Raw genomic sequence first — 57,057 nt, 5'->3', positions numbered from 1 at the left:
CCGTGCAACAGTCCCGCGTCGAGCAGTGCCTTCATCACGACGGGCACGCCACCGATGCGGTCGACATCCGTCATCACATGGCTGCCAAAGGGTTTCACGTCGGCCAGATGCGGCACCTTCGCGCCGACCCGGGTGAAGTCCTCCAAAGCCAGCTTCACGTTGGCCTCATGGGCGATGGCCAGCAGGTGCAGCACGGCGTTCGTCGAGCCGCCGAACGCCATCACCACCGCGATCGCGTTGTCGAACGCCTCCTTGACCATGATGTCGCGTGCGGTGATGCCTTTGCGCAGCAGCTCGACGACGGCTTGCCCACTGCGGCGGGCGAATCCGTCGCGGCGGCGGTCTGTGGCCGGCGGGGCCGCGCTGCCCGGAAGCGACATCCCAAGCGCCTCGGCGGCGCTGGCCATCGTGTTGGCGGTGTACATGCCGCCGCAGGCGCCCTCGCCGGGGCAGATGGCGCGCTCGATCGCGTCGACGTCCTCACGCGGCATCAGCCCGCGCGCGCACGCGCCGACGGCTTCGAACGCGTCGATGATCGTCACTTCCTTCTCGGTACCGTCGGACAGCTTCGCGATGCCCGGCAGGATGGACCCGGCGTAGAGGAAGACGCTGGCCAGGTCGAGTCGGGCGGCGGCCATCAGCATGCCGGGCAACGACTTGTCGCATCCTGCCAGCAGCACCGAACCGTCGAGGCGTTCGGCCTGCATGACGGTCTCGACGCTGTCGGCGATCACCTCACGCGAGACGAGGGAGAAGTGCATGCCTTCGTGGCCCATCGAGATGCCGTCGGACACCGAGATCGTGCCGAACTCCATCGGATAGCCACCGGCTTCGAACACCCCCTCCTTGACGGCCTTGGCGAGCCGGTCCAGTGACAGGTTGCAGGGAGTGATCTCGTTCCACGACGAGCCGACACCGATCTGCGGCTTCGCGAAGTCCTCGTCACCCATTCCTACCGCCCGAAGCATGCCTCGGGCGGCGGCCTTCTCGAGGCCGTCGGTGACGTCGCGACTGCGGGGCTTGATGTCAGGACCTGAGGGCATCGCTCAAGTATGCCCTTGGTGTTTGAACAGGCCAAAACCATTGTCAATACCCCCACGGGGTACCCTTGGCGACATGATGCCGATCACCGCTCGCGTAATCGCGGCACTGACCGCCGCGGCCGCCGCGCTGCTCCTGTCGTCGTGCAGCAGCCAGGCGCCCGACAGCCACGCCGATCACTCGACCACGGAAACCCCCGTCATCACCGCACAGCCGGCCGGCTACAACGCTGACGACGTCGCGTTCGCCACCAACATGGTTCCGCATCACCAACAGGCCATCGAGCTCTCGGCGTTGGTTCCCGACCGCTCCACGAACCCGCAACTCAATACATTGGCCCAGCAGATCTCTGCCGCCCAGCAACCGGAGATCAACGTCATGAAGGTGTTCCTGGTGCAGTGGAACGAGAACCCCGACACCAACTCGGGACACGCCGGACACGGCAACGCCATGCAGGGCATGGTTGATGAGGCGACGATGTCGAAATTGAAGTCGCTCAACGGTGCCGAGTTCGACAAACTGTGGCTGGAGTCGATGATCAGCCACCACCAGGGAGCGATCGAAATGGCCAAGGCAGAGATCGCCAACGGCGACAACGCCGATGCCAAGGCGCTGGCCCAGAACATAGTCACCACTCAGGAAGCCGAGATCGGCCAGATGAAGCAGATGCTGGGAGGCTGAAATGACTGCGGTGCATGGCTATTCGCAGCAAAAGGAGAACTACGCCAAGCGGCTGCGCCGGATCGAAGGTCAGGTCCGGGGCATCGCGAAGATGATCGACGAGGACAAGTACTGCATCGACGTCCTAACCCAGATCAGCGCCGTCAACAGCGCCTTGCAGTCGGTCGCGCTCGGACTGCTCGAGGAGCACCTCGGGCACTGCGTCACGCAAGCCGTCGCCGAAGGTGGTGACGATGCCGGCGCCAAACTTGCCGAAGCGTCGGCGGCCATTGCCCGCCTGGTGCGGTCCTAGTCGCGACCCGGCGAACGTTCCGTACCACTCGAAAATTCGCCGAAAATTCGAGCGGTAAGGAACGTTCGGCCCGCCTGGTGCGGTCCTAGTCGCCCAGTGCCTCTTCGATGCGTTGAACCTTCGCGGTGAGCTGGCCGCTGTAGCCGGGCCGGATATCGGCCTTGAGCACAAGGCTCACCCGGGGCGATACGGCCGCCACGGCCTCGACGGCCTGCTTGACCACCGCCATAACCTCGTCCCACTCGCCCTCGATGTTGGTGAACATCGCGTTGGTCTCGTTGGGTAAGCCCGACGCCCGCACCACCCGGATCGCCTCTGCGACCGCGGCGCCCACGCTCGTATCGCCCCCGGATGGGCTCACGCTGAAGGCGACGATCACTGCTTGGTGAACCCGGTCGGCCGCACGACGAGGATCACCCGGTCGGCCTTGTCCGGCGGCGCCTCTGCCAACGGGCCGCTGTAGCGGTCGTTGAGATGCAGGTAGAACGCGCCGGTCGGATCGGGGACGATCTCCTCCACCACTCCGCGCACCTCGAGGTAGCGGTATGGGTTGTCGGGATCGCTGATCGACATCGCCACGTGCGGATTGGCCTCGATATTGCGGTACTTCTGCCGCTTGGTGGTGTGGGTGAAGCGAAGTTTCTCCCCGTCCCAGTCGAACCACATCGGGTTGACCTGAGCATTGCCGTCGGGCCTCGTCGTGGCCAGATGTCCGTACAGCGGACGTTCCAATAGAATCTCGTAGCCACTCGGAATGGCAACCATCGCGCATCCTTTCGGTTCGGTATCCGCGCACTGCAACGTTGAGCCGATACCGTGACTTCCCACATGACTGTCGACAGCCCCACCCGCGGGTGGACGCCGCAGATCACCGTACAGCTGGCGGTGCTGGCGGCGGCCGCGTTTGTCTACGTCACGGCCGAGATCGTGCCAGTGGGGGCGTTGCCGGCGATCGCGTTCGACCTCGGCGTGAGCGAGGGGTTGGTCGGCACCTTGATGGCGAGCTACGCGTTGGTCGCCGCCGTCACCACGGTTCCGCTCGTGCGGCTGACCGCGTACTGGCCGCGGCGTCGTGTGCTGCTGCTTACTTTGGTGTGTTTGACTGTGTCGCAAATTATTTCGGCGCTGGCTCCCAACTTTGCGGTGCTGGCCGGTGGTCGGGTGTTGTGCGCGCTGACTCACGGGCTGATGTGGTCGGTGATCGCGCCCATCGGCGTCCGCCTCGTGCCCGCCACGCATGCCGGTCGCGCCACCACTGCGGTCTATGCCGGGACCAGCCTCGCGCTCGTCGTCGGAAATCCCATGACGGCGGCCATGAGCGAACTGTGGGGCTGGCGGCTGGCCGTCGTAGTGGTCACCGTCGCCGCCGCGGTCGTCACAGCCGCCGCATGGGTCGCGCTTCCGCCGATGGCGATGTCGGACGACGAACCTGGCGCCGTGCGCCGTCGCGAGCGCCATCGCCGCAACGACCGACTGGTGAAGCTGTCGCTGCTGACGCTCGTCGGCGTCACCGGCCACTTCATCTCCTACACGTTCATCGTCGTGATCATCCGCGACGTGGTCGGTGTGCACGGCGCCCAGCTGGCCTGGCTGCTCGCGGCGTTCGGCATCGCCGGACTGATCTCGATGTCATTGATGGCCCGGCCGCTGGATCAGCGGCCAACCGCCTCGGTAGTGGGCTGTCTTGGCGCGCTCGCGGCGGCTTTCGCGGTGTTGACGTGGCTGGCGGTCGACGCACGGGCCGGGCTCGCCGCGCTGGTCGTCGGCATCGCAGCGGTCGTCGTGTGGGGGGCGGCCTCCACAGCGCTGCCGCCGATGCTGCAATCAGCCGCCATGCGCACCGCACCCGACGACCCCGATGGGGCATCGGGGCTGTATGTCGCCGCATTCCAGGTCGGAATCATGGCGGGCTCACTAGCGGGTGGACTGCTCTACGAAGGCGTAGGCCTGGCGGCGATGATCGCGGCGTCGACGGCCCTGGTGTTCGTCGCGCTCGCCGGTGTAGCCGCCTCCCGTGGCCTGTTCGAGATTCCTCAGCCAACCAGCAAGAAGTAACGTCGGCCACGGCCAGCCGGATTAACAGTGCAGCTCAGCGGCGTGAGCCGGGCGGTCGTCGGGGATCAAGCAGAACGGTCGTGGCGGTAACTGGTCTTTGCGCTGTGACACACTGGACCAAGATCGTGACTGGAGGTTGATGTATGCGACGGCGGATGAGGGGCAGGCTGATCACCGCGATCTTCGCGGCCGGACTGGTCGGGGGACTAGCGCTAGGAAATCCGTCCGCACTGGCTGACCCCGAAATGCCGCCACCGCCTCCCGCGCCCATCGACCCGGCCGCGGCCGATGCCCCACCGCCGGTGGACCCGCTGGCGCCGCCGGCACCTCCGGCACCTCCGGCCAATCCATTCGTCTTCCCGCCCCCGGCGGATCCGCTGGCGCCGCCGGCCGCCGCGCCGATGGCCATCCCCGAGGGCACGCCGGCGGGCCAGAACCCGACGCCATATACGGGGCAGCCGGTGTTCGCGCCGCCGTCGTTCAACCCGACGAACGGCTCCATGGTCGGTGTCGCGAAGCCGATCTACATCAACTTCGCGCGCCCCATCGCTGACCGGGCGATGGCCGAGCAGGCCATCCACATCTCGTCGGTCCCGCCGGTGCCGGGCAGGTTCTACTGGACGAGCGATTCGCAGGTGCGCTGGCGGCCCCAGGACTTCTGGCCGGCGAATACCGTCGTCAACATCGACGCGGGTGGCACGAAGTCGAGCTTCCGCACCGGTGATTCGCTGGTGGCCACCGTCGACAACAGCACGCACCAGATGCAGATCATGCGTAACGGGAAACTGGAGAAGACCTTCCCGGTGTCCATGGGTAAGACCGGCCACGACACCCCGAACGGCACGTACTACGTGCTGGAGAAGTTCCCGGACATCGTGATGGATTCGGCGACCTACGGCGTGCCGAGCGACTCGCCCGACGGCTACAAGGTGCACGTCAAACTCGCCGTGCGGATCGACAACCTCGGCAACTTCGTGCACAGCGCGCCGTGGTCAGTGGCCGATCAGGGTAAGCGCAATGTCAGCCACGGCTGTATCAACATCAGCCCGGAGAACGCGCAGTGGTTCTACGACAACTTCGGCAGCGGCGACCCGATCGTCGTGAAGAACTCCGTGGGCACCTACAACAAGCCTGACGGCGCGTCAGACTGGCAGATGTTCTAGCCGAGTTCCTCGGCGTACGTGTGAAATTGCCTGACTGACAGCGACATTGCCGCTACCGGCGACTTAGTTGCCCCTATGTGGGCACTTCGCACAGGTGCCCCTGTCGGCGGAGTGCGTCTCCTCGCTCTCTTCGGGTCCTTTGTCGTCTCGTTCGTGCTGCAGCTGATATCACCTGGATTGCGCCTGACGAGCGAGGGATTCGAAGTCTTCAACTACAAGCCGGCTTGGTCCGAGGTCGATGACTTCGAACGAGCCGGCTGACCTACGGGCGCTAGTTCCAGATCCGCACTCGCCGCTGCGGTTCAAGGTACAGCGCGTCGGATTCGCTGACCTCGAACGCGTCGTAGAACGCGTCCATGTTGCGAATCACGCCGTTGCACCGGAACTCCGGCGGCGAGTGCGGGTCGATCGCAAGCCGCCGAACCGCTTCGGCTTCACGGGATTTCGTCCGCCACACCTGTGCCCAGCCGAAGAACACTCGCTGCTCACCGGTCAGCCCGTCGATCACCGGGGCTTCTTTCCCCTTCAGCGACAGCCGGTAGGCCAGCAGCGCGATCGACAACCCGCCCAGATCGCCGATGTTCTCGCCGACGGTGAAGGCGCCATTGACATGGTGCCCGTCACTGAGGTCGCGCGGCACGTACTCTTCGTACTGCTCAATCAAAGCCTTTGTCCGCGCGCCGAATTCGGCTCGGTCTTCGTCGGTCCACCAGTCGACGAGGTTGCCGTCGCCGTCGTACTTGGCGCCCTGATCGTCGAACCCGTGCCCGATCTCGTGGCCGATCACCGCGCCGATACCACCGTAGTTGGCGGCGTCGTCGGCCTCGGCGTCGAAGAACGGCGGCTGCAGAATCGCCGCGGGAAAGACGATTTCGTTCATGCCGGGGTTGTAGTAAGCGTTGACGGTCTGCGGTGTCATGAACCACTCGTCGCGATCCACCGGACCGCCGAGCTTGTTCAGGTCACGGTCGTACTCCACCGTGTAGCCGCGACGGTAGTTGCCGTATAGGTCGTCGCGCTCGATGACCAGTTTCGAGTAATCGCGCCACTTGGCCGGATAGCCGATCTTCGGCGTGAACTTGTCGAGCTTGGCCAGCGCCTTCTCCCGCGTGGCCGGAGTCATCCACTCCAGTTCGTTGATGCTGACGCGGTAGGCCTCGCGCAGGTTGGCAACCAATTCGTCCATGCGCGCCTTGGCATCCGGCGGGAAGTGCCGCTCCACATACAGCTTGCCGACTGCATCGCCCATCAGGCTCTCCACGACGGACACGGCGCGCTTCCAGCGGTCGCGGATCTGTTCGGTGCCGCTCAGTCGGCGGCCGTAGAACGCAAAGTCTTCGGCCACCAGCTCGTCGGTCAGCAGGAACGCCCGCGCATGGATGAGACGCCAGCGCGCCCAGTCCTTCCACGTCGCGAGGTCCTCGCCGGACCACAACGCGGCGAACGCGGTCAGGTAGTCGGGCTGACGCACCACGACTTCGGCCACCTTCTCGTGGGTGGTGCCCAGCGCCGCGACCCAGCCCGCCCAGTCGAAGCCAGGAGCTTCCGTCAGCAGGTCGGCGAACGTCCGCAGGTTGTAGGTGAGGTCGGCGTCGCGGCGCTTGACGACGTCCCAGTGTGTGGCCGCGAGCTTGGTTTCCAACGCGACGATGCGCTGCGCCGTCTCGGAATGATCGCCGCCGTACACCAGCGCGAACATCGCCGCGATGTGCTGCGGGTAGGCCGCCAGAATCTCGCCATGCTGCTGGTCGCGGTAGTAGGACTCGTCGGGCAGCCCGAGACCGGACTGGTTGAGGTGAAGCAGGTAGCGCGTCGAGTTCTTCGAGTCGGTGTCGACATAGACACCGGTGCCGCCGCCGACACTGGTGCGCTGCAGGGCGCCGAGCACGGTGGCAAGGGCAGTCGCGTCGGAAGCGGCGTCGATCGTGGCGAGCTCGTCGAGCAGCGGCTGCAGGCCACGCGCGGCGACGGCCTGCTCGTCCATGAAGCTGGCGTACAGGTCGCCGACACGCTGCTCGTCGGTGCCTTGGGATGCGCCCGACGCCGCCGTGGCGGCTCCAGTGATCAGGTCGCGAACCTGCTCCTCGGCGCGGTCATACAGCAGCCGGAACGCGCCGTCCGTCGCGCGATCGGCCGGCATCTGATACTCGGCCAACCAGCGGCCATTGACGTGGCCGAACAGGTCGTCTTGGGGGCGGGCATCGGAGTCGACGTGGCTCAGGTCGATACCCGAGCGGAGATCTTGAACCGTCACCCCAACATCCTTCCAGAAGTCCACAGGTAGCCTCTCGCCCATGCCCGACGACGAGCAGAGCCCGGACCGCGACGGCGACGGTCCCGTCTTTTCCGGCTTCGGGATCGGCTCAGCCGTGCTTGCGGCGCTCGCCGTGGCCGCGATTGTGCTCGCCGGGCTGATCTGGACGCAGCACCGCAGCGACGTCGACGAGCTTCGATACCGGACCCGCGTCATGCAGGCCGCAGCGGACTGGACCGGCGTGCTGATCAACATGAACAAGGACACCGTCGAGGGCGACATGCACAAGCTGCACGAGGGCACGGTCGGTCAGCTCAACGCAGATTTCGATTCGACAGTCGACCCCTTCCGAAAACTGGTCCAGACGCTGCAGGCGCGCACCACCGGCCAGGTCGACTCCGTCGCCGTGGAGTCGATCCACCACGCAACGCCAGGACCCAACGGCACCCCGACACTCAAGCCGCAACCCGAGCTGTCGGCCTTCGCGTCGCGCACCGACACCGTCATGGTGGTGGCAACGTCGATCAGCCAGAACGCCGGAGGCGACAAGCCGCAGACCGTGCGCTGGAACCTGCGCCTGGACGTCTCCGACGTCGACGGCAAGCTACTGATCTCTCGGCTGGAGCCGATCCGATGAGAAACCGTTGGCGCGTACTGTCTTTCGACATTCTGGCGCCCATCGCGGCGATCGCTGCGCTGATTTACCTCGGCATCGCGACGGCCTGGCCGCTGTGGTGGGTGTCGGTCTGCTCGGTGCTGTGCGTGTTGATCGTCGAGGGCGTCGTCGTCAACTTCGCATTCGCCCGCCGCGACGCGGTGACCGTCGGCACCGACGACGACGGCCCTGGGTTGCGGCTCGCCGTCGTTGCGGTCGCGACCGCCGCGCTGGTGGCCGCCGTCGTCGTCGGCTACACCCGATGGACCGTGCCCGACCGCAACCTGCACAACGACAGTGCCGAAGTCGTGGGCATCGCGAGCAGTATCTCCGAGGCGTCGGCCACCTTCACCCCGCAGAGCCCGACCGCGTCGATCGACCGGGTCACGTCGATGATGTCGCCGAAGGCCGCCGACGCATTCAAGAACGAATTCGCCAATGTCGCAAAGGACTTGGCCAGTAGGAACGTTTCAGCGCAGGCAAGCACCGTCTCGGCGGGCGTCGAGGCGATCGGGCCGGACGCTGCCAGTGTGGCGGTGATCCTTCACGCAACGCAGAGCACACCCGGCAAGCCGCCTGAGACCGCGGTGCTCGCGCTGCGAGTCGCGCTGTCCAGGACCGACGGACGCTGGCTGGTCGACGACGTGTCGCCGATTCACTCCCGCTAGCCGACCAAGCGGGCGTGGTCGACCTTGAGACAGCGGTCCATCACCACGTGCAATCCCGCTGCCTCACCATCACGCGCGACCTGTTCATGCCATAGGCCCTGTTGCAGCCAGAGCACCTTGGCGCCCACCTTGATCGTGTCGGCCAACACCGACGGTAGGTGTTCGTGGCGCCGGAACACGTCGACGAGGTCGGGCACTACCGGCAGCTCCGCCAAACTCGGATACACCGGAGTGCCGTCGATTTCGTTGATAGTCGGGTTCACCAGGTATAGGTCGTAATCACTGCGCGAGTGGAGATACCTCCAGACGCCATGACTGGGCCGCATGGGGTCGGCCGATACGCCGACGATCGCGACGCTTCGGGTCTCGCGCAGGATGCGCTCAATGTCCATCGGCGTCGCCTATACCCCGGTTGCCGCTCGATAGGCCTCGAGCCGGTCGACGAGTTCCTGCGGGCGGCTCAACGAGACCAGATGCCCGCCAGGAATCACATCCACGTCCAGGCCGAGCCGCTCGCGCACCACCCGCCGCTGAAACTCCAGCGGGAACAACCGGTCGTCGCTGCCCACCACCACCCGAGTCGGGACGTCGGGCCAGCGCTGCATAGGCCACGGCCGCTCGAACGGCGTATCGGACTGCTGCGGTTCCGGCTGGCTAAGCGCCTCGTCACGCACCGCCGTGGGCACATCGTGGAAGAAGTCTTCGACTGAGTCAAATTCGTTGCGGCCCAGCCCTATCCGGTCAAAGTGCTCCACCATCGCCGCCTTCTGGCCGGTGGCCTCCCACCACTGCCCCGGCGCCTCGCCGGCTTTCGGGACCATCGGGTTGACCAACACGATCAGCGCTGCGGCCAGACGTTCGGCGACCATCGGCGCGGTGAAAGCCCCCATCGACTGGCCGACGACAATCAGAGGACCGGACGCGTCGGCCACCGCGTCTGCCACGATGTCGGCGTAGGTGTTCAGGTCGGCGGTGTCGTCATCGGCGGGCAGGTCGATGGCGATCGCCTGGGCGCCCGCAGCCGACAGCAGGGGCGTCACGCGATGCCAGTACCAGGCGCTGCCACCCGCTCCCGGGATCAGCGCATACGGCATAGCTAGTTGGGGGTGCCCGGACGCTGGTTACGCATCTTGGCGAACCGGTCGGACAGGCGTCGCATCCGGATCATCAGCGACGCCGAGGGGCTGGTCTGACCATTGACATAGGACGCGAAGTCGTCGTTGGGTACACCGATGCGCGACGCGAACTCCTGCTCACCCAGTCCCGACCGCTCCAGCAGCACCTGAATGTGGCGCGCTACCTCGGCGCGTTCGTTGGCTTCGAGATGTTCACGGGTGCGAATGAGTACCTCCGAGAGCGCCTTCGAAACACCGTATGGCCGTGCGGTTTCCAATACTTCTTCGACCTGGCGCGCGGTCCTGCCATAGGGGTCGCGCTTGATTGCAACGACGATGCGCTGCCAGACGGTCAGGTCGTCGGTCTCCAGCGCAGAGCGGATCGCGGACGTCGGCCAGAACTCCACCGGCCGGTCGTCGACCGGCTGGTTGTGGCCCTGCGCCGGCGGCGCTTGGCGTTTGCGTGCGGAGACTGCGTCGCGCTGCGCGTCCCGGATATCGGGGGCCAACGTCACCTCGCCTCCTCCAGCATCGCCACCGCCACCGAAAGGCAGCGCTCCCTGACCTTGGCCCAATCGGCCTCCGCGTCCGGGCCCGACATGCGGGTGTCGTGCTCGTCGTACGGTTGTGGATCGGCCAGGCGGCGCACCAACTGGGTGGCGACCCATTGCTTTCTCGCGTGTTCACCACAGTAATACCGGTCCATTGACGCCAGCACTACCGCGGCGGTGTGAGTTTCCATCGCGTCCACCAATTCGGCAAATTCTGTGTAGTCGCGAGTGGTGTTCCGGCACATGATCAGGTAGCTCTTCAGCCGCAGCGTCTCTGCACCGGTCGGAATCTGCAGCCGGTCGCCGGTGGGCAACTGCACGTTGGTGGTCTCCATCGGGCTGCGCCGCTCCACCGGCGCGCGCTCGGCCTCGGCCTCGGTCTCCAGCGCGTCGAGCGCGACCGAGAGCCGTCCGCGCCACATCGTCACGGGATGCACGCGCAGTGTGGCCGGGGCGGTCTTGGTCGACCCGTTGGACATGCCGTTGCGGTACAGCCGGCCGCTGAGGCTGGCCGCTTCCTGGCAGATGCCCAAAGCAAGCGGGTCGGCCACCGTAATGCTATCGGGGGCAAGGTTTTTCAGCTTCGTCGCCGACTTGACCACCATCCGCAGGTCGGACCCTGACGGGCCCAGCGAGGAGATGTCGTCGGGGATGATGACCAGATCGCCGATGTCCGCCTTGGGCAGCGGCTTCTCGAAGTCCACCGACGGCAGGATGCGGTCCAGCCAGCGCGGCAGCCACCAGTTCCATTCGTCGAACATCGCCATCAACGCGGGCACCAGCACCAGCCGCACCACGGTCGCGTCGACGGCGATCGCCACCGCGCACGCGACTCCGAGCTGCGCAACCAGCGGCATGCCCGCGAACGCGAACCCGATGAACACCGCGATCATGATCAGCGCGGCGCTGGTGATCGTGCGGGCGCTGGTGCTCACGCCGTACGCGACGGCGTCGCGGGTGTTGTTGGTCTGCAGGAACCGCTCCCGGATGCGGGTCAGCAGGAAGATCTCGTAGTCCATCGACAACCCGAACGTCATCGCCAGCACCAGCGGTGGGATGGTGCTGTCCAGCGACGAGATCGGCTTGAAGCCCAGGTCGGCCAGCCATCCCCATTGGAAGACGACGACCAGGCTGCCGTAGGCCGCAGCCACGGACAGCACTGTCATCAGGACTCCCTTTAACGCCAAGAACACCGACCGGATCGAGATCAGCAGCATCACGAATGCGATCAATGCGACGAACCCGAACACCGCAGGCTGCGTGGCCGACACCCGGTCGTCGAAGTCCTTGATCAACGCCGTCGGACCGCCGACGTCGATGCGTGCGCCCGCTGCGGCCGTCTTCGGCAGCTGCTCGCGCATCCAGTCGACCGTCTCGCGGGCGCCCATGTCCTCGGGGTCGACTGTCAGCACGGCGGATAGCAGCGCGCGGCGATAGTCGTCGCCGAACACCGGCGGGGCCACGGTGACGACGTTGGGTGCCTGCGCCATCCGCTGGCGCAGTGCGTCGAGTGCCGGCTCCTTCACCGCTGCCGATGCGGCGTTGCCGTCGGGGAACGTCACCAGCACGCGCACCGGCCCGAGCGCTCCTGGACCCAGCGCCTCGGCGGCCGCATTGACGCCGCCGCGGATCTCATGGGTCGGGTCGAACTGCCGCTGCATGCTGTTGCCGAGCACCATCGAGAACGACGGTGCCGCAAGCGTCAGCAGCAGGACCGACGCGGCCAACGCCGAGGCCCACGGCCGCCGCATGACCGAGCCCGTCCACCGGCTCCAGAACCGCGACTGGGTGGTCTCCGGCCGGCGCGACCAATGCAGGTACGACGACCGCTTCGCCGCCGCCTTGCCGAACGTCGCCAGCACCGCGGGCGTCAAGGTGGTGGACGTCAGCACGGCCACCGCGACCGCGAGGATCGCGCCGGTGGCCATCGACTGCAGGACAGGCGTGTTGATCAAGTAGATGCCGGTGACCGAGGCGATGACGGTCAACCCCGACAGCACCACCGCCAAGCCGGAGGTGGCCATGGCCGCGTCGGCGGCCTGCTGGGGGTCTCGGCCCGCGCGCAGTTCCTCCCGGAACCGCATGAGAATAAATAGTGAATAGTCGATGGCCAGTGCGATCCCGAACATCGACACCGTCGACGTGACGAACACCGACATCTGCGTGTACATGGACAGCAGATAGACCAGTCCCATGGTCACGGCCACCGTGCAGATACCCAGCACCAGCGGCATGGCCGCGGCCGCCAGCGAGCCGAACACCGCGAGCAAAACAATCAGGACGATCGGAAGGTTCCACTGCTCGGCCTGCGCGACATCGTGCTTGGTCGCCAATGTCGCCGCGGCTCCCAGCGCGCCCTGGCCGATCACATACAGCCGGACCTTGCCGTTCTCGATCTCACCGGCCTGATCGCCGTTGATGCCGACCTTTTCGCGCAGTTGCTTCGCAATGTCGACGACACCGCTGTTGTTGAAGTCCGGTTGCAACGAGACGACATACGGACGGTCCGGCTGGGGAGCGGGCTGCTGCGGGTTGGGCACCACCTTGACGCTCGGCACCTGCGCGGCGATCTGTTCCAGATGCGCGACCGCGGCGTTCATGTCGTCGAACGACGCGTCGGCGCGCGGCGCCGCGACCAGCGCAAGGGGAGAGGCACCCTGGTCGGGGAAGTGGGCTTCGAGCTCCCGCTGCACATGCAGAGACTGAGATCCCTCGACCTCGAATCCGCCACCGGTGAGATGGCCGGACTGGTTCATCGCGAGATAAATCGCGGGAACCAGAAGAAGCAGCCAAGCCGCGAACACCGCCCAGCGATATCTGCGCAGGTTACTGCTCAAGCGCATCATGAACTGCTGGATGGCTAGTCTCCCCGCTTTCTACCCGGCGTTTCGTAGCGTGAGCGTACAACAGCGTGAGGTAAGGTGCCCCGGCCTCAGCAACGCCCTAATGCTGCTCTAACGCTTCTCGCGCCGCCGCCGCACAGCGTTACCTGACCTGGGGGCTTGCCGTCTTCTAGCTGCATGTTTGCTTGCTGAATTGGCCAGCTTCGCGGCGGGGATGGCAGTATGTGCGCGGGCCGTTTCGGCGTCGGGGACCTTTGCCGTCCGATCGTCAAGCGTTTGCGTGACAGCTAAACCGTTCGCAAACCGTTAGGAGTTGTCCATGTCTTCGAGCTTTGGGCTGACCGCGACGCCGCTGCGACGCAGCATCGCCGCTGTGTTCGCCGCCTCCATCGCCGGCGGCGCCGCGGTGGCCGCGCTCGCCGTTCCGGCAGCGACCGCAGCATCCGATCCCTGCGCTGCCAGTGAGATCGCTCGAACCGTCGGCTCGGTGGCCACGTCGACCGGTACCTACCTCGACTCTCATCCCCAAACCAACCAGGCACTGACGACGATCTCCCAGCAGCAGGCCGGGCCACAGTCGCTGGGCGCGATCAAGAGCTACTTCGATGCCAACCCGCAAGTCGGCAAGGACATGCAGGCGTTGCAGCAACCACTGGTGAACCTGTCCACCCGGTGCAAGCTACCGATCAGCCTGCCTCAGCTGATGGGGCTCATGCAGGCCGCACAACAGCAGGGAACCCCATTGCCCGGTGGTTTGCCGGGAGCGCTGCAGACCGCGCAGTCCGTTGGTGCTCCTGGCGCCGCGGTGCCCGCGCAGTCGTCGCCGGCCTCGGCCGTCTCGCCGGGCACCGGCCCGCTTCCAGGGCCCGCCGCAACCGCGACGCGCTAACACCTCGGCGCCGCGCGTCGTCGCCGGCGATGCCGTTGAGCTGCGGTTTTGGACTTTCTCGCGATTGGTTATTCGCAAGGCAAGAAAGTCGGCATCCAATCTGCTTAGCTTTTTATTGTCGGAACCGCTAATGGTTGCGGCCTCTCCACTTCATATGAAGGAGCCTGTCCATGTTGCTCTCGGCCCGTACCGCGCGACGTGCGGTAGCTGGCGCGGTCGGTACTGGTGCGATCGCCGGTGCGATGTTGTTTGGCGCTCTGCCCTCGGCGATGGCCGACGACCCGGCGCTGAACCCGCCGAACTGCACCGCGGCCGACCTGGCCGGCGTCGCATCGGGCGTCTCCGCTGCGACGTCCGCTTACCTGTTCACGCATCCCGACGTGAACTGGTTCTTCACCAGCCTCGAGGGTCTTCCACGCGACCAGGTCCGCTCCAAGGTGCAGGACTACCTGAACAGCAACCCGTCGGTTAAGGCTGATCTGACCGGCATCCGCCAGCCGTTGGTCGATCTGAAGAACCGCTGCGGCTCGGCACCGGCGCCTTCCATTCCGTAGTACGTGCGGGTTGGCGACACGCCCGCACCGGAAAGCGTGAGCCGCACGGTGCTGATGGTCGACGACGACCCGGACGTGCGTACCTCGGTGGCCCGCGGATTGCGGCATTCGGGTTTTGACGTTCGGGTCGCGGCGACCGGCAAAGAGGCGCTGCGGCTCTTGTCCAACGAATCACATGATGCGTTGGTTCTCGATGTTCAAATGCCAGAACTCGACGGTGTTGCCGTGGTGACAGCACTGCGGGCATTGGGCAATGACATTCCCATCTGTGTACTGTCCGCGCGCGACACCGTCAACGACAGAATCGCGGGCCTGGAAGCCGGCGCGGACGACTATCTGACCAAGCCCTTCGATCTGGGCGAGCTGGTGGCGCGGCTGCACGCCTTGCTGCGCCGGTCGAGCCATTCCGATCAGTCGTCCGACACGATGAGGGTCGGGCCGTTGACGATCGACACCGCTCGCCGCTTGGTGTTCGTCGACGGCGAGCGCGTCGATCTGACCAAGCGGGAGTTCGATCTGCTGGCGGTGCTGGCCGAGAATGCGGGCGTGGTGCTGTCGCGCCAGCGGCTGCTGGAACTGGTCTGGGGTTACGACTTCGACGTCGACACCAACGTCGCCGACGTGTTCATCTCCTACCTGCGGCGCAAGCTCGAACGCGATGACTTGCCGCGGGTGATTCATACGGTTCGCGGGATCGGCTATGTCCTGCGAGACGAGGCCTGAGGGTCGACCATCAAGCACCGAAGACGAGCCGTGTGCGAGTCGAGCATCCAGCACCGAAGACGAGCCGTGCGCGAGTCGAGCATCCAGCACAGGGACGAGCAGTAGGTGCGGTTGCCGCGATTCCTCGGGTCGGCGTCCCTGCGCACTCGGGTGGCCATTGCCTCGGCGGCGGCCGCAGCCGCAGTCGTGGCGGTATTCACGATCCTGACCTCGGTGGTGCTGGCGAACAACGATGCGCAGCAACTGGATCGACGCCTCGATTCGATCATCGACGCCTCTATGTATCCCGATCAATTGCAGGATCCGCATCGCGGGGTGCTGACGACGGGACGCTCGCGGTCTAGCGGCCAGGTGGTGTTCCAGCGCGGGTTTCAGTTGCCGCCGTTGCCGTTGGGCACGGCGACCGTCGAGGTCAACGGTGTCGAGTACCGGGTTCGCACGATCGAGGTGGATCAGCACGGCGCCGTGCTGATGTCGCTGGGCATCCGGGCCGACAGTATCTTGCTGAACCGCGCCAGGATTCCGGCGTACACCGCCGTCGGTGTGGCGACGGTGTTGATCGCTGCCGGTCTGGGCTGGCTGCTCGCGGGTCCTGCGATCCGGCCGCTGCGCAGACTGACCGAACACACCAAGCGGCTCGGCAAGGGCAGTGATGAGATGCCCGAAGTGCGCGGCGTCCGCGAGGCCGAGGATCTGTCCGAGGCGATGAAGGAGATGCTGATCCGGTTGGCGGCCGCGCAGCGCGCGACCACCAACTCGCTGCAGGCGGCCCAGGATTTCGCCGCCAACGCCGCCCACGAGCTGCGTACCCCACTGACCGCGATGCGCGCGGACCTCGACACGTTGCGTATTCACGACCTCCCGGCCGAGGAGAGAGCCGAAGTGGTGCAGGATCTTTCGCGTGCACAGCGCCGCGTGGAGGCGATAATCACCGCGCTTGGACAGCTGGCCTCCGGACAGCTGGCGCAGGCCGAGGACCGTGAGCTCATCGACGTGACAGACATGCTCGACCGCGTCGCGCGCGAGAACATGCGAACCGCCGGCGATGTCGAGATCGTCGTGGAGGCCGCCGATGACCTCGGCGGCATCTGGGGATGGCCGGGTGGGCTGCGTCTGGCCGTCGACAATCTTGTGCTCAACGCAGTGACGCACGGTCAGGCCAGCCTGATCGTGTTGGCCGCGCACCGCTCCGACGACACGATGACGATCACCGTCGACGACAACGGCCGTGGGCTGCCGGCCGAAGAGCATCAGACGGTGCTCGGCCGGTTCTCCCGCGGCAGCACGGCCGCCGCCGGCGGTTCGGGCTTGGGACTTGCGTTGGTGGCCCAGCAGGCGGCGCTGCATGGCGGTCGCATCGAACTCACCGACGGGCCGCTCGGCGGACTGCGTGCGACCCTGACGATCTCGACTTCGCCTGAGCCGACGGACAATTCGGCCGATCAGTGCTGAGTCAGCCGGCGACGGCGTAGCGGCTCACACCCCTGCGGCTGTGGCGGGGCGGCATCGGCGCTTCTATCGTGTGATCAGCCTGACTGCGGCGCGCCAGCCGAGCAGCAACAGTGCAGTCACCAGCGACGCCACCACCACGAAACTCGCCGCAACCCCTTGAGATGCGACTTTGCGCAGCAGCATTCCGACGATGATCGTGCTCAGCCACACCACCACCCCGGTCGGCACCACCGCCATGGGCCGCCGCCATCCACGCGACAGCAGCCAGCCGACACCGGTTCCGGTCAGGAACGGCCAAGCTGTCTGGGCGATACCGGCAACCGTCAGGCCCTCGGTATGACTGCGGCGCCCGATCGCGCAGAACACCACGACGCAGACGATGTCGGTGACCACCGCCATGAGCGGATTCGATTTCATTTGCGCGCCTAGGGATCCGGGTCCGGCTCGTGACGTGCTTCGGGGTCGGGGCTGAATTGCGGTGGCTGTTGGATGTTTTCGGCGATGGTGGCGTCGGGGTCGATGTCCTTTTCGGTGCGGAACATGAAGAAGAACACCACCCAGCCGATCGCGGCGATGAAGATCCAGCTGATCAGTCGGTAGATCAGCATCGCCGAGATGGCCGAAGCCAGCGTCATACCTGAGGACACCAGGCCGGGCACCAGCACCGCCTCGACAACCAGCAGGCCGCCGGGCATCAACGGAATCGATCCGACGGCGCGGGCCGCCGCGTAGGCCACCGTCACACCGGCGATCGACGGATGGCCTCCGGTCGCATAGCAGGCGAACAGGAGGCACCCGACGTCGGCGATCCAGTTGAACAACGACCAGCCGAACGCCACACCGAGTTCGCGGCGGCTCAGGCTCACCGACTCCAGCTGCGACAGGGTCTCGCGCCACTTGTCCAGTCCGGTGTCGGCGGGCTTGCCGCGTACCGAGTTGAACCACGACAGCACCCGCACGCCGATGCCGTCGATCAATTCGGGCCGCGTGGCGACCGCCTGCGCGAGCAGGATCAAGGCGATGAAGCCGCCGAGCGAAAAGATCAGGGACAGTGGGTTTTTGGTGGCGCCGAGCAGGAAGGCGCCGCTGAGGCCGAGTAGTGCCAGGCCGACCACCTGCAGGGCGCCCGACATCACCAGCTGCCACGACGCCACCACCGGCGAGGCGCCCCAGATCCGCTGCTGGCGATAGATGAAGGTGGCCGACAGCACGGGGCCACCGGGCAGCGTGGTCGACAACGAGTTGCCGGCGTAGAAGGCGGCCTCGGAGCGCCACTGTTTGACCGTTACACCCGCCGAGCGCAGCAGGGTTCGCTGGATCTGCGCGAAGCTGTGCATGGACGACATCGCCGCGACCACCGCCGCCAGTACCCACCACCAGTTCGCCGAGTACAGGCTCTTGGCCGCCTTGGCCAGCTGATCCCAGACCAGAACGAGCTCAACGGCCAGCACGACGGCAGCGACCGCGATGACCACCCAGCGCAGCCACCAATACTTGCCCCGGGCGGGCCGCTCCTGGCTGGTCTTTCCGGCCTGGGAGTCGCTCGCAGGCGCGTCGTGGGACACGCCCTACAGGGTAAAGCGTCACGAGGCCGAATCCCGAGATCCGCTGCGATGACGCGGGTGGCCGTTACGCTACCGGCATGCCAGCGGGCCCTTCAGTTGACTCCTTCGCCGATGAGTCGGTGAGTCCCCTCGTCAGGAAGACGGCCGCATGGTCGTGGCGACTGCTGGTCATCTTCGCGGCGATCGTCGCGTTGCTCTGGGCGGTCAAGCACCTGGAGCTCCTCGTGGTACCCGTCGCGTTGGCGACCATGCTGGCCGCGTTGCTGCTGCCGGTCGTCGACTTCCTGGACCGGCGCGGCGCTCCACGCGGAGGTGCGGTCGCCCTCGTGTTGCTCGGCGGCATCGCGGTGGTGGGCGGCATTCTCACATTCGTCGTCAGCCAGTTCATCCAGGGCGCACCGGCACTCGTCGAACAGGTCAGCACAAGCATCAAGGGCGTGGGGGACTGGCTGACACAAGGCCCACTCCATATCAATCAGCAGCAGATCGATTCGGCCCGCAAATCTGCGATCGAGGCGCTGCAGAACAACCAGGAGAAGCTGACAAGCGGGGCGCTGTCGACGGCGGGCACCGTGACCGAGATTGTCACCGGCGCCCTGCTCGTGTTGTTCACTCTGATCTTCGTCCTGCACGGCGGGCGCAACATCTTCGCGTTCGTCACGAAGATGTTCCCTACGGACGTGCGCGAACGCGTGCGCGACGCCGGTCGGGCCGGATTCCATTCGTTGATCGGGTATGTACGGGCGACGTTCTTGGTCGCTCTTGTCGATGCGCTGGGTATCGGAACCGGTTTGGCGATCATGGGAGTTCCGCTGGCGCTGCCGTTGGCGTCGCTGGTGTTCCTCGGCGCGTTCGTGCCGCTCGTCGGTGCCGTGGTCGCCGGCTTTCTCGCAGTGATCGTGGCCCTGATCGCGAAGGGATTGCTGTACGCGCTGATCACCCTCGGCCTGATCATCGCCGTGCAACAACTGGAGGGCCATGTCCTGCAGCCGCTGGTGATGGGGCGTGCCGTCTCGATCCATCCGCTGGCCGTCGTGCTCGCAATCGCCGGCGGCGGCGTGCTGGCCGGGATCGTCGGCGCGCTGCTCGCGGTGCCGACCGTGGCGTTCCTCAACAGCGCGGTGCGCGTGCTGCTGGCCGCCGAACCGGAGGCCGAGGAAGCCGAGTTGGAGGCCCAACAAGGGCCGGTGGTGAGGTCGACGCCGGACGACGTCGACTAGAGCCGGCCTTCGCGCCGCAGTAGATCCTGCGCGCTCACCCCGCCGCCAGTTCCGCGGCGCTGATGCTCGTCTTCTTTGCGGGTGTCGATCTTCTCGGTGGACTCCGGATCTCCCCTGCCTTCGGGCGGGGTCCCCAGTTGCCGCGGAGTCGGAATGGCTGTCGTCGCGTCGGCGTTCTGCGGCCGCGGACGTTGCGCGGGAATCGCGGTCGTCGGCTCGTTGCCCGGTTGCGGACGCTGTTGCCGTGGCCGTCCCCCAGCTTGCGCGGGAGGGGCCCCCAGCTCGGGCATCGCGCGCGTGGCGTCCGCTGACGGCCGTCCCCTGCCTTCTGGCGCGGTGCCGCGCAATTCACCGAGCCACGACTCGATCTCGCGCTCTTCGCGCGCTGGCTTAGGCCCGGGCCCGGGCCGGGGCCCGCGCTCGGTGTCACCCGCGGGCGGGTGGTTGACCCGGGAGGTCGCGTTGTTCACCGCGTTGCGGACCGCATTCTTGGCACTCGAGAACCGGGTGGTCGGGGGTTCGTCGACGGGCTGCGGACGGGCGGTGGGGATGCGCGTCGTACCCGCGACAGAGGGCGGGTTGGCCCGCGGCGGCGCAGGGATCCGCGTCGTAGCGCCTGGGCGTGACGAAGCCTCGGCGGCCGGATGGGTCGGGTCGTGTGGCGGCCGCGGGCGCGGTGCCGGACCGCCCGCACCGACGAGAGCCTCTTCGGGTTCGCGCACCGCGGGACGTTTGCGCTCGTCAGGCAGTTCCGTCTCGCCGAGGCCGAGGCGTTCCTGGAGGCGATTCATCCAGCGTGGCGCCCACCAGCAGTCGTCGCCGAGCAGCTTCATGATCGCCGGCACCAGGAACATCCGGACCACGGTGGCGTCCAGCAGCAGAGCGATGAGGAGACCGAACGCCAGGTACTTCATCATCACCAGGTCGGAGAACACGAACGCGCCTGCGACGACGGCCAGCACCAAGGCAGCGCCCGTGATCAGCCGGCCGGTGGTCGCCGTGCCGATCCGGATGGCCTCGGTGGTGGACATACCGCGTTCACGGGCCTCCACCATGCGGGAGACCAGGAACACTTCGTAGTCGGTCGACAGGCCCCAGATGACCGCGATGATGAGGCCGATCATCGGCGCCATCAGCGGCTGCGGCGTGTAGTTCATCAAGCCGGAACCGTGGCCGTCGACGAACATCCACGTGAGCACGCCCATCGTCGAGCCCAGCGTCAGTGCGCTCATCACCGCGGCCTTGATCGGTAGCACCACCGACCCGAACGCCAGGAACATCAGGATCGTGGTGGCGGTGATCAGCAGCAGCACCATCAACGGCAGCTTGTCGAACAGGCTGTGGATGCTGTCCTGCTCAAGCGCAGGAGTGCCGCCGATAGACACAGTGATGCCGCGGGGAGGGGTCAGCGCGCGTAGCTCCTCGATCTTCTTCGACGCGTCGTTACGGTTCTCCAATCCGTTCTGGATCACCCGGATGGACGGATCCTTCGACGCGCCGTCGAGGTACGGGCGTTCCTTCCACATCTTTGATGGATCGTTGTCCGGATCTGTGAAGCCCGGTATCTGCATCGCCTTGTTGCGCACCTCGGCGATCTGTTGGTCCGTGATGGGTTGCCCGTCGTCACTTTCCATCACGATGGTCAGCGGCTCGGTGCGGAAGCCCGGGAAGATCTTGTCGAACTCCTGCTGCGCCTGGCGTACCGAGTTGTCGGGCGGCAGGTATTTCTCGCTGATGCCGCCGAGGGCGAGCTGTCCCAGCGGGATGATCAGCGCGATCAGGACGATGACGATGGGCACGGCAAATGCAATGGGCCGCTTCATTACCCGGTTGACCAGCTTGCCCCAGAAGCCCTTCTCGACCTCTGCGCGGGTCTTGGTCTTCTGCGTCTTGTCGGCCAGCCACGTCAGGTAGACGCGCATCGGCTTCCAGTTGCGGAAGAAAGGGACTCGCAGCAGCGTGCGCACGCCCAGCGCGTCGACGTTGGGGCCCAGGATGGCCAGCGCGGCGGCCAGCACGGTGATCGACAAGATCGCCGCAAGCATGACCGACGCGATGATCGCGTAGGTGATGGACTTCAAGAACCCCTGCGGGAACAGCAGCAGTGGCACCGACGACGCCACCAGGATCACCGCGGAGAACATGATCGTGCGGCCCGAGGTCATCACCGTTCTTCGGACCGCGGCTTCGGTGTCGTAGCCCTCGGCGATCTCCTCACGGAATCGGCTGACCATGAACAGGCCGTAGTCGACCGCGATGCCGAGCCCCATCAGGGTCACCACCGGCTGGGCGAAGAAGTGCACGGGCATGAATTCAGCGACGAGCCGCATGATGCCGAGCGCGCCCGCGATGGTCAGGCCGCCGATGATCCCGGGGAGCGCGGCCGCGACGACGCCGCCGAACACGAAGAACAACACCACACACACCAGCGGGATGGCCGCGACCTCGGCGCGCTTCTGGTCGTCGCCGATGGTTCCGGTCAACTCGCCCGCCAACGGCTGCAGACCGGCCAGCTTGACGTCGACGCCGTCGTCTTTGATCTTGAGCAGGTCGTCCTTGACCTTCTTGTAGTTGTTCAGGATCGCGTCGTCGTTGTCGCCCTTGAGCTGGATCGACATGAACGCGTGCTGTTTGTCCGCGTCCGCCATGTTCTTCAGCACGTCGGGGCTCTTGAAGTACCCAATGGAGCGCAGGATCTCGTCGGGGTGGTCCTTCTCGACCTGAGCGAGGTTGTCGAGGATCTTCTGCTTGAAGGCGGGGTCGTCGACGGTCTTGCCATCGGGCGCGGTGTAGATCCCGATGATGTGGCCCGACGTGTCGCGGCCGTAGGCCTTGTCCGCGGTAACCGAGGCGTGTACGGACTGGCTGCCGTCGTCGTAGAAGCCGCTCTGAGTGACGTGGCTGCCGAGGCTGATGCCGAACACTCCGCCACCAAGGCACAGTGCGACCATGACACCGATCACTATGTATCGGTATCGGTACACCGTTCGACCCCACCAGGCGAACACGTAGGCTCCTTACTAAGTCCTTTGCGACCTGCGCATCTCAGTTGTCTACACGCGCGAGGTCAATAGCGAGGACAGCGGCCGGAACGGCTGCAGCCAAGCTCCCTGCTCGGGCAGCGAATCTAGGCCGATTCGCGGTAGTGGTTCCCGGAAGACACCAGGAATGTCCTCCAGGTCGACGAACTCCAAGGTATCCGACGCTAACGCCCAACTGGCATGTTCGCGAAATCCCAGCACCTGGACCGGGATGCCGTCTCTGGCGATTTCCTCGAGCGGCTGTTTGAAAGCCTGCCCATCTGCGGAGGCGACCAGCACGCTGGCCAATCCCTCGCTGCGCCGCAGCGCGATGTGATTGAGCATGTCGACGTCGACGTCGCTGTCTTCGTCGATCTTCGGTTTCGCGAAGACCGCGAACCCCACGTTACGCAATGCCTCCACCCAGGGTCGAACGACGTCGGCGCTACCTGGGGCGATGTTGGTGAAGACGGTGGCCTCCGGCTCAAGGGAGACGTCGGCGCGCGTGGACGACAGTTCAGCCGTGCGGGTCAGCAGCCACCGGCCGAGCGCGTCGAACCGCGGCCGGTGTGCAGCGGTGGGCCGACCGCCGAGGATCGAGCCGAGGCCCATGTCCAGGTTGGGCGCGTCCCACACCAGCAGTACCCGCTCGGTCGCCTCGGCCGGCGCGACGGTCGGAGGCGGTACTTCTTCTACTTGCGGTTCTATCTGCTGGATGTCCTCGGTCAGGCTCATCGCTTCTCCCAGAGCAGTTCGGCGACGTCGCTGCCCACATGCCGGGCCTTCGTTTCGTACTTGGTGACGGGCCGATCCACCGAGATCGGCAGTGAGTCCGACGCTGTGACGCGGCGCAGCCGCGGCTCGGCGTCGCCGACTTCGGCGATCTGTTCGGCGTAGCCGGCGTGGTCGGTGGCTGCGTGCAGCACACCGCCGGGCCGCAGCCGGTCGGCGATCAGCGCGACCGTGTCCGGTTGCAGCAGCCGGCGCTTGTGGTGGCGCGCCTTGGGCCAGGGGTCGGGGAAGTAGACCCGCACGCCGGTCAGCGAGTCCGGCCCGAACATGTGCTCGAGCACGTCAACACCGTCGCCGCGGACCAGCCGGATGTTGGTGACGCCTTCGCGGTCGATGGCGCTGAGTAGTTGTGCCAGCCCGCGCCGGTACACCTCCACCGCGACCACATCCAGGTGCGGCTCGGCCTGCGCCATCGCGAGCGTCGAGATACCCGTGCCGCTGCCGATCTCGAGCACGACGGGCGCCGACCGGCCGAACCACGCCTCGGTGTCGAGCCGCGGCGCCGGGCCGTCCTCGCCGCGGGCCTGCATGCCCAGCCTGGGCCACAGCCGCTCCCAGGTGGCCTGCTGGCCGCCGGAAAGCGCCGACCGCCTGGCGCGGAAGCTGGTGATGCGGGGATGCAGATGCGACGGCGGCAGGGTGCCGGCGACATCGGGCCGGGACGCATGCATCCGTCCATGGTCGCTCATCAAGGGTCGAGTACCCGCATCGTGGTACAGATTGATACCCAACAGTTGCCTTCGGCTGGTAAAGCAGGTGTCGCCTCACAGGCCGCCTAAACAACCGCTCGCGGTGTGTCTGCGGAGGTGCCAACATTTCCGATGGGGACCGTGTTCGGATCGGGTCGGGATAACGGAAGGCCGCCAGATTTTCGTCGATGCGCTGACGCGATTCGCTGAGCAGAGCCGCAATCCGCGGTTGACGCCGGTTGTTCGTCGTATTGCCCGACCGCTGCGCGTCGCTGTGTGTGGGCGGGACGGCGTGGGTCGCGGGACCGTGTCGGCCGCACTGACTGCGGCGGGCGTGGCCGTGACGCCGGATGCCGCGGCGGCTGACGTCCAGGTCGTGGTGATCGCTGAGACGCTCAAGCCCGAGGATCGGGCCCTGCTCGCCGCGTTCGACGGGCCTGCGTTGACCGTGCTCAACAAGGCGGACCTGAGCGGCTTCGCCAACGGCGGGCCGTTGGCGCTGGCGCATCGGATCGCGGCCGACTGCCGAGCGTTGACGAGGGTGCCGACGGTTCCGATGGTGGCCTTGCTGGCCACGGCCGAACTGGACGACGAGCTGATCGGCGGTCTGCGCACCCTGGTCACCGAGCCCGCCGATCTGACGTCCACCGAGGCGTTCGTGCGCAGTGAGCATTCGGTGCCGCATGCACTTCGGCGGCGCCTGCTCGAGACGCTCGACCGGTTCGGCATCGCGCACGCGGTGCTGGCTCTCGGCGAGGGAGCCGACGCCGCCGCGCTGCATGCACTGATGCGCCGGGCCAGTCTTCTCGACCGGGTCGTCGAGCACCTCGACGCCGTCGGCGCGCCGGTCCGCTACCGCAGGATCAGGTCAGCAGTCACCGAATTGCGTGTTCTCGCAGCGCAATCCGGCGACGACCAGCTGGCGGAGTTCCTGTCTGGCGACGAGACGGTGCTGGCGATGATGTCCGCCGCGGTCGATGTGGTCGAGGCCGCGGGGTTGACCGTCGATCGCGGAGACGACCCCAGGTCACATCTGCGGCGGGCCGCGCACTGGCGGCGCTATGGCCGCGGCCCGGTAAACGCGTTGCATCGCAGCTGCGGCGCCGATATCGCGAGGGGTTCGCTGCGCCTGCTGGGCCCGGCCCGATGAGCGATCCGATCGCGGCGGCCGACGCCCTTGTGGCGGCGATCGACCCGGGGCTGAATTCGCCGGGTGTGGACAGCCGCGACGTGGTGCTGGTGACCGGCCCCTGGCTGGCAGGCGCCACCAGCCTCGTCACGGCCTTGCGCGAGTCGATGCCAGAACGCAAGTTCGTAGAGACCGATGAGCTGGGTCCGGCCGATGCGCCCGCAGCCGTGGTCTTCGTGGTCTCCGCGATCGCACCGCTAACCGAATCCGATTGCGCGCTCGTCGATTTGGCGTCAAACTACACCGACCTGATCGTCGGCGTGGTCTCGAAGATCGACGCGCACCGCAATTGGCGAGAGCTACTGGCCGCCGACCGTGCCCTGCTCTCAGCGCGGGCCCCGCGGTACGAGCATGTCCAGTGGGTCGGCGCGGCGGCCGCACCAGATCTGGGTGAGCCCAGGCTCGACGAACTCGTCGGTGTGCTGCGGCAGCGGCTGGCCGACCCCGATGTGAAACGCCGGAACCGCTTGCGCGCCTGGGAAGCCCGCCTGCACGCCGTGATCGCCCGCCATGAAGCCGAAGCCGCCGGGTCGGACCGCGAGGCGCGGGTTGCCACGCTGCGCAAGAACCGGGAAGACATTCTGCGGGGGCGGCGGCTGTCGAAGACCGAACGAACGATCGCGCTGCGCAGCCAGATCCAGCGGGCGCGGGTGCAGCTGACGTACTTCGCGCGCAACCGCGCTACGTCGGTGCGCGCCGAACTGGCCGAAGACGCCTCGAACATGACCCGCCGCCGGCTCGGCGAATTCGAGCCGTACGTGCGGAATCGAGTGGTTGAAGTGGTCGCAGAGGTGGACGAGGGCATTACCGAACAGCTCGGCGACGTCGCGACCGAGCTCGGCCTCCCGCCGCTGGAGGTGCCGTCGCCGCCCGAAGCCCCCGAGGTGGCGTCGCCGCCGTTGAAATCTCGTCGGCTGGAAACGCAGCTGATGTTGGTCCTCGGTGCGGGCTTCGGGCTCGGGGTGGCGCTGGCCGTGACGCGGCTGTTCGCCGGCCTTGCGCCCGGTTTGACGGTCGCGGGCCTGGTGGCGGGCGGGCTGGTGGGCCTGCTGCTCACCATCTGGGTGGTCGGGATCCGCGGGCTGCTGCGCGACCGGGCAGTTCTCGACCGCTGGGGCACCGATGTCACCACGGCGCTGCGATCCGCCGGTGAGGAACGGGTTGCGACGCGGGTGCTGACCGCCGAAACCGCTCTCACGTCGGAGCTGGCGGTGCGCGACGAAGCCGAGGGTGCCACCGCCGCGGATCGAGTTGTGGAGATCGACGCCGAGCTGCGCGAACATACGCTCGCCACCGCGCGGGCCGCGACCTTGCGGGATCGCCGGCTGCCACAGCTGCAACGAGCGCTGGACACGGTTCGCGCCGAGCTGTACGGGGCGGCACTTGCCGAGGCCAGGAATGGTGTGGACGGAGTCGACGGCGCTTTGCCCACCGACAAATCCGAATCCACGAATTGACGAAATGACCAACGAACCTGCTGAATCGATAAACAGTCAGAAAAGGCGTTCTGAATCGTTCCTGTGAGTGATCGGACATACTCCCGATTTACCGCGGGTATCTCACCCACGTTAACCTTCAGTACAGGGACGACCGCGGCGCCGGCTTTTGAGTCCGTTGGCGCCATCGGGGCCTGCGTCCTGGCAGATAGCGCACGCAGGAGACGGCAGGGAGGCACAGATGACCGCAGCGACCATTCCAGGTCTGGACACCGCACCGACGAAACACAAAGGGCTGCTCGCCTGGGTTTCCGAGGTGGCCGAACTGACACAACCCGATCGCGTGGTGTTCGCTGACGGCTCGGAAGAAGAGGCCGCGCAGCTGACCGAGCAGCTCGTCGCGGCAGGCACGTTCAAGCGGCTGGACGACGAGAAGAAGCCGAATTCTTATCTCGCGCTGTCGGACCCCTCGGACGTAGCGCGCGTCGAGTCGCGCACGTTCATCTGCACCGAGCGGGAGATCGACGCCGGCCCGACCAATAACTGGATGGACCCCGCCGAAATGCGCGGCGTCATGACCGACCTGTACCAAGGCTGCATGCGCGGCCGCACCATGTATGTGGTGCCGTTCTGCATGGGTCCGCTCGGCGCCGACGACCCCAAGTTAGGTGTGGAGATCACCGACTCGGAGTACGTCGTCGTCTCGATGCGAACCATGACCCGCATGGGCAAGGCCGCGCTCGACAAGATGGGCACCGACGGGTTCTTCGTCAAGGCGCTGCACTCGATCGGCGCGCCGCTGGAGCCCGGCCAGAAAGACGTGCCGTGGCCGTGTAACGACACCAAGTACATCACCCACTTCCCTGAGACCCGCGAAATCTGGAGCTACGGCTCCGGCTACGGTGGCAACGCGCTGCTGGGCAAGAAGTGCTACTCGCTGCGCATCGCCTCGGCCATGGCGCACGACGAGGGCTGGCTCGCCGAGCACATGCTGATCCTCAAGTTGATCTCGCCGGAGAACAAGGCGTATTACGTCGCCGCGGCGTTCCCGTCGGCGTGCGGCAAGACCAACCTCGCGATGCTCCAGCCGACGGTCCCCGGCTGGCGCGCCGAGACGCTCGGTGACGACATCGCGTGGATGCGGTTCGGCAAGGACGGCCGGCTCTATGCCGTCAACCCCGAGTTCGGATTCTTCGGCGTTGCGCCGGGCACGAACTGGAAGACCAACCCGAACGCGATGAAGACCATCGAAGCCGGCAACACCGTGTTCACCAACGTCGCACTGACCGACGACGGCGACATCTGGTGGGAAGGCCTCGAGGGCGATCCGCAGCACCTCATCGACTGGAAGGGCCGTGACTGGACGCCCGACTCGGAAGACAAGGCGGCGCATCCGAATTCGCGGTACTGCACGCCGATGTCGCAGTGCCCCACGCTGGCGCCCGAGTGGGACGATCCGCAGGGTGTGCCGATCTCGGCGATCCTGTTCGGTGCGCGGCGCAAGACCACCGTGCCGTTGGTGACGCAAGCCAACGACTGGCAGCACGGCGTGTTCATCGGCGCCACCATGGGCAGCGAACAGACGGCCGCCGCCGAGGGCAAGGTCGGCACGGTGCGCCGCGACCCGATGGCGATGCTGCCGTTCCTCGGCTACAACGTCGGCGACTACTTCCAACACTGGATCGATCTCGGCAAGAACTCCGACGAGTCGAAGATGCCGAAGATCTTCTTCGTCAACTGGTTCCGCCGCGGCGACGACGGCCGCTTCCTGTGGCCGGGCTTCGGTGAGAACAGCCGGGTGCTGAAGTGGATCATCGAGCGTGTCGAGGGCAAGGCCAACGGCGCGTCGACCCCGATCGGCATCGTGCCGACCGCCGAGGATCTCGACCTCGACGGGCTCGACGTCGATGCGGCGGACGTGGACGAGGCCCTGAAGGTCGTTCCCTCGGAGTGGCGCGATGAGCTGCCGCTGATCGAGGAGTGGTTCGAGTTCGTCGGCGAGAAGCTGCCGACCGGCATCAAGGACGAGTTCGACGCGCTCAAGCACCGGCTGGCTGAAGCTGACTGACGGCTCGGCCGTCGAAGCTGACTGACGGCTCGGCCGTCGAAGCTGACTGACTCCCGGTCAAGGGGTGCTTGACACCTGTCAAGTTTGGGCGTCGTAAAGTCAGCCCATGCAGATTCGCGAACACGCCGAGGCTACCCCCGACAAGCCCGCCGTGATCGTCCATCCGTCGGGCGCGACGGTGACCTTCGGCGAGCTGGAGGCCTGTGCGAACCGCCTGGCCCACCACTTCCGGCGCGCCGGGCTGGTCGAGGGCGACACCATCGCAGTGCTGATGGAAAACAACGCGCATCTGCACGCGGTCATGTGGGCGGCGCGGCGCAGCGGCCTCTACTACGCGCCGATCAACACCCACCTCACTCCTGCCGAGGCCGCCTATATCGTCGACAACAGCGGCGCCAAGGCGGTTGTCGCTGCGCGGGCCATGCGCAAGGTGTGCGAAGGGCTGGAAGAACATCTGCCCGACGGCCTGCCCGACCTGCTGATGATCGCCGACGACGACCTCGACGGCTGGCAGCGCTACCCCGAATGCGTTGCGGGCCAATCTGACTCGCCGATCGCCGACGAAATCGAGGGTGAGCTTCTGCAGTACTCGTCGGGGACCACTGGGCGCCCCAAGGGCATCCGTCGCGAGCTCCTTCACCTCTCGCCCGCGGAGGCGCCAAGCATGGTCGGCGTCTTATTGGGCACGCTCGGATTCGACAGTGACGGGAAGTATCTCAGTCCCGCCCCGCTCTATCACACCGCACCCAACATGTGGTCGATGGGAGTGCTCGCGATGGGCGGCACCGTCGTCGTGATGGAGAAGTTCGACCCGGAACAGTGCCTCGAAGCGATCCAGCGCTACGGAGTTACCCATGGCCAATTCGTGCCCGTCATGTTCGTGCGGATGTTGAAACTGCCTGAGGCGGTGCGCAATTCGTATAGCATCGCCAGCCTCAAGCGAGTAGTGCACGCGGCGGCGCCCTGTCCGGTCGACATCAAGAAGCAGATGATCGACTGGTGGGGGCCCATCGTCGACGAGTATTACTCCTCATCTGAAGGTGCCGGCGTCACGTGGATCACCGCCGACGACTGGCTCGCTCATCCTGGCTCCGTCGGCAAACCACTTGTCGGGCAGGCCCATATTCTCGACGAGCAAGGCAACGATCTTCCGTCTGGACAGGCCGGGCAGATCTTCTTCGACATGGGTGGACGGCTGTTCGAGTACCTCAAGGATTCAGACAAGACCGCCGAGTCTCGCGACACGCATGGCTGGGTGACGGTCGGCGACGTCGGCTATGTCGACGAGGACGGCTATCTGTTCCTGACAGACCGCAAGCACCACATGATCATCTCCGGCGGCGTCAACATCTATCCGCAAGAAGCGGAGAACATGCTCGTCACCCATCCAAAAGTGTTGGACGCGGCGGTGTTCGGTATCCCCGACGACGAAATGGGGCAAACCGTCAAGGGTGTCGTGCAGACCCTCGACGCCACCGACGCCACCGACGAATTCGGCGACGAACTCTTGGCGTGGCTGCGAGAGCGGTTGGCGCACTACAAGTGTCCGCGCTCGATCTCGTTCGAGGCGCAGCTGCCGCGCACCGATACCGGCAAGCTGTACAAGCAGGAGCTGGTCAACAAGTACTCGTGAATGTCATCGAGCTGCCCGGCGGGATCTCCGTCGGAATCGAAAACCCGGTTGAGCAAGCAACCTTCACGCTGACGGAGGGTGCCTGCGACGATCGTCGCACCGTCACGGTCGCTTCGATACCCGACGCGCTGGAGACGCTTACCGAGCGGTGCGAACGCTGGCCGCACGCGGCGGCAGTCTGTGACGACGTGCTGCGCGCCTTCGACCCGGCAGCGCCCGCGTTCGCCGGCGTCGTCACCGAATCACTGGCGTATTCCACCTTGCAGTCCGGACCGGAGTTCGCCCGCTGGCTCGCCGAACGTGGCCCTGCACAGGTGCCCGATATCCCCGATCCTGTGCAGGCAGAGCGCGACGGCGACCGCCTGTACATCAGGTTCAACCGTCCGCAGCGGCATAACGCGTTCTCCACCGACGCGCGTGCGGCTCTGCTCGAAGGACTCGAGGTCGCCCGCCTCGACCCGTCGATCACCGAACTCGTGCTGACCGGCAATGGCCCGTCGTTCTGCAGCGGAGGCGACCTCGCCGAATTCGGCACCTTCGGCGACCCGGCCAGCGCACACCTGGCCCGCACGCGCTACAGCCCTGCCCTCGTGCTGGACGAGGTCACGGCTCGGCTCGGCCCGGGTTGCCGCGCTGAGGTGCACGGCCAGGTGCTCGGCAGCGGGCTGGAGATGGCCGCGTACTGCGGATGGGTCCGATCCACCCCGGACGCGGTGTTCGGGTTGCCGGAGCTCAGCCTGGGATTGATCCCCGGTGCAGGCGGCACAGTCAGCATCACACGCCGCATAGGCCGCTGGCGGATTGCCTATCTGGTGTTATCCGGCCAGACGATCGAGCCCGCTACGGCGCTGAGCTGGGGTCTGGTCGACGAAGTCACCCCCTAACTCGCCAACAGTGGCAGGCTGGCGGCATGGGGTTGCCGAGCATGCGACCCACCGGCTGGTTCCAGGTGGCCTGGAGCGCCGACCTCGAGGTCGGCGACGTCAAGCCGTTGCAGTACTTCGGCGCGGACCTCGTGGCGTTCCGCGATCTCGACGGCGCGGTCCACGTCCTCGATGCGTACTGCCAGCACCTCGGCGCCGACCTGTCCCATGGCGGCTGTGTGGTCGAGGGTGGCATCCAATGCCCATTCCACGGATGGGTGTGGAGTGGCGACGACGGCCACAACGTCCGCATCCCCTACGAGCCCCAGCCGGATGGCGCCCGATATGTCCGGTCCTGGAACGTCACCGAGCTCAACGAATGTATCTATATCTGGCATGACCTTGGCCGACATGAGCCGGTGTGGCCGGTGCCCGATGCACGGCAGGAACTCGGCAGCGTGATCGGCAGCCAGTACTTTCGGCCCATCGGCCCGGACGAACGGCAGTTCTTCGCCGGCGTGACCGTCCATCCGCAGGTGATCGCCGAGAGCTCCGTTGACCGTCAGCATCATCGGTTCGTACATCACGTCCCGGTCAGCCCGATCGTGCTTGCCGCGTCGGCGAACGAATCCAGCTGGCACGCCTCGATCGGCTTCGGCAAAGGTGACCCGGTCCAAATCACTTGGTACGGCGTCGGTTTGAGCTTGAATTGTGAATGCCACGGCGACGGTATCCAGGTCATCTCTATCTGCCCGACACCCGTTGACGACGTCACCACCGACATATTCGCCACCTACTGGATATCGGAAAACCTAGACTACGACTACCGACTCGAGGCAGCCAAGCGAATGCTGCTCGACGACATCGACATCTGGGCGCACCAGCAATACCTTGACCGTCCAGGCCTGGCTCCGTCCGAGGCCGACGACTTCACGCATCTGCGCGAGTGGGCCAGTGGCTTCTATCCGCAGGCTCAACCGGAGCGGCGCAACGTCACCCTGTAGGTGTACTGCTCCGGCAGGAAGTGGCTGACCGCCAGTTCGACTGGCTGTCCGGTCGCGTCCGAATACAGCCGATCCACGCGCAGCATCGGATGGCCCGGCTCGCATCCGACCGCGTCGGCGACGGCGGTGTCAGCTGGTGCGACCGTAATCGATTGCGCCGCCTCGGCAATCGGTTCGGCAAGGTGCGGCTCGAGCAGGCCGATCACCGTGTGGGTGCCGACCGCGCCGTCGGCCAGTCCGGCCGACGCCAGCACCGGCTGGGCGACCGACGGAATGAGATGCACCGTCGTCAGTACGAATGGAACCCCGTCATGCAGGCGCCGAAATGCCACTGAGTAGACGATGTCGTCGTCGAGCCGCAGCCGGCTGGCCGCATCGACGTCGACCCGGCGGCGCAGGCCGCTCAGCACTTCCATCGTGGTGTCGTCGGACAGGCTCATGAGGTCTTCGATCGAGCCCAGCTGGCGTAGGTAGCGGCTCCCCGGATCGCTGGCGTACGTGCCGCGGCCCGGCACCCGGTACACCATCCCTTCGGCGACCAGGTCCTGAAATGCACGGCGCACCGTCTGCCGCGACAAACCGTGACGCTCAACCAGTTCCGACTCGGTGGGCATGCGGGAGCCGTCGCTGTAGTGCCCCGCGGTGATCTCGTCGCGAAGCTGTTCGCGCAGGGTTTGATACGCGGGCTTCATTCAGATGCCTCCGCGGGCCACCAACTGGCTGGCGATCACGTTGCGCTGGATTTCGTTGGTGCCTTCGCCGACGATCATCAACGGCGCGTCGCGGAAGTAGCGTTCGACGTCGAATTCGGTGGAATAGCCGTACCCGCCGTGGATCCGGACCGCATTCAGCGCGATCTCCATGGCCACCTCGGAGGCGAACAGTTTCGCCATGCCGGCCTCCATGTCGCAGCGCTCCCCGCTGTCGTAGCGTTGGGCTGCATACAGCGTGAGCTGGCGCGCCGCCGTCAGCTTGGTGGCCATATCGGCCAGATAATGCCCAACGGCCTGGTGTTTCCAGATCGGCTGGCCGAAGCTTTCCCGGTCCTGGGCGTAACGCAGCGCGTCCTCAAGTGCGGCCGTGGCCACCCCGAGCGCCCGCGACGCCACCTGAATACGCCCGGTCTCAAGGCCTTTCATCATCTGCGCGAAACCCCTGCCCGGTTCGCCACCGAGGATCGCCGACGCAGGCACGCGGCAGTCGTCGAACGTCAGCTCACACGTCTCGACACCCTTGTAACCCAGCTTGGGCAGGTCCCGCGAGACGGTCAGGCCCGGGCTGGACCCGATGTCGAGGCCCGGCGCGGCCTCTCCGCGTTCGACGAGCAGCACCGAGATTCCCTTGTGCGCAGGTTTCGCGGCGGGGTCGGTTTTGCACAGCAGCGCGATCAACCCGGATCGGCGGGCATTGCTGATCCACGTCTTGGACCCGTTGATGACCACCCCGTCACCGTCGCGCAGGGCGGTCGTCTTCATGTTCTGCAGATCCGAGCCGCCGCCGGGCTCGGTCAGCGCCATCGTCGCCCGCAATTCGCCGGTCGCCATCGCCGGCAGGTATGTGCGCTTCTGCTCGTCGGTGCCGAAAAGCGTCAGCAGCTTGGCCACGACGGTGTGCCCGCCCATCGCGCCAGCCAGGCTCATCCAGCCGCGTGACAGCTCCTGGGTCACCAGCACGTAGCACGGCATCGACACCGGTGAACCGCCGTAATCGTCGGGAATCGCCAGGCCGTAAATGCCGATGCGCTTCATCTGCTCGATCCACGCCTCCGGGTACTCGTTGGCGTGCTCGACTTCGCGGACGGTCGGCTTTACATCCCGGTCGACGAACGTCCGCACCGTCTCGACCAGCATGGTTTCTTCAGCAATCATAGGTACGGCCATATTGACACTTTGTACGGCCCAATGGCAACATGTCGACGGTGACCGGTGGCCCCTACTTTGACGATCTCCAGGTCGGGCAGGTATTCGACTCAGCGCCGTCGATGACGCTGACGGCCGGGGCGGCCGCGGCGCATCAGTCGATCATCGGGGACCGGCTCCGCCTCGCACTCGACGCCCAACTCGCATACGCCGTGACCGGTGCAACCGCCCCGCTGGCGCACCCCGCTCTGGTCTGCGACGTGGCGATCGGCCAGAGCACGCTGGCCACCCAGCGCGTCAAGGCCAACCTGTTCTATCGCGGCCTGAGCTTCCACAGGTTCCCGGTGATCGGCGATAGCGTGTTCACCCGCACCGAGGTGGTCGGGCTCAAGCAGAACTCGGCCAAACCCGGCCGGACGCCGACCGGGCTGGCGGCGTTGCGGATGACCACTGTCGACCAGGTCGGCCGGCTGGTGCTGGACTTCTATCGCTGCGCGATGATCCCGCTGAGCTCCGAACGCGAAACCGGTCACACCGACGACCTCTCCCAGATCGGCGCGGACCTCGCGCCGCCGCACGACCCGACCGCCGACTGGGATGCCAACGCTTACCGCGAGAAGGTGCCGGGCGCCCATTTCGATTCCGGGATTGCGGGCGCTGTGGTGCACAGCACCGCCGATGTCGTCAGCAGCGCGCCGGAGCTCGCCCGGCTTACCCTGAATATTGCTGCGACGCACCACGATTCGCGGGTCGGTGGAGAGCGCCTGGTCTATGGTGGCCACACCATCGGGTTGGCGCTGGCACAGGCGACGCGGCTGCTGCCAAACCTTGTCACGGTGCTCGGGTGGGAGTCGTGCGACCATACCGGCCCGGTGCACGAGGGGGACACGCTCTACAGCGAGCTTCATGTCGGGGCTGCGGAAGCCTCGCCGGACGGGCGCGGGGGTGTCTTGAAGCTGCGGTCATTGGTGTATGCCATAGACCAGCCCGACCGTCAGGTTCTGGACTGGCGGTTCACCGCGCTGCAGTTCTGAGCACAATGGCCGTATGAACATCCCCGCCGCCGTGCTCGAGCAGGCACGGCGGGTGGCTGACGCGTGGCAGGCGATCACAGGCGTTGCGGTCGACGCCGCCCAGGTCATCGCCGGCCGGGCAGCACTGCTCGGACTTTCGCCGGGCGGCCGCTCCTCGGCCGGCGGCGCGGCGCGACTGATGGAAAGCCGTGACGGCTGGTGCGCGCTGACGCTGTCGCGGCGCGACGACATCGACGCCGTTCCCGCGCTGGTGGAGTCCGACGCCGTCGGTGACGATCCATGGCCGGCCGTGCAACGCTGGGTCGGCGAGCATGAATCCGCAGCCGTAACGTATCGTGGCCGGCTGCTCGGCCTTCCTGTCGCCGCACTCGGCGAAACACCCGCCGCACCACCGCGAATCCGTTCAGCGGGAGCACCAACAATGCCGCGCAGGCTGTCGGGCTTGCTGGTGGCCGACCTGTCGTCGATGTGGGCCGGGCCGCTGTGCGGGCAGCTGCTCGCACAGGCCGGCGCGACCGTCGTCAAGGTCGAAAGCAAGGTCCGCCCGGACGGCACCCGTGCCGGGTCACCCGCCTTCTTCGACTGGATGAATAGCGGAAAGCTCTCGTACACGGTCGATTTCGTTGACCCGGCTGGGCTGCGACAGCTGCTGGAGGCCGCTGACGTCGTCATCGAGTCGTCGCGTCCCGCTGCCCTCACGCATCGAGGCCTCGGCCCGGCGGACGTGGCGCCCCGCGACGGCCGGGTGTGGGTGCGGATCACTGGCCATGGCACCGATGGCGAACAAGCCAACTGGGTGGCCTTCGGCGACGACGCCGCAGTGTCGGGCGGCCTGGTCGGCAACGCCGAAGACGGTCCGGTGTTCTGCGGCGACGCGATCGCGGACCCGTTGACGGGCCTGCACGCGGCAGTGGCCGTGGCGGAATCGCTGAGCCGCGGCGGTGGCGAGTTGATCGAAATATCGATGGCCGCAGTGGCCGCGACCTATGCCGAAATGCCGAGTGCCACCGAGATCGAGTGCACGGCGAAGCCGACACTGCCGGCAGCTGCGCCAACCGTCGGTGCGGACAACGCTGTCGTCGAGCGGCTCATTGCCGAAAGGCGGCTCGCCTCATGCTGATTCAGCGCGCGGCGCTGCTCGACGGCACTTCCACCGACATCCGTGTCGACGAGCGAATCGTCGAGATGGGCGACCTGACGCCGCACAAAGGCGAAACGGTGCTCGATGCGGCAGGCGGGACCGTCATTCCTGGCCTGCACGATCACCACGTACATCTGCGGTCGGCCGCCGCCGCGCTCACGTCGGCGCGGGTGGGGCCCGCCGAGGTGCGTGGCCGCGAGGATCTCGCCCGAGCGCTCGCCGAGGCCAAGGTCGGAAGTGACGGTTGGATCCGAGCTGTGGGCTATCACGAGGCGGTCGCGGGGCCGTTGGATCGTGCAGTGCTGGACGAGCTTTCGCCGCGGGTGCCGGTGCGCGTGCAGCATCGCAGCGGTGTGCTGTGGACGCTGAACTCGGCGGGTCTGGCTGAGGTTGGATTGGCCGATCACCCCGACGGCCGCCTGCGAAGCGCAGACCGATACTGGTCGGACACGTTGCAGCGCAACGAATCCGGGCTAGCCGAGGTCAGCCAAAGGCTGTGCGAATTTGGCGTCACCGGTGTCACGGACGCGACGCCGGAACTCGAGGCCTCCGACATTGTGAAGCTGATCCAGGCACATCGGCACGGCGAGCTTCTTCAGCGCGTCGACTGCCTGGCCCCAGGCAAGCGGATCCTGCATGATGCGGGTCTCGACCTCGACGAAATAACAGCGTGGATCGCCGACCGCCACGCCGACGAGGCTCCCGTCGCGGTGCACTGCGTGACGGCCCCCCAACTCGTCGTCACACTCGCGGCGCTCCGCGCGGCTGGCACGCACCCGCAAGACCGCATCGAGCACGCGGCCGTTGTCCCCGATGACAGCATGGCCGAGCTGGCGGTCCTTGGCGTGACCGTGGTGACCCAGCCGAATTTCGTCGCCGAGCGCGGCGATCAGTACCTGACCGACGTTCCCGCCGACGAACATCACGAGTTGTGGCGGCTGGCCTCGCTGCTCCGGGCGGGTGTACCGGTGGCGCTGTCCACCGATATGCCGTTCGGCGAAGGCGACCCGTGGGCGACCATGCGCGCGGCGGTTCATCGCAAGACAGCAAGCGGTACAGTCCTCGGACGCGACGAATGTGTCTCTGCGCGTGAGGCTTTGACGATGTTCTTCGGCAGAGCCGGCGATCCCGTCACGCCGAGGACCGTCACGCCGGGTCAGCCCGGTGACCTATGCGTGCTGGGCGCACCGCCGGATGAGGCATTGCGGCAACTGGATTCGTCGCTAGTCGCGGCGACGATCATCGCCGGTGAGCTGGTTTAGCGGCCGCGCTGGCGATTCACACCCGCTGGGGATGCTACGCACGCATATTGCAGATAGAAGCCATCGGCAAAGTACCCCAAAGTCAAGAGGGTCAACAGCAGGCCAAACGGGCCATAGCGGGGATTGATGCCCTTCATCCGACGCATGCTGAAACCAGCGCTTTCAAACAATCGCACCATGCTTCTCCGTGTGAAGAAACGCAGATGTGTCCGGTCGAAGATGCCGAAGTCATCCTGCGGAAAATCCCTGCGAAAGACTATCTTGCTCAATGCTGGGACGTACCGGATATTCGGGATGGAGGCGATGACGGTGCCTTCGGGCTCCATCTTCTGCCGAAGCTGTCTCAACGTAAAGACCGGATTCACAAGGTGTTCCAGCACGTCGTTGCAGATGATCAGATCGAAATAAGCATCAGGCAACTCGGCGATTCTCGCATCTGCGTCTCCGACGAGGACGCGATCTAAGACGGTGCCTGCCTGCTTTGCCGAATCAGGCTCGAATTCGATACCCCAGACCTCCGCACCGGTGCGCTTCTTGATCGCGCCGGCGAATACCCCTTCGGCACAGCCAAGTTCGAGCACGCGTTGAACGGTTCCAGGAACGAATCGAAGCATCTCTGGACGTTCATGGCAGTAGTACGTAGGGTCGGCCGTCGGTTCCGTCGCATTTTGCATATCTCGGATATCCCCCGATTGTGTCCACCGAGCATCCCCAGAATAGAGCACCACGGATTCGACGGTGCGTGGTTTCGATCATCGATTCGAGTGATATCACTCTGGCGTAATGCCAGATCCAGAAACATCTTTGGCTCTGGATGCAGTTGGCGATCTGATGAATCCTTTGCCGTGAGGCCCGCGGCAAACGCGCGGTGAGTTGGTTCGCGAAATCGGCAAGTGAATTGACCGGAAGTTGGGGGCCACCGCAAATTCTCAGCGACGCGCCATGGCACCGCAGACCCTCGGCGACGAGGCCCGAGGCCTACGCCGCCGCGGGCGTGAACGCCTCCCGCAACATCGCGCACTGGCTGTCGAAAAACGATCGTGACACTTCGGCTTTCGGCACAATCCCGTCGAAACCGTGGAATGCGCCCGGAACCACCTGGACCTGGCAGGGCACGCCTGCGACCTTGAGCCGCTCGGCGTAGGCCAGGTCCTCATCGTGAAACAGATCGAGTGTGCCGACTCCCACCCATGCCGGCGGCAACCCCGCGAGGTCATTGCGTCGCGCCGGGACTGCCACCTCGCGGTCAGCGTCGCCGAGGTAAGCCGACCAACCGAACTTGTTGCTGGACTGGTTCCACAGCCGATGGCCCGGATTGTCGAGATCCTTGCGGTCGACGGTGCGGTCGTCGAGCATCGGATACACCAAAATCTGAGCGGTGAGGGCGATTTCGCCGCGGTCTCGCGTCAGCAGGGCCAGCGCGGCGGCCAACCCGCCACCGGCGCTTGCGCCACCGATTGCCACGCCCGTGGGGTCGACGGCGGGTAGATGGGTCAGCCACTTCAGCGCGGAATAACAGTCCTCGAGCGGCGCGGGGTACGGGTGGTCCGGTGCCAGCCGATAGTCCACCGACGCGACCGTCACTCCGAGTTCGCGTGCAAACCGCCGACACAGCTGGTCGTCCTGCGCCGCGCTTCCGATGACGTATCCGCCACCGTGGATCCACAGCAGCGCGGGCCCTGGACCGCTGGCGCCCTCAGGACGAAACAACCGAACGCCGACGCCCGAACCCAGCGTCAACACCTCGATGTCCTTGGGCGGCGTCCGCCGCCAAAGCAAGCGCTCGGCCGCCCTCATGAACGGCACCGTGACGGGTGTGACCACCTGCTTGGGGATGTAGCGCGCGGCGCGGCGCAGGTCGGGATGGAAATCACTGGTCGGCACCTGACCAGTATTACGGCAACGTCGTCAGGCCGGTACACCGGTCAGTGGGCTGATTACCGTGCCAAGCACGTGCGCACTGCCGCAGCCCGGGGACCCCACGATCGCGATCCGGGTACCCGTGAGCGTGCCGCTGGAGTCCGGCGCCAACGTGTAGGTAACCGTCGCCGGCGCGGAGGAATCACCGCACGTCCAGTCGAAGTGCTGCACGGTCTGCCACGCGTCGCCAGTCCAGCGGAAGTCGAACGGCATGTTGTTGGCCACCAGGCTCGAATGCGCGACACAACCGCTCTTGTCACACGTCGTGTTGAAGTCGACCTCACCCGCAAACGGGATCGCGGGCGCCGGAGAACCGTTGAACGTCTGCCGATCTAGCGCTCGGTTCAAGACATAACGCCCGTTGAGAGGCACGGGGTCACTCGCGCCGGTACGCGACGGGCCGTACGCCGACGGGTCAGCCGACGCCACCCCACAGGTGATCGCCGCCGCGGCTGCGACTCCCAGAGCGACGACCCTTCCCAGCATGGTTCTCAGCATGGCCCCAGTACGGCAGCCGATAAATCGGGTGTTCCCCTATGTCTTTGCCGGACTACTTCAGTAGGGGGTCGCGCGGCAACCCGAGAATCCGTTCGGCGATGGTGTTTCTCGTGATCTCCGACGTGCCGCCGGCGATCGTCATCGCCCGGTTTCCGAGGTAGCTGCGCAGGAGCTTCGGGGATTGCCCGACCACTGCGGCCGTACCGGACAGTGCCATGCCGAGCTCGGTGATGCGCTGGCCGGCCTCGGCCACCAGCAGCTTGGTGACGTTGCCCTCGGGGCCGGGCTCAGCGCCGGCGATGGCGCGGCTCGCGCGGCGCAGGTTCAGCAGCCGCAACGTGTGCGTTTCGGCAATGCACTCGCCTGCGCGCCGCACGTATTGTGCCGAGTTCGGCGCAGCGTCGAGGAGTTTGACGAGGTGATCGGGGCTGAACCCGACCGCGCCGCCCGAGCCACCGCCAATGGAGATGCGCTCGTTGCCCAGCGTTGCCCGCGCCACCAGCCAGCCCTTGTTCACGTCGCCAACCACGTCCTCGTCCGGAACGAAGACGTCGTCGAAGAACACCTCGTTGAAGTGGGCGTCGCCGGTGAGGCCCCGCAGCGGATTGATCGTCACCCCAGGGGCTTTCATGTCGATGGCCATCATCGTCACGCCGGCGTGCTTGGGCGCGTCGGGGTCGGTGCGCACCGTGGCCAGTCCCCACTGGCAGTACTGGGCCAGGCTGGTCCACACCTTCTGACCGGTGACCCGCCAGCCGCCATCGACCTTCTTGGCGGCCGTGCGGACCGCGGCGGCGTCGGAGCCCGCGCCCGGCTCGGAGAACAGCTGGCACCACATCACCTCACCGCGCAACACCGGTTGGACCCAGCGCTCCCGCTGGTCGTCGGTGCCCGCCTGGGCGATGGTGAGCGCCACCCAGCCGGTGATACCCATGTCCGGCCGCTCGATCGGTTTTGATTCCCCGGTCGCTCCGCTCCTGCCCGCCGATCCGAATTCCTCCTCGATGACCAGTTGCTCGAGTACATCGGCCGCCCGGCCCCACGGTTTCGGCCAGTGAGGCACCAGATAGCCGGAGTCGACGAGGAAATCGCGCTGCTTGTCTTCGGGCAGGGACTTCAGCTGGGCCACGGCTTCGCGGGCCTTCGCGCGGTGCTCCTCGGCCTCGGGCGGCAGCGTGAACGACGCGCCGTGCGCCTGTCCGCTGCGTTGGGCTTCCACGACGTCGAGCAGCGGGTCGCCGCCCTCTTCCATCAATGCCGCCAGCGTGCGGGCCCGCCGCAAGTAGAGGTGGGCGTCGTGCTCCCAGGTGAAGCCGATGCCGCCGTGCAGTTGAATGTTGTGCTGCGCGTTGAAGACCTGAGTGCGGATCGCATGTGAAGCGGCGACCGCGGCGGCGAACCAAGCGCTGTCCAGATCGTCGGCGCGGGCGGCATCCCAGGTCGCCGCAGTGGTCTCCTCGGCGTTCACCAGCATGTTCGCGGCGTGGTGCTTGACGGCTTGGAAGGTGCCGATGGTGCGGCCGAACTGCTCGCGCACTTTGGCGTACTCGACGGCCATCTCCAAAGCGGCCCAGCTGACACCCACCGCTTCGGCCGACGCCAGGATCCGAAACACCGTGCGCGCCTTGCGGGCGGCGCCGCGCAGCACGCGGTCTTCGGACACCGACACGCCGCGCAGCGCGACCGATCCAACGCTGCGAGTGGTGTCCATCGGCTCCAGCGCGGTGACGGTTACTCCTTCTGCAGTGCCGTCGACGATCACGAGGTCGTTTCCCGCGATGAGCACCAGCACGTCGGCGTCCGGCGCGCCGAGCACCGCCGGGCTCTCGCCGGTGACCACCAGGTCCGAACCGACGGTGATGCCGCCCGACAGGCCAAGCGCGCCGACGGTGCTGCCATCGGCCAGGCCCGGAAGTAATTGGGCGCGAACGGAATCGGATGCGCAGCGGTCGATCACGACGGCCGTGGCGACGGTGGGCAGGAACGGGCCGGGGCACAGTTCACGGCCTTGCACCTCCAACACCACTGCCAATTCGGCAAGGCCGAAACCCGAGCCGCCGTGCTCCTCGGCGATCGCCAGGCCGTTCCATCCGAGGTCCTTGCCCGCCGACCAGATCTCGGCTGGATGTGCGGACCCGCCCTCGAGGGTCGCGCGGGCTGCAGCGCGGCTGTTCAGCCTGTTCAGCTGCCCGATCGCGGCGTCGGCCAGGTCGTTGTGCTCCTCGGTGATGGCAAGGGCTGACTTACTCACGGTGGAAGTCCTCTTGACGGTTGTTTGACGGTAGTCAAACGAAGCTAACGCTCGTGGGGGTGGCGGCCTATAGACGTGATGCAGGTCACAGATGATCTTGAACATGTCGCGAGTAGACATCTTGGGAATGTTGTCCTTTGCGGGAGCAACTGCGAGGTACGCTCGCGCAATGGCGGTACTACCGGACACCCGGTACCCCGGACCGACGATGTGGACGCGTGCCCGGTGGTTGCTGAACGCCGGCCCGTCCGACTACATGCTCGCGATGAGCGTTGCTTCTGCGTCACTGCCCGTGATCGGGAAACGCCTTGAGCCACTTGGTGCCGTCACCGCGATGGGTATCTGGGGCTACCGTCATCTCCCCGACTTTCTGGGCGCCTCCGCACGCTCCTGGTTCGAGCCGCGCGACGCTGAGTTACGCAAGCGCGAGCGCGACCTGACCCACTCGGTCGCCGACGCCGCGCTGCGCGGTGTCGTACCCGCCGCCGACCTTGCCATCGAGTGGCCCGCGCCCGAGAGTGCGCCACCCCTGTGGAAGGTGCGTGAGCACAGGCGCAGCCTTTACAAGACTTCGGTCCGCTACGGCAGTCATCCGTCGCAGTTGCTCGACGTCTGGCGGCGTAAGGAGCTACCGGCCCAACCTGCGCCGGTGCTGATCTTCGTGCCGGGCGGCGCGTGGGTGCACGGCAGCCGCATGCTGCAGGGATATGCGCTGATGTCGCACCTCGCCGAAAAGGGCTGGGTGTGCCTGTCCATCGACTACCGCGTCGCTCCGCATCACCGCTGGCCCTCGCACATCACCGACGTCAAGACCGCGATCGCCTGGGCACGGGCCAACGTCGACAAGTTCGGCGGTGACCGCAATTTCGTTGCGATCGCAGGATGTTCGGCCGGCGGTCATCTGTCGGCGCTCGCCGGGCTGACCCCCAACGATCCCGAGATGCAGGCCGAACTTCCGGAGGGCTCGGATACGTCGGTCGACGCGGTCGTCGGTATCTACGGCCGCTACGACTGGGAGGACCGGTCCACCGCTGAGCGAGCGCGGTTCGTCGACTTCCTCGAACGCGTCGTGGTCAAACGCAAGATCTCCAAACACCCGGACGTGTTCCGTAAGGCCTCACCGATCGCGCGCGTGCACGCTGACGCACCACCGTTCCTGGTGATCCATGGGACCGGTGACAGCGTCATCCCCGTCGAGCAGGCACGCAGCTTCGTCGAGCGGCTCCGTGCCGCGTCGCGTTCGGTGGTGAGCTACGTGGAGCTGCCTGGCGCGGGCCACGGCTTTGACATGATCGACGGCGCCCGCACCGGCTCGGCGGCAACGGCAATCGGCCTGTTTCTCAACCAGATTCACCGAAACCGGACGCTGAAGAGGGCGAAAGCGGTTATATAAACTCCTCCAGCTAGGAGGAGGCACGGTGAAAAGGCTCCGCGGGTGGGACGCTGTGCTGCTGTACAGCGAGACGCCGAACGTGCACATGCACACCCTCAAGCTGGCGGTGATAGAGATTGACGATCTCGGCGGCCGGAAATTCGGGGTGGAGGAGTTCCGCAAGGTTCTTCACGGCAGGCTCTACAAGCTCGAACCGTTCCGATATCAGCTGATCGAGGTCCCCGGCAAGATCCACCATCCGATGTGGCGGGAGAACTGCGAGGTCGACCTCGACTACCACGTTCGCCCGTACCGTGTGGAGGCTCCCGGCGGCCGGCGCCAGCTCGACGAGGCCGTCGGAAAGATCGCCAGCACACCGCTGGACCGCAGCAGGCCGCTGTGGGAGATGTACTTCATCGAAGGTCTCGCCAATGGCCGAATCGCGGTGCTGGGCAAGATCCATCACGCGCTCGCCGACGGTGTCGCGTCGGCGAACTTGCTGGCGCGCGGCATGGATCTGCAGCAGGGCACGCACGCGGACCGCGATTCGTATGCCACCGACCCGCCGCCGACGAAGGGCGAGCTCCTACGCTCCGCGTTCGCCGACCATGTCCGGTTGGTCGGGCGGCTGCCGGGCACGCTGCGGTACACCGCACAGGGAGTCAAGCGAGTGCGGCAAAGCTCGCGGAAGCTGTCGCCCGAGCTGACTCGGCCGTTCACGCCGCCGCCGACGTTCATGAACCACAAAGTCGATCAGGTCCGCAAGTTCGCGACCACAACGCTGGCATTGGCGGATGTGAAGCAGACGGGCAAGCACCTCGGTGTCACGATCAACGACATGGTGCTGGCGATTTCGGCGGGCGCGCTGCGAAAGTTGTTGCTGCGCTACGACGGTCACGCCGATCATCCGTTATTGGCGTCGGTGCCGGTCAGTTTCGACTTCTCGCCCGACCGCATCTCCGGCAACTACTTCACCGGTGTGCTGGTTGCGCTGCCGACCGACTGCGAGGATCCGCTGGACCGGGTGCGCAATGCCCGCGAAGCGGCGCTGGAGGCCAAGGAGAGTCACCAGCTGATGGGACCGGAGTTGGTCAGCCGATGGTCGGCCTACTTTCCGCCCGCGCCTGCCGAAGCGCTGTTCCGCTGGCTGTCGAACAAGGACGGGCAGAACAAGGTGTTGAACCTTCCGATCTCGAACGTGCCGGGCCCGCGTGAGCACGGCCGCGTCGGCGGGGCACTGGTGACCGAGATCTATTCGGTGGGTCCACTCACCGCCGGCAGCGGCCTGAACATCACCGTGTGGAGCTATGTCGACCAGCTCAACATCTCGGTGCTGTCCGACGGTCGTACCCTGGAGGACCCGCATGAACTCACCGGCGCGATGATCGACTCCTTTGTCGAAATACGCAGGGCTGCAGGGCTTCCCGAAGAGCTCACGGTCGTCGAGAAAGCTATGGCGCCGTAGCCCTTGCATGAGCAGACGCAAAAGGCCGCGACACGCCGAGGTTATGGCACCCTTTGCGTCCGCTCGCGCTCAACTTGGCGAGTCGCGTGCACCCAGGACAAGAACTCTTCGACGGCGCGCGCCGTGTAGTGCCCCCGCGGCGATCCGTAGTAAAAGTCGAACGCGTGCTGGGCATGCGGGATCTCGGCGTATGCGACGACGGACGTCGACGTATTCCGCATCGCGTCGGCGAAGTCGCGTCCTTCGTGGACTGGGATGATCGAGTCGTCCTGCCCGTGCAAGATGAAAAACGGTGGTGCGTCGGGGCGTATCCGTCTGATGGATGACGCGTCGACATATATCTGCCGGTGCTCGACGAACCGCTTCTTCACCACGAACTTCTGCAGAAACGCGATGAATTCCTTTCGTCCGGAGCCCTTGGTGGTGAACCAGTCGTAGCGGCCGTAGATCGGAACCGCCGCGACCACCGAGGTGTCGGCATCCTCGAATCCGGGCTGGTACTGCGGGTCATCGGGCGTAAGCGCGGCCAGCGAGCAGAGATGACCTCCGGCCGAGCCGCCGGTGATCGCGACGAAGTCCGGATCACCTCCATAGTCGGCGATGTTCTCTTTGATCCAGGCCAGTGCGCGCTTGACGTCGACGATGTGATCGGGCCAGGTGTGGCGGGGGCTGACGCGGTAGTCGATGGACACGCATATCCATCCGCGTTCGGCGAGATGGCTAAGCAGGGGATACGCCTGTGGCCGCCGCATGCCGATCGCCCACGCACCGCCCGGCACTTGCAACAGCACCGGCGCCTTGCCATCGCGGGGAAGGTCTGAGCGGCGCCAGATGTCAGCCAAGTTCACCCGCGGGTGTGGACCGTATTGGACCGTGCTGGCCTTCTCCACATATCGCCGACGGATCAACTCGTTGGGCCACACGCCGATCATCCGGCGTCGGCGGGCGGGTTGCGATTGCGCGGCGATCTCTTCGTAGTCGTCGCCCAACGCTTCGCGCAGCGGTTCTTCGAAGGACGGCTCCGACGCCACGTTGCGGCGGTGAATCAACCACAGCAGCGCCCACGCGATGACGGTGAGAACCAGGGCAATTCGTCCTCGCGCACCGCGAAAGTCGCCGCGCAAACCGCGACGCAGCGCGTCGAGCATCGACCCGGCCAGATACAGCGGCGACATCTCGGTGGTGGGCCAACCGAACGCGAACACCGGAATCGTGATGTAGCCCTCGCGGCCCAGCGGTTGCACACCGTTGGCCGCATTGGCGAGTTCGGCCACCGCCCGCAGCAGCGGAAAGTGGCGCCTACCCATGGCTGGCGCGGGCCTGCAGGTCGCGGCGGACGATCTTGCCGGTGCTGCCGCGGGGCAGCTCATCGAGGATCGTGATATCTCGTGGCACTTTGTAATTGGCCAAATTCTCTCGAACGTGTTGTTTCAGTCCGTCGGGTGTAGCCGAAGCGCCGTCAGTCAAAACCACGAACGCGGCCAGCCGCTGTCCGAACTGTTCGTCGTCGACCCCGATCACCGATGCCTCGGCCACATCGGGATGGGCGGCCAGGGTCTTCTCGACCTCGATCGGATAGACGTTCTCGCCGCCGGAGACGATCATCTCGTCGTCGCGGCCGACCACGAACAGCCGCCCGGCGCCATCGAAGTAACCGACATCGCCCGACGACATGAAGCCCTCATGAAAGTCCTTGGTCTTACCCGAGGTATATCCGTCGAACTGGCTGGAGTTGCGGACGTAGATGCTGCCGACCTCACCGCCGGGCACTTCGTTGAAATCGGCGTCCAGAATGCGAATTTCGGTACCGCCGGCGGGCTTGCCGGCGGTGTCGGGCGCGGCCCGCAGATCCTGCGGGGTCGCGGTGGCGATCATCCCGGCTTCGGTGGCGTTGTAATTGTTGTAGATCACGTCGCCGAACTGGTCCATGAACTTGACGACGACGTCGGGCCGCATGCGTGATCCCGACGCCGCGGCGAACCGCAGCGACCGCCCGCTGTACTTGTTGCGCACCTCATCCGGCAGCTCCATGATTCGGTCGAACATCACCGGCACCACGCACAGCCCCGTCGCGTTGTGCCGGTCGATGAGTTCGAGCGTGGCCTCGGGGTCGAACTTGCGACGGGTGACGACGGTGCACGCCATCGATGCCGCGAACACGAGCTGCGAGAAACCCCAGGCGTGGAACATCGGTGCCGCTATGACGACAGGCTCCTCGGCGCGCCATGGGGTGCGATCCAGGATCGCTTTCAGGATGCCCGGGCCGCCGTCGGAGCCCCCGGAGTGCTTGGCGCCCTTCGGACTTCCCGTGGTTCCGGACGTCAGCAGGATGACCTTGTTCTTGGTTGTCGACCGCTGCGGCTCGCGGCGGGCATGCTCGGCGATCAACTTCTCGACCGTCAGACTGCCCTGCGGCCCGTCGGTCCAGGCGAGGATGCGCGTCGCGTCAGGTTTGTCGGCCAGTGCGCGGTCGACCGTTTCGGTGAACTCCACGTCGTAGATGACCGCGTCCACGCTTTCGCGCTGCACGACCTCGGCCAGCGCTGGCCCCGCGAACGACGTGTTCAGCAGCAGCACGTCGGCACCGATCCGGTTGGCGGCGATCAGCGACTCGACGAAGCCGCGGTGGTTGCGCGCCATGATCCCGAGGACGTGCGGGGTCTTGGGCAGTGCTTGCAGCCCGGCGGCCAATGCATCGGCGCGTTGGTCAATTTCGCGCCAGGTGAGCGTGCCGAGTTCGTCGACGAGACCGGGGCGATCAGGGCAGCGCTGCGCGGCTGCGGCGAATCCCGATGTGATGCCCATGTTTTCGCGCTGCATCGCCGCGGCGATCCGCAGGTACTTGTCGGGCCGCATCGGCGCGAGCAGCCGGGCGCGTCCCATCGTCGCGACGATGCCGAGCGTTTCCGTGAGCCGGTCGGTGATGGCCATGGGTCTTAGCCAAGCACAGGGAGCCTGCGCTCCTTGGCCAGTTCGTCGAGGGCCCGTTGCATGACGTGTCGAACGTGGGCGTCGACCTCGTCGATGTCGGGATCCTCACCGAACTCGGCGATGATGTCGATCGGCGGCAGCACCCGCATGACGATCTTGGCGGGTAGAGGAATGTTGGGAGGGATCACCACGCTCAGGCCGAACGGGAACCCGAAGGAAATCGGCACGATCTTTGTGCGCGCCAAGCGTGCGATCGGCCCAAGTCGTTCTGCCAGCCACGTGCCGCGGGAGAGGAAAATCTGTGTCTGCTGGCCGCCGATACCGACCGTCGGCACGATCGGCACCCCGGCGTTCAGCGCCGCTTTCACGTAACCGGTGCGGCCGCCGAAGTCGATCTTGTTCTCCGAGAGCGTCGGGCGGTACACGTCGTAGTCGCCGCCAGGGAATACCACGACGAGGCCGCCGGAGCGCAGCGCCTCATCGGCGTTTTCGTGGTTGGCGCTGATGTAGCCGATCCGCCTGAAGAACTCTCCCGTGGGCCCGGTCATCAGCATGTCGTGGCTCAACGTGTACAGCGGACGGTCATAGCCGTGCTGGTCGTAGAAGTGTGCCGCGAGGATCGGAACATCCATCGGCAATATCCCACCGGAGTGGTTACTCACCAGCAGTGCGCCACCGGACGGCATGTTGTCGAGCCCTCGCACTTCCGATCGGAAGTAGCGCGTGAGGAACGGCCGGGTGATGCCCATGACGCGCTCGGTGAGCCCGGGATCCCACTTGGTGATCTCCGACGGCTCGGTACGGGTCGAGGCCATGGGGTCCCCCCTCAAAATTAGAACGTGTTCTAGTTATGGTACCTGAGCCGCTTGTCTTTGGTATGTCTCAACGCATCCCAATTCGCCGTTCGTCACGGGCCTGACGGCCGCACTCGTCACCGATGACGCGCGCTGGAATATGCGTGGGCGCAATCTCGCCATCCACAGCGGCGGCGAGACCGAACGGATTCGCTTCGACACCGCGGCCCAAGTGCTCGCCGCGCTGACCGATCGCTTCGGTATCAACATGGCCGACCTCGGTGATCGCGCCGACGTCGAAAAGCGTGTGACCGAGGTGCTAGACGCCTAGCCGTGGCCGGGCAGGCCGTGTCGCCGGACGAATTCCCGTGACTTGACCAGGAATTCGACCTCCGCCGCTACTTCCAGCAACGGGTCGACGGTCCGCGTGGACCGGCACAGCACCACTGCGCCCTCGAGCGACGCGATGCAGATGACGGCCAACGACGCAGCGCAGGGCTCGTCGAAGCCGTCGCTGACAAATGCACGGGTGAGCGCTGCGCGCCAGCGGCGGAAGATGCCGCCCGCGACGGTCGTCAGCTGTGGTTCGTCGTCGGCCGAGCCGATCGCTGCGGCCACCACGGGGCAGCCGGCGGTGAAGTCGCTCTCGACAAGCAGGTCACCCCAGAATTCGACGAAGTGATTGACGAGATACATTCCGCCCTTGCCGGCGGCGTCGTCGATGAGCTCGGTCAGGGTGTCGCCTGCATACTGCAGCGCCTCGGTCAGGATCTGATTGCGGCCCTCGGGAAAGTGGTAGTACACCGACCCGCGCGGCGCACCGCTGCGGGCGAGCACCTCGTCGATCGTGACGCCGGCCGCGCCGCGCTCACGCATCACCTCCGCGGCGCTGACCAACATGTTGATCCGCGTCGAGCCGCGTTTGGTCGGGGTCTTGGTCGTCGGAGACAGAACGAAACCTCCAGCGTGCGATCAGGCCGCGCGCGTATGGCGAAGCTGCGATGGAAGCCGGCTGATAGTGCGCGGGCTGAAGCGGAAGATCGATCGGCGACCGACATTGCGCGTGAACCGGCGGCCGGCGAAGTTGACCTCAACGATCCACATCGGTGCCTCCCTAACTATGGTCGTTAGCATAGAAGCTGCAACACATGTGCGCAATTAATGTATTCCCCATCACAGTATTCGCCTGGTGAACCACGGCATCTAGCTGATCTACGGGATACCGGCATCCCTGCTGATTATGGTATTTCACATAATTGGTCCCGATCCCAGCTCAGCGGCCCAAACCCGCCGTAGGCTGACAGCAACGGCCAAGGAAAGCGGGTCCCGTCATGACCCACAAATCGCGTTTATGCAGGTCGATGGTGATCGGCTGGTTTGCCGCGGTGGCCCTATCGGCTCCGATTGCGAGCGCCGAACCGACAGACAACGGTTACAACGGCGCGCCGACCATCGTCTCCGGCGGCCCGATCCCCACCATGAACGGCGTGCCCTGCATTGGCGGACACTTCGGAACCTGCGTCGGGTTCGCCCAGAACCAGCCGACGCCAAGGCAGCCCACATCCATCGTCGGCCACAGTCCCACGGTCGGTCGATAGCCACGGAAGGCTCCGCCCATGGGCCACTACAAGAGCAACGTGCGCGATCTCGAGTTCAACCTCTTCGAGGTGCTCGACCTCGAGAAGGTGCTGGCGAGCGGTGAGTTCGGCGATCTGGACGGCGAATCCGTGCGTCAGATGCTTGAAGAGGCGTCGCGGCAGGCCGAGGGGCCACTGGCGGAATCCTTCGCCGAAGGTGACCGCAACCCGCCTACCTTCGACCCGAAGACCCACGTCGTCATCCTTCCTGAGTCAGTGAAAACCTCGATCCGCACTTGGCTCGACGGGGAATGGTTCCGCGTCGGCCTCGACGAAGATCTCGACGGCGTGCCGGCACCGTCGATGCTGACCTGGGCCATCAACGAACTGGCCCTAGGCGCGCATCCCGCTGCGTTCATGACCCTGGCCGGTCCGCCCTTAGCTGACGTGCTCTACGGCATCGGCAACGCGGAGCAACGGCACTGGGCCTCGCTGATGATCGATCACCGGTGGGGCGCCACCATGGTGTTGACCGAGCCCGACGCCGGATCCGACGTCGGCGCCGGACGCACCAAAGCGATCCAGCAGCCTGACGGCACCTGGCACCTCGACGGAGTCAAACGGTTCATCACCAATGGCGACAGCGACGACCTGTTCGACAACATTGTCCACCTGGTGCTCGCGAGGCCGGAAGGCGCCGGGCCCGGGACCAAAGGCCTGAGCCTGTTCGTCGTACCCAAGTACCTTTTTGACTCCCAGACCGGTGAAATAGGTGAGCGCAACGGCGTTTTCGTGACCGGCCTCGAACACAAGATGGGCCTCAAGGCATCGACCACTTGTGAACTGACCTTCGGTCAGCATGGTGTGCCCGCCGTCGGCTGGCTGGTCGGTGACTCACACAACGGCATCGCGCAGATGTTCAACGTGATCGAATATGCGCGAATGCTGGTGGGCACCAAGGCGATCGCGACACTGTCGACTGGATATCTGAACGCGTTGGAGTACGCGAAGACCCGCGTGCAGGGCGCCGACCTGGCGCAGATGACCGACAAGGCGGCACCGCGCGTGACCATCGTCCACCATCCCGACGTGCGACGGGCACTGTTGACGCAGAAGGCTTACGCCGAGGGTTTACGAGCCCTCTACTTCTACACCGCCGCCCATCAGGATGCCGTCGTCGCGAAAATGGTGTCGCACGCCGACGCTGAAATGGCCCATCGGGTCAACGATTTGCTGCTGCCGATCGTCAAGGGCGTGGGCTCAGAACGCGCCTACCAATGCCTCACCGAATCGCTGCAGACCCTGGGTGGCTCCGGCTTCTTACAGGACTATCCCATCGAGCAGTACATCCGCGACGCCAAGATCGACTCGCTCTACGAAGGCACCACCGCGATCCAGGCGCAGGACTTCTTCTTCCGCAAGATCGCCCGCGACCAAGGTCGCGCACTACACCATGTTGTGGGCCACATCCAGCAGTTCCTCGGCAGCGACAGTGCGCGGCCTGAATTGGCCGACACCCGGACACTGCTCGCTACCGCGCTGGCAGATCTTCAGAGCATGGTCACTACGATGACCGGATACCTGATCGGCTCACAGGAGAACGCCCGCGAACTGTATCGCCTTGGGCTGGAGGCTGTTCCGTTCCTGCTTGCCGTCGGCGATCTGCTCATCGGGTGGCTACTGCTGCAGCACGCGGAGATCGCCCTGGCGGCGCTCGATGGCGACGTCAGTAGCAAAGACCGCGCGTTCTACAGCGGAAAGGTCGCGGCGGCAAAGTTTTTCGCGAAGAACGTACTGCCGCGGTTGACCGCCGAACGCAAGATCATCGAGGGTGTCGACCTCTCGGTCATGGACCTGCGTGAGGAAGCCTTCTAACCGTTACTTCAGCGAGCAGACGCAAACCTGCCCATTTTCGGCGAATTTAAGGCAGTTTTGCGTCTGCTCGCGCAGAAGGGCTGCTCGCGCAGAAGGGTCTAGACCTCCGGCGTAAAACCGAACGGCAGCAGGATGCTCTTGGCCTCGCAGTACTGCTCGATGCCCTCCGGGCCGTTCTCGCGTCCGATGCCGGAGTTCTTGTACCCGCCGAACGGTGCGCCGGGATCGAAGGCATACATGTTGACCGCGTAGGTGCCGGTCCGGATTTTCTTGGCGATCTCGACGGCCTTCGGGAAGTCGGAAGTGAACACGCTGCCGGCCAACCCGTACACCGAGTCGTTGGCGATGCGGATCGCGTCGTCTTCGGTATCGAAGGGGATGATCGCCAGCACCGGTCCGAAGATCTCCTCCTGGGCAATCGTCATCGAGTTGTCGACATCGGCGAAGACCGTCGGCTGTACGAACCAGCCGCTGTCGAGGCCGTCGGGTCGGCCGCCACCGGTCACGATGCGCGCGCCCTCCTCGACGCCCTTCTTGATGTAGCCCTCGACGCGCTCACGCTGCTTCTCCGAGATCAGCGGGCCGATCATCGACGCCGGATCGTCGGGAAGGCCGACGGGCATCGCTGCGACGGCGCCGGCCACCTTCTCGACGACCTCGTCGTAACGTGACCGCGGCGCGAGGATACGGGTCTGCCCCACACAGGCCTGCCCGCAGTTCATCAGGCCGGAGAAGACCAGCATCGGCAGCGTGGAATCCAGGTCGGCATCCTCGAGGATGATCGCCGCGGACTTGCCGCCGAGCTCGAGCGTGCACGGCTTGAGCTTCTCGGCGGCGAGCTTGCCGATCTCCTTGCCGACCGCCGAGCTGCCGGTGAACGTGAACTTGTCGAGTTCGGGGTTGTTGGTCAGCGCGCGGCCGGTCTCGGGGCCGCCGGGGACCACCGACAGCACGCCCTCGGGCAGGCCGGCCTCGGCGAACACATCCGCCAAAGCGTTGGTACTCAAGGGCGTTTCGGCGGCGGGCTTGAGCACGACGGTGCAGCCGGCCAGCAGCGCCGGGCCGAGCTTGTTGACGGCCAGGAACAGCGGCACGTTCCACGCGACCACCGCGCCGACCACGCCGACGGGCTCCTTCGTCACCAGGGTCTGGCCGTAGATGCCGTCGCGAATCTCGTTCCACGTGTACTTGTCGGCCGCGCCGGCGTAGAACTGCAGCGTCGACACCGAAGCGCCGTACTGCATTATGTCGACGATCGTCGGCGGCTGTCCCGTCTCCAGCTTGAGCAGGTGCTTGAACAGATCGGCGCGATCCTCCAGCAGCTTGAGTGCGCGGCCGATCACCGCGGCGCGCTCCGCGGGAGGCGTGGTGGGCCACGGACCTTCGTCGAACGCCTTGCGGGCGGCGGCGCAGGCGGCGTTCACGTCGGCCTTTGCGGCCATCGGGACCTGCCCGACCTTGTCACCCGTTGCGGGCGAGAACACCTCGATGACCTCGGAGGTCGAGGGTTCGACCCACCTGCCGCCGATGAACAGCTGGTCGTACTCGGTCTTATAAGCCGTGGCTTGCCCTGTTTCTAAGCCCTGTGTCATGAGCGTCACATTACCCAGAACCGGGCGAAACGAGAACCTGTTCCAGTTCGGTACTTGGCGGTGGCCGCAAGACGAGCACCAGATTGCTCACGAGGAACTCCCGCAGCAGCGGCGTCTTCGTCATCCACCACGCCCATCGTGGGTGGTAGCGGGGAAATGCCGCCACAAGTGCCCCGGTGCTCGCGGCCCAATCCAGGCCGTCCCTCACGGACACCTCGAAGAGTGACGATCCGTAGTTGTTCTTGGCCGGATGGCCATGCTTGCGGGTGTAGCGGCGGGCCGCCCGGGCACCGCCCAGGTAATGCGTCAGACCCATCTCGTGCCCGCCGAACGGGCCAAGCCACACCGTGTACGACAGCACCGCCAGGCCGCCGGGCCTGGTGACCCGCAGCATCTCGCGGCCCAGCCGCCACGGTTGCGGCACATGTTCGGCGACGTTCGACGACAGGCAGATATCGACGCTGGCGTCGGCGAACGGCAATGCCATGCCCGAGGCCCGCACGTACGTTGTGCCAGCATCGGAAGCCGCAGGGCCGTCGTGCATCTCGGCCGGGTCGGGCTCGACGCCGATGTAAGTCATGCCGACATCGGCGAACGATTCCGCGAAATAGCCTGGCCCGCCGCCGACGTCGAGCAGCGTCCGTCCCGCCGGTGAGGTGGCGGTGGCCGCGCGCCACAAGTCGGTGACCATGGCGGCGGTGTCCTCGGCCAGCGCGCCGTAGAACCGGGCCGGGTCGCGCTGCTCGTAGCGGAACTGGCTGAGCAGCCGCAGCGACCGGGACAGCGTCGCCCGCCGGGCGAAGAGTTCGGTCACGGCCATCAGGCCGACCCTAGCCAGCGGCTAGTCTGGTCCGGATGTCTGCCCGACCCGTGCGTTCCGTGTTGCTGCTGTGCTGGCGGGACACCAGCCACCCCCAAGGCGGCGGCAGCGAGGCATATCTGGAGCGCATCGGCGCACAGCTGGCCGAATCCGGCGTGAGGGTCACTCTGCGCACCGCCCGCTTTCCCGGCGCACCGCGCCGGGAAGTCCGGGACGGCGTGCAGATCAGCCGCGCAGGCGGCCGCTACTCGATCTACATCTGGGCGGGGCTCGCGATGGTCGCGGCGCGGATCGGTCTTGGTCCGCTGCGGCGGGTGCGGCCGGACGTGGTCATCGACACCCAGAACGGCTTGCCGTTCATGGCCCGTCTCGCGTTCGGCCGACGGGTGGCGGTGCTGGTGCACCACTGTCACCGCGAACAGTGGCCGGTGGCCGGTCCGGTGATGGGCAGGGTCGGCTGGTACGTCGAATCGAAGCTGTCGCCGCGGGTACACCGCCGCAACCAGTACGTGACGGTGTCGCTGCCGTCCGCACGGGATCTGACCGACCTCGGCGTAAACCCGAACCACATCGCGGTCGTGCGTAATGGCCTCGACGAGGCGCCGTCGCACACGTTGGCTGTGCCGCCATCGGCCACGCCACGGGTCGCCGTGCTGTCGAGGCTGGTGCCGCACAAGCAGATCGAGGACGCGCTGGACGCCGTGGCCGAGCTGCGGCCGCGGATGCCGGACCTTCACCTGGACATCCTCGGCGGCGGCTGGTGGGAACAGCGGCTCGTCGAGCATGCCGCGTTGCTGGGCATCTCCGATGCGGTGACGTTTCACGGTCACGTCGATGACGACACCAAACACCATGTACTGCAACAGTGCTGGGTTCACGTGCTGCCGTCACGCAAAGAGGGCTGGGGCTTGGCCGTCATCGAGGCCGCGCAGCATTCGGTGCCGACCATCGGGTATCGGTCATCCGGCGGGCTGAGCGATTCGATCGTCGACGGCGTCACCGGACTGCTGGTCGACGATCACGAGGGGCTGGTCGACGCGCTTGAGCGGCTGCTGTCCGATCAGGTACTCCGAGAGCAGCTCGGCGCGAAGGCGCAGACCCGCAGCGGCGAATTCTCTTGGCGCCAAAGCGCCGAGGCGATGCGCACCGTGCTGGAGTCCATGCACGCCGGTCGCATCGTCAGCGGCGTCGTCTAGTCGCCAGAACCCCCAGCGCTAGCAGGCTGCCGAGCAGCAATCCGAGCCACACGAAATGCGCGGCCAGCACAATGCCGCGGCCCGACGCGGCCGGATGGTCACCGCCCACCCGATACAGCGTCAGGTCGTCATCGTGGTAGGCCACCGGCAGGGCCAGCTTCGGCGGCGACCATCCTGTGGCCCAATTGTTTTCGACGACCACCCAGCCGACGCCCGCATCGGCAAGCTTGTCGCGATCCGCGCCGTTCAGCAGCAGTTGCTGCACACCTCGCGCGCGTTCGCCCTCGCCGGGCACCGTGCGGCCGCCGATCGTCAAGTCCCCAGTGGTCAGCACATCGGCTCGCACCCAACGTGGCAGGGGATCAAGCACCGGCACATCACCGGTCCACGCGAATTGTCGCAACGAATCCACGGGCAGCACCGCCACCGGACGCGGATCGGCGTTGATCGTCTGCGCGACGGTCGTCCATCCGGACGGGTACTGCACCGCGGATACCTTGCCGCCGACTCCCCAAGCCAAGTCCGGCAATGTTGCCACCAGAGCCGCGCAGCAGACCAATGCCGTTGCCGCCGAGGGAAGCCGGGGCCGTAACGTGACCACGGCGGCCGCGCCCGCCAACGAATAGCCCGGCACCGCCAACGCCACCCACTTCTGCGCGTCACGCACCACGCCGAGGCCCGGCATCGCCCGAACCGTCGCTTCGACGAACGCCAAACCCGGCCCGGTCGCCATCGCCGCGGGCGCCACCACCGCCACGGTCGCCAGAATCAGCAGCGGTACCGCCACCGGACGGCGCACCACGACAGGCAATCCCAGCGCGACGACACCCAGTAGCACCACCGCCGACGCGATCGCGAAAACAGCTGTACGCGAAGCGGGTACGGCGTCGGCGTTCCAGATGCCGCCAAGGCCGGCCAGGCTGGCCAGTGTGCCGAGTCCGGGTTCCGCCCGCGCCGCGAACGCCGTCACGCCTTCGGCTTGCGACGACGACAACGAATCGGAGACGGCCGCCGCTACCAGCCACGGCAGTGCTACCAACAGCGCTGCGCCCAAG

Annotated in this window: 50 protein-coding genes and 2 pseudogenes (1 of these 52 only partly in view); 25 read left to right on the top strand and 27 right to left on the bottom strand. The window is 66.1% G+C overall.

What is annotated here, in order from left to right; genetic code table 11:
- On the bottom strand, window positions 1–1,043 hold the 5' portion of the coding sequence (gene ilvD, locus VJV41_RS08170; RefSeq protein ID WP_325332792.1) for a dihydroxy-acid dehydratase. Its footprint begins 655 nt before the window's first position; the window shows 1,043 of its 1,698 coding nt (coding positions 1–1,043); its start codon is at window positions 1,041–1,043; the stop codon falls past the left edge of the window.
- A gap of 73 nt (window positions 1,044–1,116) precedes the next feature.
- Here ilvD and VJV41_RS08165 point away from each other — a divergent pair, with 73 nt between their 5' ends.
- Both VJV41_RS08165 and VJV41_RS08160 read left to right on the top strand, forming a co-directional pair.
- Entirely contained in the window at window positions 1,117–1,722 is a 606-nt protein-coding gene (locus VJV41_RS08165) for a DUF305 domain-containing protein (RefSeq protein ID WP_325332791.1), read from the top strand.
- 1 nt (window position 1,723) lies between these two features.
- Window positions 1,724–2,014 carry a metal-sensitive transcriptional regulator gene (locus VJV41_RS08160; protein ID WP_325332790.1) on the top strand — a complete coding sequence of 97 codons (291 nt, stop codon included), beginning with the start codon at window positions 1,724–1,726 and terminating at the stop codon, window positions 2,012–2,014.
- 85 nt (window positions 2,015–2,099) lie between these two features.
- Here the strand turns inward: VJV41_RS08160 and VJV41_RS08155 are convergent, their stop codons facing one another.
- Window positions 2,100–2,393 carry an MTH1187 family thiamine-binding protein gene (locus VJV41_RS08155; RefSeq protein WP_325332789.1) on the bottom strand — a complete coding sequence of 98 codons (294 nt, stop codon included), beginning with the start codon at window positions 2,391–2,393 and terminating at the stop codon, window positions 2,100–2,102.
- Entirely contained in the window at window positions 2,390–2,779 is a 390-nt protein-coding gene (locus VJV41_RS08150; RefSeq protein ID WP_325332788.1) for a PPOX class F420-dependent oxidoreductase, read from the bottom strand. Before VJV41_RS08150 ends, VJV41_RS08155 begins: the two co-directional genes overlap by 4 nt.
- Window positions 2,780–2,842: 63 nt before the next feature.
- On the opposite strand from VJV41_RS08150, the gene VJV41_RS08145 reads away from it, so the two are divergent.
- Both VJV41_RS08145 and VJV41_RS08140 read left to right on the top strand, forming a co-directional pair.
- Window positions 2,843–4,069 carry an MFS transporter gene (locus tag VJV41_RS08145; RefSeq protein WP_325332787.1) on the top strand — a complete coding sequence of 409 codons (1,227 nt, stop codon included), beginning with the start codon at window positions 2,843–2,845 and terminating at the stop codon, window positions 4,067–4,069.
- A gap of 143 nt (window positions 4,070–4,212) precedes the next feature.
- Window positions 4,213–5,232: a L,D-transpeptidase gene (locus VJV41_RS08140; protein WP_325332786.1), complete on the top strand. Its 1,020-nt coding sequence runs from the start codon at window positions 4,213–4,215 to the stop codon at window positions 5,230–5,232.
- A gap of 271 nt (window positions 5,233–5,503) precedes the next feature.
- On the opposite strand, the gene VJV41_RS08135 is transcribed toward VJV41_RS08140, so the two are convergent.
- Window positions 5,504–7,528 carry a M13 family metallopeptidase gene (locus VJV41_RS08135; RefSeq protein ID WP_414684908.1) on the bottom strand — a complete coding sequence of 675 codons (2,025 nt, stop codon included), beginning with the start codon at window positions 7,526–7,528 and terminating at the stop codon, window positions 5,504–5,506.
- Here VJV41_RS08135 and VJV41_RS08130 point away from each other — a divergent pair.
- Window positions 7,527–8,123 carry a hypothetical protein gene (locus VJV41_RS08130; RefSeq protein WP_325332784.1) on the top strand — a complete coding sequence of 199 codons (597 nt, stop codon included), beginning with the start codon at window positions 7,527–7,529 and terminating at the stop codon, window positions 8,121–8,123. The two genes, VJV41_RS08135 and VJV41_RS08130, sit on opposite strands and share 2 nt — an antisense overlap.
- Window positions 8,120–8,809: a hypothetical protein gene (locus VJV41_RS08125; protein WP_325332783.1), complete on the top strand. Its 690-nt coding sequence runs from the start codon at window positions 8,120–8,122 to the stop codon at window positions 8,807–8,809. The genes VJV41_RS08130 and VJV41_RS08125 overlap by 4 nt, the downstream gene beginning before the upstream one ends.
- Here the strand turns inward: VJV41_RS08125 and VJV41_RS08120 are convergent.
- From VJV41_RS08120 to VJV41_RS08105, 4 genes are read right to left on the bottom strand one after another with little or no spacing between them, the layout of a single operon-like run.
- Window positions 8,806–9,201: a CoA-binding protein gene (locus VJV41_RS08120; protein WP_325332782.1), complete on the bottom strand. Its 396-nt coding sequence runs from the start codon at window positions 9,199–9,201 to the stop codon at window positions 8,806–8,808. The genes VJV41_RS08125 and VJV41_RS08120 overlap by 4 nt on opposite strands.
- Before the next feature lie 9 nt (window positions 9,202–9,210).
- A complete protein-coding gene (locus VJV41_RS08115; RefSeq protein WP_325332781.1) occupies window positions 9,211–9,903 on the bottom strand; it encodes an alpha/beta hydrolase in 693 nt (230 codons plus the stop codon).
- A gap of 2 nt (window positions 9,904–9,905) precedes the next feature.
- Window positions 9,906–10,439, bottom strand: a complete 534-nt coding sequence (locus VJV41_RS08110) for an XRE family transcriptional regulator (protein ID WP_325332780.1) — start codon at window positions 10,437–10,439, stop codon at window positions 9,906–9,908.
- A complete protein-coding gene (locus VJV41_RS08105) occupies window positions 10,436–13,321 on the bottom strand; it encodes an MMPL family transporter (protein WP_325332779.1) in 2,886 nt (961 codons plus the stop codon). Before VJV41_RS08105 ends, VJV41_RS08110 begins: the two co-directional genes overlap by 4 nt.
- 316 nt (window positions 13,322–13,637) lie before the next feature.
- Here VJV41_RS08105 and VJV41_RS08100 point away from each other — a divergent pair, with 316 nt between their 5' ends.
- From VJV41_RS08100 to VJV41_RS08085, 4 genes are all read left to right on the top strand, one after another.
- On the top strand, window positions 13,638–14,207 hold the full coding sequence (locus VJV41_RS08100) for a hemophore (protein ID WP_325332778.1): 570 nt from the start codon (window positions 13,638–13,640) through the stop codon (window positions 14,205–14,207).
- 170 nt (window positions 14,208–14,377) lie between these two features.
- Window positions 14,378–14,761, top strand: coding sequence for a heme-binding protein (locus VJV41_RS08095; RefSeq protein ID WP_325332777.1), 384 nt, complete (start codon window positions 14,378–14,380; stop codon window positions 14,759–14,761).
- 54 nt (window positions 14,762–14,815) lie between these two features.
- The gene (locus VJV41_RS08090; protein WP_325332810.1) at window positions 14,816–15,484 is read left to right on the top strand and encodes a response regulator transcription factor; all 669 of its coding nucleotides are present in this window, start codon (window positions 14,816–14,818) and stop codon (window positions 15,482–15,484) included.
- A gap of 105 nt (window positions 15,485–15,589) precedes the next feature.
- Complete coding sequence (locus VJV41_RS08085; protein WP_325332776.1) at window positions 15,590–16,936, top strand: HAMP domain-containing sensor histidine kinase; 1,347 nt, start codon at window positions 15,590–15,592, stop codon at window positions 16,934–16,936.
- A 63-nt stretch (window positions 16,937–16,999) separates the two neighbouring features.
- Here VJV41_RS08085 and VJV41_RS08080 read toward each other — a convergent pair whose 3' ends face one another.
- Together VJV41_RS08080 and VJV41_RS08075 are read right to left on the bottom strand one after the other, a co-directional pair.
- On the bottom strand, window positions 17,000–17,353 hold the full coding sequence (locus tag VJV41_RS08080) for a DUF3054 domain-containing protein (RefSeq protein ID WP_325332775.1): 354 nt from the start codon (window positions 17,351–17,353) through the stop codon (window positions 17,000–17,002).
- An 8-nt stretch (window positions 17,354–17,361) separates the two neighbouring features.
- A complete protein-coding gene (locus VJV41_RS08075) occupies window positions 17,362–18,501 on the bottom strand; it encodes a YbhN family protein (protein ID WP_325332774.1) in 1,140 nt (379 codons plus the stop codon).
- 77 nt (window positions 18,502–18,578) lie between these two features.
- Here VJV41_RS08075 and VJV41_RS08070 point away from each other — a divergent pair, with 77 nt between their 5' ends.
- A complete protein-coding gene (locus VJV41_RS08070) occupies window positions 18,579–19,721 on the top strand; it encodes an AI-2E family transporter (protein WP_325332773.1) in 1,143 nt (380 codons plus the stop codon).
- On the opposite strand, the gene VJV41_RS08065 is transcribed toward VJV41_RS08070, so the two are convergent.
- The 3 genes from VJV41_RS08065 to trmB are packed head-to-tail and all read right to left on the bottom strand — an operon-like array spanning window position 19,718 to window position 24,222.
- Complete coding sequence (locus tag VJV41_RS08065) at window positions 19,718–22,729, bottom strand: MMPL family transporter (RefSeq protein ID WP_325332772.1); 3,012 nt, start codon at window positions 22,727–22,729, stop codon at window positions 19,718–19,720. The two genes, VJV41_RS08070 and VJV41_RS08065, sit on opposite strands and share 4 nt — an antisense overlap.
- A gap of 45 nt (window positions 22,730–22,774) precedes the next feature.
- A complete protein-coding gene (locus VJV41_RS08060) occupies window positions 22,775–23,476 on the bottom strand; it encodes an NYN domain-containing protein (protein ID WP_325332771.1) in 702 nt (233 codons plus the stop codon).
- Entirely contained in the window at window positions 23,473–24,222 is a 750-nt protein-coding gene (gene trmB, locus VJV41_RS08055; protein ID WP_325332770.1) for a tRNA (guanosine(46)-N7)-methyltransferase TrmB, read from the bottom strand. Before trmB ends, VJV41_RS08060 begins: the two co-directional genes overlap by 4 nt.
- A gap of 193 nt (window positions 24,223–24,415) precedes the next feature.
- Here trmB and VJV41_RS08050 point away from each other — a divergent pair, with 193 nt between their 5' ends.
- The 6 genes from VJV41_RS08050 to VJV41_RS08025 all read left to right on the top strand — a co-directional run bounded on the left by VJV41_RS08050 (window position 24,416) and on the right by VJV41_RS08025 (window position 32,415).
- Complete coding sequence (locus tag VJV41_RS08050) at window positions 24,416–25,372, top strand: hypothetical protein (protein ID WP_325332809.1); 957 nt, start codon at window positions 24,416–24,418, stop codon at window positions 25,370–25,372.
- Window positions 25,369–26,868 carry a hypothetical protein gene (locus VJV41_RS08045; RefSeq protein WP_325332769.1) on the top strand — a complete coding sequence of 500 codons (1,500 nt, stop codon included), beginning with the start codon at window positions 25,369–25,371 and terminating at the stop codon, window positions 26,866–26,868. Before VJV41_RS08050 ends, VJV41_RS08045 begins: the two co-directional genes overlap by 4 nt.
- Before the next feature lie 220 nt (window positions 26,869–27,088).
- Window positions 27,089–28,915 carry a phosphoenolpyruvate carboxykinase (GTP) gene (locus VJV41_RS08040; protein ID WP_325332768.1) on the top strand — a complete coding sequence of 609 codons (1,827 nt, stop codon included), beginning with the start codon at window positions 27,089–27,091 and terminating at the stop codon, window positions 28,913–28,915.
- A 106-nt stretch (window positions 28,916–29,021) separates the two neighbouring features.
- A complete protein-coding gene (gene fadD4, locus VJV41_RS08035; RefSeq protein ID WP_325332767.1) occupies window positions 29,022–30,548 on the top strand; it encodes a fatty-acid--CoA ligase FadD4 in 1,527 nt (508 codons plus the stop codon).
- Window positions 30,549–30,553: 5 nt separating this feature from the next.
- The gene (locus VJV41_RS08030) at window positions 30,554–31,432 is read left to right on the top strand and encodes an enoyl-CoA hydratase/isomerase family protein (RefSeq protein WP_325332808.1); all 879 of its coding nucleotides are present in this window, start codon (window positions 30,554–30,556) and stop codon (window positions 31,430–31,432) included.
- A 26-nt stretch (window positions 31,433–31,458) separates the two neighbouring features.
- Entirely contained in the window at window positions 31,459–32,415 is a 957-nt protein-coding gene (locus tag VJV41_RS08025; RefSeq protein WP_325332766.1) for a Rieske (2Fe-2S) protein, read from the top strand.
- On the opposite strand, the gene VJV41_RS08020 is transcribed toward VJV41_RS08025, so the two are convergent.
- Complete coding sequence (locus VJV41_RS08020; RefSeq protein ID WP_325332765.1) at window positions 32,385–33,107, bottom strand: GntR family transcriptional regulator; 723 nt, start codon at window positions 33,105–33,107, stop codon at window positions 32,385–32,387. The two genes, VJV41_RS08025 and VJV41_RS08020, sit on opposite strands and share 31 nt — an antisense overlap.
- Window positions 33,108–34,283 carry an acyl-CoA dehydrogenase family protein gene (locus VJV41_RS08015; protein ID WP_325332764.1) on the bottom strand — a complete coding sequence of 392 codons (1,176 nt, stop codon included), beginning with the start codon at window positions 34,281–34,283 and terminating at the stop codon, window positions 33,108–33,110.
- A 41-nt stretch (window positions 34,284–34,324) separates the two neighbouring features.
- Here VJV41_RS08015 and VJV41_RS08010 point away from each other — a divergent pair, with 41 nt between their 5' ends.
- Genes VJV41_RS08010 through VJV41_RS08000 form a run of 3 tightly spaced genes read left to right on the top strand, consistent with a single transcriptional unit; the run spans window position 34,325 to window position 37,711 of the window.
- Window positions 34,325–35,308, top strand: coding sequence for a MaoC family dehydratase (locus VJV41_RS08010; protein ID WP_325332763.1), 984 nt, complete (start codon window positions 34,325–34,327; stop codon window positions 35,306–35,308).
- A gap of 13 nt (window positions 35,309–35,321) precedes the next feature.
- Entirely contained in the window at window positions 35,322–36,428 is a 1,107-nt protein-coding gene (locus tag VJV41_RS08005) for a CoA transferase (protein WP_325332762.1), read from the top strand.
- Window positions 36,422–37,711 (top strand): amidohydrolase family protein, encoded by a 1,290-nt coding sequence (locus VJV41_RS08000; protein ID WP_325332761.1) that lies wholly within the window; start codon window positions 36,422–36,424, stop codon window positions 37,709–37,711. Before VJV41_RS08005 ends, VJV41_RS08000 begins: the two co-directional genes overlap by 7 nt.
- Here the strand turns inward: VJV41_RS08000 and VJV41_RS07995 are convergent.
- From VJV41_RS07995 to VJV41_RS07980, 4 genes are all read right to left on the bottom strand, one after another.
- Window positions 37,708–38,325 (bottom strand): class I SAM-dependent methyltransferase, encoded by a 618-nt coding sequence (locus tag VJV41_RS07995; protein WP_325332807.1) that lies wholly within the window; start codon window positions 38,323–38,325, stop codon window positions 37,708–37,710. The two genes, VJV41_RS08000 and VJV41_RS07995, sit on opposite strands and share 4 nt — an antisense overlap.
- A 364-nt stretch (window positions 38,326–38,689) precedes the next feature.
- Window positions 38,690–39,595: an alpha/beta hydrolase gene (locus tag VJV41_RS07990; protein ID WP_325332760.1), complete on the bottom strand. Its 906-nt coding sequence runs from the start codon at window positions 39,593–39,595 to the stop codon at window positions 38,690–38,692.
- A gap of 24 nt (window positions 39,596–39,619) precedes the next feature.
- Window positions 39,620–40,117, bottom strand: coding sequence for a hypothetical protein (locus tag VJV41_RS07985; protein WP_325332759.1), 498 nt, complete (start codon window positions 40,115–40,117; stop codon window positions 39,620–39,622).
- Window positions 40,118–40,181: 64 nt separating this feature from the next.
- Window positions 40,182–42,380, bottom strand: coding sequence for an acyl-CoA dehydrogenase (locus VJV41_RS07980; RefSeq protein WP_325332758.1), 2,199 nt, complete (start codon window positions 42,378–42,380; stop codon window positions 40,182–40,184).
- Between the two features lie 169 nt (window positions 42,381–42,549).
- On the opposite strand from VJV41_RS07980, the gene VJV41_RS07975 reads away from it, so the two are divergent.
- A complete protein-coding gene (locus VJV41_RS07975) occupies window positions 42,550–43,773 on the top strand; it encodes an alpha/beta hydrolase (protein WP_325332757.1) in 1,224 nt (407 codons plus the stop codon).
- Window positions 43,774–43,798: 25 nt separating this feature from the next.
- Window positions 43,799–45,217 carry a wax ester/triacylglycerol synthase family O-acyltransferase gene (locus VJV41_RS07970; protein WP_325332756.1) on the top strand — a complete coding sequence of 473 codons (1,419 nt, stop codon included), beginning with the start codon at window positions 43,799–43,801 and terminating at the stop codon, window positions 45,215–45,217.
- 41 nt (window positions 45,218–45,258) lie between these two features.
- On the opposite strand, the gene VJV41_RS07965 is transcribed toward VJV41_RS07970, so the two are convergent.
- The 3 genes from VJV41_RS07965 to VJV41_RS07955 are packed head-to-tail and all read right to left on the bottom strand — an operon-like array spanning window position 45,259 to window position 48,963.
- Window positions 45,259–46,524, bottom strand: coding sequence for an alpha/beta hydrolase (locus VJV41_RS07965; protein WP_325332755.1), 1,266 nt, complete (start codon window positions 46,522–46,524; stop codon window positions 45,259–45,261).
- On the bottom strand, window positions 46,517–48,148 hold the full coding sequence (gene fadD12 / locus VJV41_RS07960; protein WP_325332754.1) for an acyl-CoA ligase FadD12: 1,632 nt from the start codon (window positions 48,146–48,148) through the stop codon (window positions 46,517–46,519). The genes VJV41_RS07965 and fadD12 overlap by 8 nt, the downstream gene beginning before the upstream one ends.
- A gap of 5 nt (window positions 48,149–48,153) precedes the next feature.
- The gene (locus VJV41_RS07955) at window positions 48,154–48,963 is read right to left on the bottom strand and encodes a lysophospholipid acyltransferase family protein (RefSeq protein WP_325332753.1); all 810 of its coding nucleotides are present in this window, start codon (window positions 48,961–48,963) and stop codon (window positions 48,154–48,156) included.
- Window positions 48,964–49,021: 58 nt separating this feature from the next.
- Here VJV41_RS07955 and VJV41_RS07950 point away from each other — a divergent pair.
- Window positions 49,022–49,273 (top strand): annotated as a pseudogene (locus VJV41_RS07950) (arylamine N-acetyltransferase); the annotation flags it as partial.
- Here VJV41_RS07950 and VJV41_RS07945 read toward each other — a convergent pair.
- Both VJV41_RS07945 and VJV41_RS07940 read right to left on the bottom strand, forming a co-directional pair.
- Window positions 49,270–49,842 (bottom strand): TetR/AcrR family transcriptional regulator, encoded by a 573-nt coding sequence (locus VJV41_RS07945; protein ID WP_325332752.1) that lies wholly within the window; start codon window positions 49,840–49,842, stop codon window positions 49,270–49,272. The pseudogene VJV41_RS07950 and the gene VJV41_RS07945 overlap by 4 nt on opposite strands.
- A 532-nt stretch (window positions 49,843–50,374) precedes the next feature.
- Window positions 50,375–50,527 carry a hypothetical protein gene (locus tag VJV41_RS07940; RefSeq protein ID WP_325332751.1) on the bottom strand — a complete coding sequence of 51 codons (153 nt, stop codon included), beginning with the start codon at window positions 50,525–50,527 and terminating at the stop codon, window positions 50,375–50,377.
- A 31-nt stretch (window positions 50,528–50,558) separates the two neighbouring features.
- Between VJV41_RS07940 and VJV41_RS07935 the strand changes: the two genes are divergently transcribed.
- Window positions 50,559–52,394, top strand: a complete 1,836-nt coding sequence (locus VJV41_RS07935; RefSeq protein WP_325332750.1) for an acyl-CoA dehydrogenase — start codon at window positions 50,559–50,561, stop codon at window positions 52,392–52,394.
- Window positions 52,395–52,492: 98 nt separating this feature from the next.
- Here the strand turns inward: VJV41_RS07935 and VJV41_RS07930 are convergent, their stop codons facing one another.
- Together VJV41_RS07930 and VJV41_RS07925 are read right to left on the bottom strand one after the other, a co-directional pair.
- Window positions 52,493–53,986: an aldehyde dehydrogenase gene (locus VJV41_RS07930; RefSeq protein WP_325332749.1), complete on the bottom strand. Its 1,494-nt coding sequence runs from the start codon at window positions 53,984–53,986 to the stop codon at window positions 52,493–52,495.
- Window positions 53,987–53,996: 10 nt separating this feature from the next.
- Window positions 53,997–54,806 (bottom strand): class I SAM-dependent methyltransferase, encoded by an 810-nt coding sequence (locus tag VJV41_RS07925; protein ID WP_325332748.1) that lies wholly within the window; start codon window positions 54,804–54,806, stop codon window positions 53,997–53,999.
- A gap of 35 nt (window positions 54,807–54,841) precedes the next feature.
- On the opposite strand from VJV41_RS07925, the gene VJV41_RS07920 reads away from it, so the two are divergent.
- The gene (locus VJV41_RS07920) at window positions 54,842–56,002 is read left to right on the top strand and encodes a glycosyltransferase family 4 protein (RefSeq protein ID WP_325332747.1); all 1,161 of its coding nucleotides are present in this window, start codon (window positions 54,842–54,844) and stop codon (window positions 56,000–56,002) included.
- On the opposite strand, the pseudogene VJV41_RS07915 reads toward VJV41_RS07920, so the two are convergent.
- Window positions 55,986–57,057, bottom strand: a pseudogene (locus VJV41_RS07915) (hypothetical protein); the annotation flags it as partial. The gene VJV41_RS07920 and the pseudogene VJV41_RS07915 overlap by 17 nt on opposite strands.

It is taken from the genome of Mycobacterium sp., from assembly GCF_035274705.1.
Lineage (GTDB): Bacteria > Actinomycetota > Actinomycetes > Mycobacteriales > Mycobacteriaceae > Mycobacterium.
This window is presented reverse-complemented; position numbering and strand designations above follow the sequence as displayed.

Bases quoted from the DNA above. Each gene is read 5' to 3' on its own strand.
- VJV41_RS08165 (WP_325332791.1), top strand. From the start codon at position 1,117: ATGATGCCGATCACCGCTCGCGTAATCGCGGCACTGACCGCCGCGGCC.
- VJV41_RS08160 (WP_325332790.1), top strand. From the start codon at position 1,724: ATGACTGCGGTGCATGGCTATTCGCAGCAAAAGGAGAACTACGCCAAG.
- VJV41_RS08150 (WP_325332788.1), bottom strand. From the start codon at position 2,779: ATGGTTGCCATTCCGAGTGGCTACGAGATTCTATTGGAACGTCCGCTG.
- VJV41_RS08145 (WP_325332787.1), top strand. From the start codon at position 2,843: ATGACTGTCGACAGCCCCACCCGCGGGTGGACGCCGCAGATCACCGTA.
- VJV41_RS08140 (WP_325332786.1), top strand. From the start codon at position 4,213: ATGCGACGGCGGATGAGGGGCAGGCTGATCACCGCGATCTTCGCGGCC.
- VJV41_RS08130 (WP_325332784.1), top strand. From the start codon at position 7,527: ATGCCCGACGACGAGCAGAGCCCGGACCGCGACGGCGACGGTCCCGTC.
- VJV41_RS08135 (WP_414684908.1), bottom strand. From the start codon at position 7,528: ATGGGCGAGAGGCTACCTGTGGACTTCTGGAAGGATGTTGGGGTGACG.
- VJV41_RS08125 (WP_325332783.1), top strand. From the start codon at position 8,120: ATGAGAAACCGTTGGCGCGTACTGTCTTTCGACATTCTGGCGCCCATC.
- VJV41_RS08120 (WP_325332782.1), bottom strand. From the start codon at position 9,201: ATGGACATTGAGCGCATCCTGCGCGAGACCCGAAGCGTCGCGATCGTC.
- VJV41_RS08115 (WP_325332781.1), bottom strand. From the start codon at position 9,903: ATGCCGTATGCGCTGATCCCGGGAGCGGGTGGCAGCGCCTGGTACTGG.
- VJV41_RS08105 (WP_325332779.1), bottom strand. From the start codon at position 13,321: ATGATGCGCTTGAGCAGTAACCTGCGCAGATATCGCTGGGCGGTGTTC.
- VJV41_RS08100 (WP_325332778.1), top strand. From the start codon at position 13,638: ATGTCTTCGAGCTTTGGGCTGACCGCGACGCCGCTGCGACGCAGCATC.
- VJV41_RS08095 (WP_325332777.1), top strand. From the start codon at position 14,378: ATGTTGCTCTCGGCCCGTACCGCGCGACGTGCGGTAGCTGGCGCGGTC.
- VJV41_RS08090 (WP_325332810.1), top strand. From the start codon at position 14,816: ATGGTCGACGACGACCCGGACGTGCGTACCTCGGTGGCCCGCGGATTG.
- VJV41_RS08080 (WP_325332775.1), bottom strand. From the start codon at position 17,353: ATGAAATCGAATCCGCTCATGGCGGTGGTCACCGACATCGTCTGCGTC.
- VJV41_RS08070 (WP_325332773.1), top strand. From the start codon at position 18,579: ATGCCAGCGGGCCCTTCAGTTGACTCCTTCGCCGATGAGTCGGTGAGT.
- VJV41_RS08060 (WP_325332771.1), bottom strand. From the start codon at position 23,476: ATGAGCCTGACCGAGGACATCCAGCAGATAGAACCGCAAGTAGAAGAA.
- trmB (WP_325332770.1), bottom strand. From the start codon at position 24,222: ATGAGCGACCATGGACGGATGCATGCGTCCCGGCCCGATGTCGCCGGC.
- VJV41_RS08045 (WP_325332769.1), top strand. From the start codon at position 25,369: ATGAGCGATCCGATCGCGGCGGCCGACGCCCTTGTGGCGGCGATCGAC.
- VJV41_RS08040 (WP_325332768.1), top strand. From the start codon at position 27,089: ATGACCGCAGCGACCATTCCAGGTCTGGACACCGCACCGACGAAACAC.
- fadD4 (WP_325332767.1), top strand. From the start codon at position 29,022: ATGCAGATTCGCGAACACGCCGAGGCTACCCCCGACAAGCCCGCCGTG.
- VJV41_RS08025 (WP_325332766.1), top strand. From the start codon at position 31,459: ATGGGGTTGCCGAGCATGCGACCCACCGGCTGGTTCCAGGTGGCCTGG.
- VJV41_RS08020 (WP_325332765.1), bottom strand. From the start codon at position 33,107: ATGAAGCCCGCGTATCAAACCCTGCGCGAACAGCTTCGCGACGAGATC.
- VJV41_RS08015 (WP_325332764.1), bottom strand. From the start codon at position 34,283: ATGATTGCTGAAGAAACCATGCTGGTCGAGACGGTGCGGACGTTCGTC.
- VJV41_RS08010 (WP_325332763.1), top strand. From the start codon at position 34,325: ATGTCGACGGTGACCGGTGGCCCCTACTTTGACGATCTCCAGGTCGGG.
- VJV41_RS08005 (WP_325332762.1), top strand. From the start codon at position 35,322: ATGAACATCCCCGCCGCCGTGCTCGAGCAGGCACGGCGGGTGGCTGAC.
- VJV41_RS08000 (WP_325332761.1), top strand. From the start codon at position 36,422: ATGCTGATTCAGCGCGCGGCGCTGCTCGACGGCACTTCCACCGACATC.
- VJV41_RS07995 (WP_325332807.1), bottom strand. From the start codon at position 38,325: ATGCTTCGATTCGTTCCTGGAACCGTTCAACGCGTGCTCGAACTTGGC.
- VJV41_RS07985 (WP_325332759.1), bottom strand. From the start codon at position 40,117: ATGCTGGGAAGGGTCGTCGCTCTGGGAGTCGCAGCCGCGGCGGCGATC.
- VJV41_RS07975 (WP_325332757.1), top strand. From the start codon at position 42,550: ATGGCGGTACTACCGGACACCCGGTACCCCGGACCGACGATGTGGACG.
- VJV41_RS07965 (WP_325332755.1), bottom strand. From the start codon at position 46,524: ATGGGTAGGCGCCACTTTCCGCTGCTGCGGGCGGTGGCCGAACTCGCC.
- fadD12 (WP_325332754.1), bottom strand. From the start codon at position 48,148: ATGGCCATCACCGACCGGCTCACGGAAACGCTCGGCATCGTCGCGACG.
- VJV41_RS07955 (WP_325332753.1), bottom strand. From the start codon at position 48,963: ATGGCCTCGACCCGTACCGAGCCGTCGGAGATCACCAAGTGGGATCCC.
- VJV41_RS07945 (WP_325332752.1), bottom strand. From the start codon at position 49,842: ATGTTGGTCAGCGCCGCGGAGGTGATGCGTGAGCGCGGCGCGGCCGGC.
- VJV41_RS07935 (WP_325332750.1), top strand. From the start codon at position 50,559: ATGGGCCACTACAAGAGCAACGTGCGCGATCTCGAGTTCAACCTCTTC.
- VJV41_RS07930 (WP_325332749.1), bottom strand. From the start codon at position 53,986: ATGACACAGGGCTTAGAAACAGGGCAAGCCACGGCTTATAAGACCGAG.
- VJV41_RS07925 (WP_325332748.1), bottom strand. From the start codon at position 54,806: ATGGCCGTGACCGAACTCTTCGCCCGGCGGGCGACGCTGTCCCGGTCG.
- VJV41_RS07920 (WP_325332747.1), top strand. From the start codon at position 54,842: ATGTCTGCCCGACCCGTGCGTTCCGTGTTGCTGCTGTGCTGGCGGGAC.